We start from the raw sequence: 55,178 nt of genomic DNA, 5'->3' as shown, positions 1-55,178 counted from the left end.
CGACCCGCGGGTGCCCGGCGCGGCCGAGCACGCGTACCCGGTGGCGAGCCTGGAGGAGGCGCAACGGCTGCGGGAGGCGATCGGCGCGGCGCCCGTGGCGGCCCCGGTGACGGTGGTCGGCGGTGGCCCGACCGGGATCGAGACGGCGGCCGAGCTGGCCGAGGCCGGCCGGTCGGTGACGCTGGTCTGCGGCGGGGCGCTCGGCCCCTACCTGCACCCCCGCGGGCGGCGCGCCGTCGCCCGGCGGCTGGCCCGGCTCGGGGTCGTGGTGCTGGTCGGCGTGCGGGTGACGGAGGTGACGGACAAGGTGGTGCGGCTCGGCGACGGCAGCATGCTGGCCAGCCGGGTGACGGTGTGGACGGCCGGGTTCGGCGTGCCGCAGCTGGCCGCCGTCAGCGGGCTGCGCACCGACGCGCTCGGCCGGCTGCTCACCGACGAGACACTGACCAGCCTGGGTGACGAGCGGATCGTCGCGGCGGGCGATTCGGCCGCGCCCTCCGGGGTGCCGTTCCGGATGAGCTGCCAGGCGGCCGAGCCGCTCGGCGCCCATGCCGCCGACACCGTGCTCGGGCGGATCGACGGGAGGCAGCCGGAGCCGGTGCGGCTCGGGTTCTTCGGGCAGTGCGTCAGCCTCGGCCGCAGCGCCGCCGTGTTCCAGTACGCCGGGCGGGACGACGTGGCCAAGGCGGTGCACCTGGGCGGGCGTGCCACCGCGAAGCTCAAGGAGCTGGTCTGCCGCGCCACGGTCAAGCAGCTGACGGCCGAGGCACGCAAGCCCGGATCGCTCCGCTGGGAGTGGGCCGAGGACCGCACCCGGCCGGAGCAGGTCTCGGGGCCGGCGAGGAAGGAGCGCGTGCGATGACCGAGCCGTTGACACCGCAGGACGCGGCGGCCGACCAGGCGACCGAGGCCTTCGTCGCCCATCGGAACCTGCTCTTCACCGTGGCCTACGAGATGCTCGGCTCGGCGGCCGACGCGGAGGACGTGCTGCAGGAGACGTGGCTGCGCTGGGTCGGCGTCGACCTCGGCCAGGTGCGGGACCAGCGGGCCTACCTGGTGCGGATCACCACCCGGCAGGCGCTCAACCGGCTGCGCACCATGAGCAGGCGCAAGGAGGCCTATGTCGGCTCCTGGCTGCCCGAGCCGATGCTGACCACGCCGGACGTGGCGGAGGACGTCGAGCTGGCCGAGAGCGTGTCGATGGCGATGATGCTGGTCCTCGAGACGCTCTCGCCCACCGAGCGGGCGGTCTTCGTGCTGCGGGAGGCCTTCGACGTCAGCTACGAGGAGATCGCGGCCGCCGTCGACAGGACCCCGGCCGCGGTGCGGCAGATCGCCCACCGCGCCCGGCGGCACGTGGATGCCCGGCGGCCGCGCGGGGTGGTCTCCACCCGGGAGGCCAGGGCGGCGCTGGAGTCCTTCCGGCGCTGCCTGGAGACGGGTGACCTGCAGGGCTTCCTCGACGTCTTCGCCCCCGACGTGGTGCTGGTCGGCGATGGTGGCGGCATCAAGCAGGCCGCGCCGCGGCCGGTGTCCGGGGCCGACAAGGTGGCCCGGTTCATCACCGGCGGGATGCGCAGGTTCGGCGCCGAGCTCAGCTGCGCGCTCACCACGGTCAACGGCAGCCCGGCGCTGCGGATGTACCTGGACGGGGAGTTCGACGGCGTGATGGCGCTGCGGATGGACGAAGGCCGGATCAGCGGCCTCTACTACGTCCGCAACCCGCAGAAGCTCACCAGGGTGGAGGCCGAGACGGTGCTCACCCTGCGGTGAGCGTCTCCCGGCCGGCGGTCAGGAGGCAGGAGCGGTCAGCGCCGGGGTGCCGACCAGGACGGCGGCGGCCAGTCCGGCGACGAGAAGGGCGGTGATCAGGACACCGGCGCAGACGGCCCTGACCGAGACGGGGCGCTCGGGCGGTGTGACGTTGCTCTGGTACCGCTCGGCCTCGGCGACGAAGGCGAACGGGACGGGCTCCGGCCCCGGGGCCATCCGAGCACTCCTCAGGTCTGCTGGTCTGATCACCTGACCGATCATGCCCGATTCGTCCGACTTGAACCAAAAAAGTGCTGACCCACCGTCAGGCCGGGACCGGTCCGTCGCGCCGGGCCGGTGTGAAGTACGGCAGGATGGCGACGACAACCACAGGAGCTACTGCCAGGAGCGTTCCATGGGCCAGCCCGGCCGGTCGGTCAACCGCTACCGCATCGGGGAGGCGGCGGCGATGCTCGGCGTGAGCGCCGACACCATGCGGCGCTGGGTGGATGCCGGGCGCCTCGCCGCCGAGCGCGACGAGCACGGGCACCGGATCATCGCCGGGCCCGAACTGGCCTCCTTCGCCCGCGAGCTGGCCCGGCCGGAGAACGCCGAGGCGGAGGGGCGGCCCTCCTCCGCCCGCAACCGCTTCCCCGGGATCGTCACCGACGTGGTGCTCGGCGACGTCGCCGCCCAGGTGGAGATCCAGGCCGGCCCGTTCCGGGTGGTCTCGCTGATCAGCCGGGACTCGGCCGAGGAGCTGAACCTGGTGCCCGGCGCCCCCGCCACCGCCGTCATCAAGTCCACCAACGTGGTGATCGAGCGTGGCTGAGCGGCGGGTGCTCGCCGTCGCCCACCGGGGTGACCCGTACCGCTTCCGGGAGAACACCCTCGCCTCGGTGGAGTCCGCCCTGGCCGCCGGGGCCGATCTGGTCGAGGTGGACGTCCAGCTCACCCGGGACGGCGTCCCGGTGCTGCTGCACGACCTGACCCTGGATCGGCTCTGGCGCGACCGGCGCCCGGTCGGCTCGGTCACCGCCGAGCAGCTGACCGACGTCGGCAGCCCCGGCCTGCGGGTGCCCACCCTGGCCGAGGCGCTCAAGGCGGTCGGCGAGACCCCCGGCGCCCGGCTGATGATCGACCTCGACACGCCCGGCCCGGTGGCCGCCACCTGGCAGCTCGTCACCGACCTCGGCGCCGAGCAGCGGGTGGCCTTCTGCGGCCCGATCGGCGCGATGCTGGCCGTGCGCGAGCTCGCCCCCGCCGCCGAGCTGGCCCTCACCTGGAAGCAGCCCCGCCTCCCCGGCCCGGCCCTGCTGGCCGACCTGCGCCCCCGCTACGTCAACCCGCCGTTCGGGCTGGTCACGGCGGAGTTCACCGCCGCCGCGCACGGGCTCGGCCTGGAGGTCAGCTGCTGGACGGTCGACCGGCGGCGCACCATGGCCCGGATGCTCGAGTACGGCGTCGACTCGCTCACCACCAACCGGATCGCCCTGCTGCACCGGGTCCTGGGCGCGCCCTCCGGAACACGGCGGCCGTGACCGCGAAGGTGCTGACCCGGCGGGAGCTGGGCCGGGCGCTGCTGGCCCGTCAGCAGCTCCTCGAGCGGGGCGGCGGCGGCGCCGAGGCGATGGTGGCCCACCTGGTCGGGCTGCAGGCGCAGGCCGCGCCCGAGCCGCCGTACCTCGGGCTGTGGTCCCGGCTGGCCGGGTTCCGGCCCGAGGAGCTGAGCGGGCTGCTGACGGAGCGCCGGGTGGTCCGGGTCGCACTGCAGCGCGGGACGATCCACCTGGTCACGGCCGAGGACTGTCTGAGCCTGCGTCCGCTGCTGCAGCCCGTCCTGGACCGGGCGCTGCGCGGCGCCTACGGCAAGCGACTGGCCGGGCTCGACCTGGCGGAGCTCGCCGCGCTCGGGCGGGAGCTGGTGGAGGCCGAGCCGCTCACCTTCCAGGAGCTCGGGCAGCGGCTGGCGCTCACGTACCCGGACCGCGATCCGGCGGCGCTCGCGCAGGCCGTGCGGGCCGGGCTGTCGCTGGTGCAGGTGCCGCCGCGTGGGCTGTGGGGCCGCAGCGGCCCGGCCGCGCACACCACGGCCGAGCACTGGCTCGGCCGGAGCGGCCCGGCGGGCGGCCCGGCGGAGCTGGTGCGGCGGTATCTGGCGGCGTTCGGCCCGGCGAGCGTCGCGGACGTGCAGAAGTGGTGCGGCCTCACCGGGGTCGGGCGGGTGGTGGCCGTGCTGGCGGGGGAGTTGCTGGAGTACCGGGACGAGCAGGGCAGGGTGCTGTACGACCTGCCCGCCGCGCCGCGCCCGGGGGCCGACACACCCGCCCCGGCCCGGCTGCTCGCGCCCTTCGACAACCTGCTGCTCTCGCACGCCGACCGGTCCCGGGTGCTGCCCGAGGAGCACCGCCGCCGGGTGATGACCGTGAACGGCCTGGTGCTCGGCACGCTGCTGCTCGACGGTGCGGTGGACGGCGTCTGGCGCTCGGCGCCGGGCACGGTCACCGTCTGCCCGTTCCGGAGGCTGACCGCCGCCGAGCGGGCCGAGGTCGAGGCCGAAGGGGCCCGGCTGGCGGAGTTCCTGGGCGCGGGGGAGCTGGTGGTCGAGGGCGGCTGACCCCGCATTGGATCGGATGAATCGGAGCGCATGAATCGGACATTTCATCAGATTCTGTGATGATAATGGTCGGTCAGGACGGCCCGATCGCGGTGGGAGGCGGCATGTCGGTGGAGCCCGCCGGGGCGAGCAGCCCCGAGGACCGCAGGCCGCCGTACCGGATGCTGCCGCCGGTGGTCCGGACGGCCGCCGCCTGGTCCGTCGCGGTGATCCTCTTCATCTCCGTCGCCACCCTGGTGGTGTACGCCTTCGTCGCGCTGCGCGCCGCCACCATCCCGATGGTGCTCGCGCTGCTCGGCACCGCGCTGCTGTACCCCGTCATGCCCTGGCTGGTCCGGCGCGGGCTCGGGCGGGGCCCGGCCGCCGGGCTCACCTGCGTGGTGCTGGTGGCCGTGGTCTGCGGGGTGCTCGCGGTGCTCACCAACTCGCTGGTGCACAGCGCCCCGCAGATCGCCGCCTCGCTCAAGCAGGCGGGCGACCAGCTCGCCGACTGGCTCGGCCCGGCGGGGGAGAAGCTCAAGCACGCGCTCTCCGACACGGCCGGCTCCGGCACCTCGGCCACCGGTTCGCTGCTGAGCTCGCTGGCCAGCGGAGTGCTCTCGGGCCTGGGCATCCTCACCCAGCTGGTCACCGGCGGGGTGCTCGCCCTGGCCCTGGTCTTCTTCTTCCTCCGCGACGGCCACCGCAGCCCCGACCTGGTCCGCGCCCTGCTGCGCCCCGAGACGGCCGAGACGGTGATCGCCTGCGGCCGGCAGGCCTTCGCGGCCACGGCCGGCTTCATGCGCGGCACCACGCTGATCGCCTTGATCGACGCCACCTTCATCACCATCGGCCTGGTGATCCTCGGAGTGCCGGGCGCGGCCGGGCTCGGCGCCCTGGTCTTCCTCGGGGCCTTCATCCCCTTCATCGGCGCCTTCCTCTCCGGCACCGTCGCCGTGCTGGTCGCCCTCGCCGACGGCGGGCTCGGCACCGCGCTGTGGACACTCGGCGTGGTGCTCGCCGTCCAGGCCGTGGAGGGCAACATCCTGCAGCCCGTGATCCAGAGCCGCACCGTCGAGCTCCACCCCGCGACGATCATGTTCGCCGTGGTGGCCGGCTCCGGCGTGGCCGGCATCCTCGGCGCGCTGCTCGCCGTCCCGGTCTGCGCGGCCGGGCTCGGCGTGGTCTCCGTGCTGCGCGGGCGCGGACTGCGCGACCCGCGCCCGGAGCCGCCGGGCACGGCGGTCGGGAACTGAGCGGTATTGTCGCGGTGGCCAAGAGTGGCCAAGAAGCGGTGAGTAGAGAGCAGGGGACGTGGAGTTCCGAGCAGACATCCTGGGAGCGCCGTACGAGTCCGTCGAGCTGCCCCTGCGGGCCGACGACGAGGGCCCGGTCAGCGCCACGCTGGTACGGCGGCTCGTCCCCGGCTCGCAGCGCGCCGTGCTCTACGTCCACGGCTACGTGGACTACTTCTTCCAGACCCACCTGGCCGACCACTTCACCGCCGCCGGGTACTCCTTCTACGCCCTCGACCTGCGCAAGTACGGCCGCTCGCTGCGCCCGCACCAGTCGCCCAACTTCATCCGCGACCTCGCCTCCTACGACGAGGAGCTGGACGAGGCCGTCCGCATCGTCCGGGACCTGGACGGTCACACCCAGCTGCTGGTCAACGGCCACTCCACCGGCGGCCTGGTCACCGCGCTGTGGGCCGACCGCCGCGCCGGGCGCGGCCTGGTGGACGGGCTGTTCCTGAACAGCCCGTTCCTGTCCATGCCCGCCGCGCCCGCCGTGCGCACCGTCGGCTCCCCGGCCCTGGACGTGCTCGGCCGCCTGCTGCCCACCACCAAGCTGCCCGCGCCGCTCAACCCGCACTACGTGCACAGCCTGCACCGCGACCACAAGGGCAGCTGGGACTTCGACCTCGGCCTCAAGCCCGCCGAGGGCTTCCCGCTGTTCGCGGGCTGGCTCGCCGCGATCAACCAGGGCCACCGCAAGGTCCGCCAGGGCCTCGCAATCGACTGCCCCGTGCTGCTGATGGCCTCCACCGCCTCCACCGTCACCAGCAAGTGGGACGACGCCCTGCACCGCACCGACGGCGTGCTGCGCGCCGACGACATCGCCGACCTCGCGCCCCGGCTCGGCCGCCACGTCACCTGCGTGCGGATCGAGGACGGCGTGCACGACCTGGTGCTGTCCGGCGAACAGGCCCGCGGTCAGGTCTTCGCGGAGCTGGACCGCTGGCTGGCCGCCTACCTGCCGGTGGCGCCGTGACCGCGGTGGAAGGCCTCCCGGTGGGGGACGACCGGCGCGCCGTCGAGCGGGCGGTGGCCCTCGGGCTGGCCAAACTGATGCCGGACCTGGACGACGAGCAGGGCTGGCTGCTGACCCTGGACGGCACCCCGCAGTCGTACGTGGACCTGGCCGACCCGGCACACCTGGAGTTCGAGTACACCCGGCGGATCGCCCACCTCCTCGACGAACTGCGCCCCGGTGAGCCGCTGAACGCCCTGCACCTGGGCGGCGGCGCGCTCTCCGTACCGCGCTACCTGGCCGACGCCCGGCCCGGTTCGCGGCAGCGGGTGGTGGAGGTGGACGGGCCGCTGGTGGAGCTGGTCCGCGAGGTGCTGCCCTGGCCGGAGGGGATCGAGGTCGAGGTCGGCGACGCCCGGGCGGCGCTGGCGGCCGCGCCCGCCGGTGCGGCGGACGTGGTGGTCGCGGACGTCTTCCACGGCTCGCGGACCCCGGCGCACCTGCTGTCGGTGGAGTTCGTGCGGCTCGCCGCGGCGGCGCTGAAGCCCGGCGGCTGCTACGCGGCCAACCTCGCCGACGGACCGCCGCTGGCCTTCGCCAAGGCGCAGGCGGCCACGGTGGCCGCCGTCTTCCCCGAGGTGTGCCTGGTCGCCGAGCCCTCGGTGCTGCGCGGGCGCCGGTACGGCAACGTGCTGCTGATCGGCTCCGGCCGGCCGCTCCCGGTCGAGCCGCTGGGCCGCCGCCTGGCGGCGGACCCCTTCCCCGCGCGGCTGTGCGAGGGGGCCGAGCTGGCCAAGCTGATCCGGAAGGTCGAGCCGGTGACGGATGCCGCCGCCGAGGACTCGCCGCCCCCGCCCGCCGGGGCGTTCAGCGTCGGGTGATCGCGGGACCTGACGGGGTGTGAGAATGGCGGCTGGTGCCGACGGGTGAGGAGAGGCTGATGGGGCAGGAGAGGGTTGCGGCGCGGCTCGGGGAGATCCCGGAGACGGCCCTGTGGACGCTCTACCACCGGGCGCTGGAGGCCCGCCGGCCGGACACCCTGCTGGCGGACCCGAAGGCGGTCGAGCTGGTGGACCGGATCGACTTCCCGTTCGAGGAGCGGTTCGGCGCGAGCGAGACCCAGGCCCAGCTGCAGGCACTGCGGGTGGCCTGCTTCGACCGCGAGGTGACGGACTTCCTGGCCCGGGAGCCGCGCGGCACCGTGGTCTGTCTCGGGGAGGGCCTGGAGACCCAGTACTGGCGGGTGGACAACGGCCGGGCGCAGTGGCTGACCGTGGACCTGCCCGAGATGGTGGCGCTGCGCGAGGAACTGCTGCCGCCCGGCCCGCGCCAGCGGTACCTGGCCGCGGACGTCACCGAGCCGGGCTGGGCCGAGGAGGTGGACCGCGGCCGTGAAGTCCTGGTCAGCGCACAGGGTCTGCTGATGTACCTCCGGCCGGCCCAGGTCAGGGCCCTGATCGCCGGCTGCGCCGAACAGTTCCCGGGCGGCTCGCTCGTCCTGGACGCCGTGCCGCGCTGGTTCGGCCGGCTCACCACCGAGGGGCACCTGCAGAGCCACCACTACCGGGCACCCGCGATGCCGTGGGCGATGGACGCCGCCGAACGGGACAAGCTGCGCACCGCGAGCCCTTCGGTGGCGGCCGTGCGGGACGTCCGGCCGGTCGGCGGCCGCGGGCTCGTCGGCGCGCTGCTGCCACTGGCCCTGGCGGTGCCGCCGCTGGCCGCCCGCCGCCCGTCGGTCACCGTCCTGGAGTTTGCCGGGGGCGTGGACGACGGCCAGTGATGCCGGCCTGTGCGGATGCCGGGCCTGATCGCCTGTCCGAGGTCGGATGCGTCGCGCCATCGGGGGGCGTCGGCGTCCCGACGTCATGGTGCAACCGGGTATCGGAAGCCTCCCCCGGCCGGCTGAACCGGAAGGGCGATCCTGCGCGGCGAGGACGGCTCCGACGTGCTGATCCTCAGCGATGTGCTGCCGCCCACGCCGGACGGAGGAGTCACGCGGGGCGAAGAACGGGGTCGATCTCGGCCAGGATCTCGTGCAGCTGACGGGCCCCCAGGGCCACGCGGTCGTCGGCATCCCGCAGCATCTCCTCGCACAGCTGCATGGCGTTGTCCCGGTCCTTGGAGAAGATGCCGAACACGTCGGTGATCGCCGTGTGGATCCAATCGCGGTGATTCGGGCCGGCGACCGCCATCGCGGAGGCGACTGTCGCCAGCCCGATCCTGTCCTTCCGCCGAAGCACGGCTTCCGCGGTCACCCGGGTGACGAAGGTGTCATCGGGGTCGAGCACGAGCTCCAGCAGTGGCCCGAGGGCCTCCTGCATGTCGGCGAAGGCTGCCAAGCCGTGACCGGCATTCGCCCGGTCGCGGTAGTCGTGGCTCCGCCCGAGCTCGCTGAGCGCCACGAGAGCGGCATGCCGCGGGTCACTGTCCCCTTGCAGCATGGCGCGCAATCGCCTCACCTCAGCGATCAGGCGGGGCATGTCCTGTCGCGCGGATGCGATGAAGTCGAGATCGGCATCCAGTTGCACGTCCGGACCGACCTGGACCTGCTCCCCGTCGGTGAACCGACTGAGATAGATCTCGTCGTCCTGCACGGCAGTGTCCGGGGCGATCTGGATGCAGCTCGCCCCGCCGGTCGCACCGCGAGTCTCCAGCACGGGAATCCACGCACCCGGGGAGGCGGCCGCGATGCGCACCTCCATGGCACTGAGCTCTTCTTCAGTCGGCATGACCGGATCATCCACCCCAACCGGGCGGACCGTCCACGGGATACTCGGCGACCCCGAGCCTGCGGGGCGACCGCCTCCCGGGTGGGCGCGTCGGTGGACGGGGGCGGGTGCCCGCTCCCGAGGCGGGGTGTCACGCGGTGGCGGTCCGCTGGGCCAGGTTGTGGGTGACCAGCAGGGTGGTCCGGCCGTCGAGGAGGCCGTGCAGCGCGTGCAGGATCCTGTGCCCAAATCGAAAAGTCCGAGACCCGCCGAGACCCGCCGGGAATCGCCGTCCGCTTGATCGACCGACTCGAACAGGGGCAGGATCCTCTTCCATGAACGAGACCTGGGAAATCGTCAACACCCTTGCCCAGAGGCTGGATTCACACTTCGACCAGCCTGACGAGCAGCGATGGACCGTGCAGGCGTTGAAGCTCCAGGAAGAAGCGGGCGAGGTCGCGCAGGCCGTCATCGGCGCTCTGGGCGCCAACCCGCGCAAGGGGCACTCGCACACCTGGGACGACGTGCGGTCCGAGGCGTGCGACGTGGCGCTGACCGCGCTGGTCCTGCTCGCCCGCATGGGCGGCGACCCCCGCTGGTTCTTCGAGGAGCACCTGCGCTCCGTCCGCGACCGTCCTGCCCTCGCCACCGAGGAGACCACCACGTGATCGACTTCGACCTGCTGGCCCGCCAGGCGCTCGACGAGGGCCTCGACAAGCTCGCCGCCGGGACCGTCGTCCGCGACCCGGCCGGGCGCGTGCTGCTGATGCGCCGCCGCCCGGACGACGCTCTCCCGGGACTCTGGGACTACCCGGCGGGCGGGCTGAACGACGGCGAGAACCCGCTGGCCGGAGCCCTGCGGGAACTGGCCGAGGAGACCGGCATCCGCGGCGTGGACGTCGAGTACGTGCGAGCCCTGGACTTCGTGAACACCAAGGGGCGGGCGACCCGCCAGTTCGTGTTCACCACCACCGTGCCCGCCACGACCGAGGTGGCGTTGTCCGAGCACGACGACTGGGGCTGGTTCACGCCCGACGAGCTGCCGCCCACCAGCGACGGCTACCGGGAGGTCATCGGCCGGCTCACCCACCGCCTCGCCGCCGGCTGGACGCCCGTCGGCCGGTACGTGCAGACCGTCGCCCGCCCGATGGCGTACGCGCACTTCCTGATCCGCGACCCGCAGGGCCGGACGCTGGGGCTCCGCCACGCGGTCGACACGCAGCGGTGGGACTGGCCGGGTGGAAACGTCGAGACCGGCGAGACCCCGTTCGGGACGGCGCTGCGCGAGGCCCGCGAGGAGATCGGGGTCGACCTCGCCGAGCTGCACCCGGAGCTCATCGCCCGCCGGCCCCTGATCGCCGTGATCCACCAGCAGGCCGACCACGTCCGCCCCGTTCCCTCCGTCGGCTTCATCTTCGACGGCGGCGTGCTCACCCCGGAGCAGCAGGCCCGCATCGTCCTGGACCCCGCCGAGCACACCGAGTGGCGCTTCGAGTCCGCCTACGACTGGCGCCGTCACCTCACCCCCGAGCAGTACCGGCTGGACCTCCAGGTGCTGCGCGCCCAGCGCGGCGGCACGCCGCTCCACCTCGAACGGCCCGTGCCCGAGCACGACGACTTCGAAGGCGTCATCGCCTTCGTGACCACGCCGGACGGGCGCCTGCTGATGCACCACCGGGACGAGAAGGACGGCATCGCCTGGCCGGGGTACTGGACCCCGATCGGGGGTTGGCGGGAGCGGGCCGAGACCCCGGGCGAGACCGCTGTCCGGGAGGTCTTCGAGGAGGCCGGCATCCGGATCAGCGGCCTGGGCCCCGTCCCCGGTCCGAGGCACGAGCTCGTCTCGCCGATCACCCGCGTCCTGCACGCCGTCTACGACGGACCGCCCGACGCGATCCGGCTCGGCGACGAGGGGCAGGCCGTCCGGTGGGTCCCGTTCGCGGAGACCGCCACGCTGAAGTCCCCGCCCTACCTGGACCACTACCTGCGTCTCATCCGGACCGGGTGGTCGGAGTTCGCGGAGCGGGCCGCGCAGCCGGAAGGCGGGTAGGAACCTCCGGGTGAGGCCGGCCGTTACCCGGGCGGGTTAAGCTGCGCGCCAGAGCTCTTTACCTGTCTTTGACCTGCCAGCACCGCCCGGAGGTAAGCCGCCTTGCACATCGACGTGTGGATCGAGAGTGTCCCGCCCACCGTGGTCTACCTGCTGGTCGGACTGATCATCGGGGTGGAGAGCCTCGGCATCCCGCTGCCCGGCGAGATCGCGCTGGTCACCGCCGCTGTGATGGCCGCCACCACCGGCTCGGTGAATCCCTGGACGGTGGCGCTGTGCGCGATCGTGGGCGCGATCGTCGGTGACTCGATCGGCTACTCGATCGGCCGCAAGGGCGGCAAGCCGCTGTTCGAGAAGCTCGGCCGGAAGTTCCCCAAGCACTTCGGGCCGGACCACCTGGACAGCGCCGAGCGGTCCTTCCAGAAGTGGGGCATGTGGGCCGTCTTCTTCGGCCGCTTCATCGCCCTGCTGCGCATCTTCGCCGGGCCGCTGGCCGGCGCGCTGCGGATGCCGTACTGGAAGTTCCTGATCGCCAACGTGCTGGGCGGCGTCTGCTGGGCCGGCGGCACCACGCTGCTCGTCTACCAGGTCGGCAAGGTGGCCGAGCAGTGGCTGAAGAGCTTCTCCTGGATCGGGCTGATCGTGGCCGCCCTCGGTGGCGCGCTGTCGGCGTGGATCATGAAGCGGCGGGCGGCCAAGCACCGCGCCGAGCACCCCGAGGCCGCGGGCGGGCGGACCGAGGAGCCGGTCGCCGCCCGCGAGGGCTGACCCTCAGGTGAGCTTGGGCCGCCGGTCGGCCGGGCGGCTGGGCGGGATCGGGGTGGCCGGGAAGTCCCGGGGGCCCGACCAGAGCGAGGGGACGGCGTCGGTGCGGCGGGCCAGCTCGTACGCCAGCGCCTCGTAGTTCACCCGCCAGCCCTTGAAGTGCAGCCAGGCCTCGTCCACCGGCCGCTCGCGCTTGATGCCGCTCGCGCCGACCAGCGCGACGGCGGCGTCGAACTCGTCGAAGGTCAGCCGGATCGGCTGGTCCGGCTCCGGGTCCGCGTCGAAGTCGATCCGCAGGGTGCGGGCGATGTCGCGCAGCGCCGTGAAGCCGGCCCGGAGCACCAGCCGGGCCTCCGGCGGGGCGCTGCGCGGGCAGAGTGAGAGCTGCATCGCGGCGGCGTCCAGCACCGCGAGCAGCCCCACCACCCAGCTGCGGTTGGGCCGGGGGGAGCGGAAGGAGAGCAGCACCGGGTAGTTGGAGTGGCCCTCGCCGATGTCGGCGGCCAGCCGCTCCCAGTCCCGGTAGAGCTGGGGCAGCGCCGTCTCGGTGTCCACCAGCTGCTGGCGGGCCAGCAGCTCCGGCCCCCAGGCGGGCTCCCCGGCGCGGGACTGCAGCAGGGTCACCTCGAGCTCACGGCGGTTGTAGGCGCCGTAGAGGGTCGGCAGGTAGGCGATCAGCAGTGCGGTGATCAGCGGGCCGCTCGCGGCGGCCAGGAAGTCCAGCGCCGACAGGTGCAGCCGGTCGCCGCTGGCGAAGCCCAGGGTGAACAGGCTGGAGCCCGCCTCGCGGAAGGCCACCCCCCAGCCGAGGTCGGCCGTGGTGCCGAACAGCAGCAGGGTGTACGCGAGCAGCATGGCCACCAGCCAGGTGCTCAGCATGCCGACCAGGATCAGCGGCGCCAGCCAGGTCTGCGCCTTGTCCTGCGCCTGGTACCCGCCGGAGGCCGGAGCGAAGCGGCGCAGCACCACCCGCAGGGAGCTCCACCACCGGTACACCAGAGCGGAGTAGAGCCCGCGGGGCACGACCAGGGTGCGCAGGATGCTCGCAACGGTGACGAGCAGCAGCACGGCCCCGGCCAGTGTGTAGATCCACTTCATGGCGCCATTGTCGCGTGGCGGCCCGCCGCTGCGGAGCGGCGGGCCGCCATCCGGACAGGTGTCAGCCGTTGGCGAGGGCCTGGACGCGGTCGTAGGCGCCGTTGAAGTAGTTCTGGTCGCCGGCGAGGGTGCCGGAGTCGGCGTACTGCCAGATGGTCTGGTAGCTCCAGCCGTTCGGGAGGGTGCCGACGCTGGAGGAGTAGCGGGCGATCCAGAGCGGGTTGGTGGTGCCGAAGCCGCCGTTGTTGCCGGTGCAGGTGGTCCACCAGTCGGTGGTGGTGTAGATGACCGGGTAGCGGCCGGTGCGGCTGTGGACGGTGTTGCTGAAGTCGCGGATCCAGCTGACCATGCTGCTCTGGCTCAGGCCGTAGCAGGTCGCGCCGTAGGGGTTGTACTCGATGTCGAGCGCGGGCGGCAGGGTCTTGCCGTCGGCCGACCAGCCGCCGCCGTGGCCGACGAAGTAGTTGGCCTGGGTGGCGCCGCTGGAGTTGTTCGGGAGCGCGAAGTGGTACGCGCCGCGGATCAGGCCGGCGTTGTAGCTGCCGTTGTACTGCTGGGCGAAGGAGGGGTTGGTGTACCCGGTGCCCTCGGTGGCCTTGACGTAGGCGAACCGGGAGCCGGCCGAGGCCTGGGCGCTCCAGTTCACGCTGCCCTGCCAGCTGGAGACGTCCTGGCCGCGGGTCTGGGTGACCAGCGGCTGGAGGGCCGGGGCGCCGCCTCTGCCCTCGTGCGCCGCGACGGTGGAGCCGGCGTGGTCCTGGTCGAAGTGGTACTTCACGGCGGCACCGGGCGAGGCCGGGGTGGCGAGCGCCGGGGCGGCGGCGCCGCCGAGCAGCAGGGCGCCGGTGGCGAGCACGGCGGCGGCCCGGCCGAGCACGCTGCGGCGTGCGGGGGCCTGGTGGAACGAAGGTGCGGTGCTGGGCATGAGCGCTCCTTGGTCCTGATGGTGTCCGGGTGCTGAGTTGCTGCGAGAGAGGAGGCTAGTCATGGACTCGACAGCTGTGCCACGGTGCTGACCCAACATCAGATGAACGCTCGATGTGTGGCCGCACGACATGGCGCCGGACGCCCCGCAGGCCCGGCGGGGCGCTGTGGCACGATGCAGGGGTATGGACCAGTCGAGACGGGAGAAAGACCGCATGGCGCCGGAGACCTCTGAGCTGACCTTCCGCACGGCCGGGCACGGGGACGTCCCCGCCCTGGTGGCGCTGGTCGAGTCCGCCTACCGCGGCGACGCCAGCCGGGCCGGCTGGACCACCGAGGCCGACCTGCTCGACGGGCAGCGGACGGACGCCGAGGCCGTCGCCGAGTCGATCGACCGCCCCGGCACCGTGGTGCTGCTCGCCGAAGCGGACGGCGAGCTGCTCGCCTGCTGCCTCCTCGAGAGCCGCGGCGCCGCCGCCTACTTCGGCATGTTCTCCGTCCGCCCCGAGCGGCAGGGCGGCGGCCTCGGCCGGGCCGTGCTCGAGCACGCCGAGCGCACGGCCGGGGAGCTGTGGGGTGCCGAGGAGGTCGAGATGACCGTGATCGGCCAGCGCGAGGACCTGATCGCCTGGTACGAGCGCCGCGGCTACCGCCGCACCGGCATCCGCTCGCCGTTCCCGTACGGGGACGAGCGGTTCGGCGTGCCGCGGCAGCCGGACCTCTACTTCGAGAAGCTCACCAAGACCGTCGCGATCTGACGGTCACCCGCCGTAGAGCGAGTGGCAGAGCTTCGCCTGGTCGGATCCCGGGGTCCACTGGCCGAGCCGCTCCGCCTCGGCGCAGACCTGGATCGAGGGCATCAGCTCGCTCGATCCGGTGGCGGAGGCCGGGCCGGCCGCCGGGTGGCGGGTCGCCGAGGGGCGGGACTGGCCGGTGCGGCTGGTCCGGGGTCGCGGCGAGCGGCTCTCCGATGCCTCCGGGCCGGCGGCCTGGGTGGTCGAGGTGCTCGGGGTGACCACGGCGGTGGCCGAGGGGCTGAAGGCCGAGGGCGACGGGGTCGGCTCCGGGGTGCTGGCGGACGGCTCCGGCGGAGGCGGGGCGGGCGCGCCGTCGGCGGACGGGCCGCCGCAGGTGGCCAGCAGCGAGCCGAGCACCACCGCGCCGCCGAGCGCCGCCGCCGAGGACCAGATCAGCCGTCGCCGCCGCCGCACGGCCGGTGGGACCAGCGGGGTCACCGGCGGCTCCCAGGGGGTCGGCGGCGGGGGCGGCTGCTGCTCCCACCCGTACGTCCACGGGGCCTGCCACTGCTCTTCCACGCTCGTCCTCCCGCACACTCCGGCCCGCACGCTCGGTGGGCCGTCGTGCTCAACGAGCCACCGGGTGGGTGCGGAACGCCCTGCGGACAGGCCCGTGTGGCCGGTGCGGAGTGCGGGCGCCAGGTGGGCGGCACATGCTGAGGGCATGGAGACCATGTCAGCAGGCAGTGGCGGTGGCGGCGCGGGTGCGCCCGCGGTTGAGATCGCCGAGTTCCGTACGGACAGCAGGTACCGGCTGGTGCACTTCCGGGACGCCGGGTGGGAGCCGCTGGCGCCGGAGGAGCTGGAGCCGAGGATCAAGCAGCTCTACCCCGAGGTCGACCCGCACGACCCCGCGCAGGTGGTCTGGGCCGACCGGCCGTGGGAGTGGCCGGCCTGGCACCCGGGCGAGGCGTAGCCGTCGGCCGGCGAGGCGTAGGCGTTGGCCGGGCGAGGTGTGGACGTCGGCTAGGGCCACAGGAGGGTGCGGTCCCAGGCGCCGTCCGGGCGGCGGTGGTAGGCGAGCCGGAGGTGGCGGCGGGTTGGGGCGCCCTGCCAGAACTCGACCTGCTCGGGGAGCACGGTGTAGCGGGTGTGGGCCTGGAGGGCCTGCGCCGGTTCGGCGGCCGCCGCCCAGGCCGCCTCGCACGCGTCGAGGCCGGTCAGCGGCTCGCTCTGGCGCCCGACCCACAGCGCGCGCTCCCCGGCGGGGCTGAGCGCCCGCTCGGCGGCGGGCAGCCGGGCGAGGTCGGTCGCCTCGACCGGGCCGCGCAGGCGGACCTGGCGGCCGAGAGCGGGCCAGTAGGAGGTGAGCGCCGCCCACGGGCGGTCGGCCAGCTGCCGGCCCTTCGGGCTGCGGGCGTCGGCGTGGAACGACCAGGCGCCGCGCTCGGCGTCGATGTCGCGCAGCACCAGGATCCGGGCGTCCGGGTGCCCGTCCCGGTCGGCGGTGGAGACCGTGACCACCTGGGCGTCGGCCACCCGCTCGTCGCGCATCGCCCCGAGCAGCCACTCGACGTGCAGCGTGCCCGGGTCGGCCGGCGCGGCGGCCGGGTCGAAACCGGGCAGCGGGCGGTTCATCGGAGGCTGGGTACGGAGCAGGTGCCGGAGTTCGTCGACGGGGCGCGAGGTGCTCATGGGGCGACTGTAGGTGGTGAGACCGGCTGACGTAGCATCGGGAGCCATGAAGCCTTCCGAAGCACCGGGTGCCGAGCCGCTGACGGGCGGGCCGCTGCTGCGGGCGAGCGAGGTGGACTTCGTCCGGGACGGGCGCCACCTGCTGCGGGGCATCTCGCTCAGCGTCGAGGCCGGACAGCACTGGGCGCTGCTCGGCGCCAACGGCGCCGGCAAGAGCACCCTGCTCAGCCTGCTCGGCGCGGTCAACCACCCGACCAGGGGCGAAGTCCACGTACTGGGGCGGCGGTTGGGCCAGGTGGACATCCGCGCGCTGCGCGCCCACCTCGGGCACGTCAACCCCCGCCACCCGCTGCGCTCGCCGCTGCCCGTCCGGCAGGTGGTGCTCACCGGGCTGACCAACACCGTCGAGCTCTCGCCGCGCTGGCGGCCCACCCCCGAACAGGCGGACCACGCCGAGCAGTTGCTGGACACGCTCGGCATGTCCCCGCTAGCCGACCACACCTGGGACACCCTCTCGCAGGGCGAGCGCGGGCGGGCCCTGATCGCCCGCGCCCTGATGCCCCGGCCCCGGCTGCTGCTCCTGGACGAGCCCGCCACCGGCCTGGACCTGACGGCCCGTGAGGTGCTGCTCGGCAGCCTGGACGAACTGCGCCACCGGTACCCCGAGTTGGCCACCGTCCTGGTGACCCACCACCTGGAGGAGCTGCCCGAGTCCACCACGCACGCGCTGCTGCTGCGTGAGGGCGAGTGCGTGGCGGCCGGGCCGGCGGAAGAGGTGATCACCACCGAGCTGGTCAGCGCCTGCTTCGCCCACCCGATCCGGATCGACCGGGTGGACGGCCGCTGGCAGGCCCGCGCGGCGGCCCGGCGGCCGGCCCGGCTCTGAGCGCGGCCCCTTCGACCGCGGGGATCAGGGGCGGCCGAGTGCGCGGAAGGTCCAGCCGGCCGCGCGCCAGCGCTCGGCGTCGAGGGTGCCGCGGGCGTCGACGAGCTGCGGGACGGAGGCCTGCCGCAGCAGCGCGGCCGGGTCGGCCTCCGCGTACCGGGGCCAGTCGGTCAGGTGCAGCAGCAGGTCGGCACCGGTGACCGCCGCCGCCGGATCGTCGGCATAGCCGAGCCGGGGGTAGGCCCTGCGGGCGTTCTCCAGCGCGGCGGGGTCGTGGACGGTGACCTCGGCGCCGGCCCGGGCGAGGGCGTCGGCCACGCTCAGCGCGGGGGAGTCGCGGATGTCGTCGGTGCCCGGCTTGAACGCGGCGCCCCAGACGGCGATCCGCCGGCCGGCCGGGGCGCCGCCGAGCAGCTCGTGGGCGAGCCCGACCACATGCTCGCGCCGGCGCCGGTTGACCGCCTCGACCTGGCGCAGCAACCCGACGTCGGCGCCGAGCTCCTCCGCGCGGTGGGCGAACCCGGCCAGGTCCTTGGGCAGGCAGCCGCCGCCGAACCCGAGGCCCGGGCGCATGCCCTGACCGCCGATCCGGTGGTCATGGCCCAGGGCGAGGGCGACCTGCCGGACGTCGGCGCCGGTGCGCTCGCAGAGCTCCGCCATCGCGTTGATGAAGGAGATCTTGGTGGCGAGGAAGGCGTTCGCGGCGCCCTTGATCAGCTCGGCGGTGGCCAGGCCGGTGACGATCAACGGCACCCCGCGGCGCAGGGGCTCCGCGTACACGCTCCGGAGGACGGCCTCGCTGCTGGTGTCGCCGTCCGCCACCCCGAGCACGATCCGGTCCGGCCGCAGGGTGTCCGCGAGGGCCGAGCCCTCGCGCAGGAACTCCGGCGACCAGGCGAAGCGGATCCCCACCCCGGGCGGGGCGTGCTCGGCGAGGGTCTGCCGGAGCCGCTCGGCGGTGCCGACCGGGACGGTGGACTTGCCGACGACGAGCGCGCCGTCCCGCAGCCGCGGGGCCAGCCGGCGGACGGCGGTGTGGAGCTGGCTGAGGTCGTAGGCGCCGCTGCCGCCCTGCTGCGGGGTGCCGACGCCCAGGAAGTGCAGGTCGGCGAAGGCGGCGGCCTGAGCGTGGTCGGTGGTGAAGCGCAGACTCCCCGTGGCGGTGTGCTTGGCCAGCAGCTCGTCCAGACCGTGCTCGAGGAACGGGGCCCGGCCCTTGTTCAGGGCGTCGACCTTGTCGGGGTCGGGGTCCATACCGAGGACTTGGTGGCCGAGCTCGGCCATCGCGGCGGCGTGGGTCGCGCCGAGATAGCCGCAGCCGATCACGGTGAGCTTCACGATCGTGTCCTTCCGAGGGTGGGGCGCCTGCGCCGGACCGGTGGCCCGGCCCGGCGCAGGCCCGGGCCATCAGCCAAGCCCGTCCGGCCAGGTCGGGGGAGGGCTTGCAGGGGGGCTCACAACTCGCGGTGGCGGCCCGGGGCGAGCGGCGAGGGAATACCCTCGGTGGTCCGGCCCCGGTGCCGGGTGCACGAATGCTCATGCCCAGTCAGGTACGACTCCCCGGCGCGCAGCCGCGGACCGATCGAGGGGGACGCTGTGGCGCCGACCGCCCGCCGGCCCAAACCGCCGAACGAGGCGCTGGCCCGGATGATCGAGAAGTGCGAGGGCGCCAGCCGCAAGTCGCTGGCCCTGCGGGTGAACCAACTCGCCCGCGAGGCCGGGCTGGCCACGACCTACACGCACACCTCGGTCGCGAACTGGTGCCGGCGCGGGATGGTCCCCGACTGGCCGGTGCCCGGGCTGCTGGCCCAGGCCATCGGTGAACGGCTCGGCCGGCCCGTGCAGTTGGCGGAGATCGGGATGGCGGATGCGCAGCACCCGGTGGCGGCGGCGGGGCTGGACTTCCCACGGGACCCGGCCGACGCCGTGCGCGTCGCCACGTCGTTCTGGAGCACGGTGAACCGCCGCGACTTCCTCACCGGTACGGGCTTCGCGGTCTCCGCGTTCGCCACCCCGGTCACCCGCTGGCTGGTCACCCCCACGGACGACAGCGCCACCCACCGGGGCCGCGGCCGGGTCGGCGCCGCCGACCTCGCCGAGCTGCGGGAGGCGGCCGACGACGCCCGCCGGTGGGACTCCAAGTACGGCGGCGGGAGCTGGAAGGCCAACTCGGTGACCTCCTGCCTGCGGGAGCGGGCGGTGCCGCTGCTGAACGGTTCGTTCAGCGACGAGGTGGGCCGCGAGCTGTTCTCGGTGACCGCCGAGCTGTCCCGCCTGGCCGGCTGGACCGCCTTCGACGTCGGCCGACACGATGCCGCCCAACGGCACTTCATCCAGGCCCTGCGGCTGGCCCGGGCCGGCCGCGACGTCCAGCTCGGCTGCTACGTCCTCACCACGATGGCGATGCAGACCCTGCTGCGGGGCTTCGCAGGCGAGGCCATCGACATGGCCCAGGGCGCCTTCGAGCGGGCCAAGGGCCAGGCCGCCCCGCGGGTACTGGCCTTCACCAAGCTGATCGAGGCCCGGGCGCACGCCCGCGACCGGAACGCCAGGGCCGCCTCGGCGGCGCTGGCCGCCTCCGAGCAGCTCCTCGACCGGGCCCGCGAGAGCGCCGACGAGCCTGCCTGGATCGACTTCTACCACCACGCCAGGCTCTCGGCGGACGCCGCCGAGATCTTCCGCGACCTGGAGAACCCCAAGGCCGCCCTGGCCTGGAACGCCCGGGCCGCGGCCATGCCGACCGGCGCCTTCACCCGCTCGGTGGGCATCCGCCTGGCCATCGTCGGAACCGCCCACCTCCAGAGCCGCGACCTCGACCAGGGCCTGCGGCTGGGCCACCGGGCGGTCGACGTCCTCGCCCCCGTCCACTCCGCCCGGGCCCTCGACTACGTCCGCGAGTTCACCGCCGCCCTCACCCCTTGGCGCCGCGAACCCCACGTCGCGGACTTCCTCCACCGCACCCGCCAGGAGCTGGCCGTCACGGCGTAGCTTGTACGGTTGTGGCTGACATCTTCGAGCTCATGCCGTGCCCGGGCGCGGGGCGGATCCGCGTCCGGGCACGGGTCCGGGCTCAGGCGGGGAGGTGGGCCTCGAGGGCGGCGATCAGCTCGGCGGCCTCCGGCTCGGTGCCGGGGCGGAAGCGGGCGGCGACGGTGCCGTCGGCGGTGAGCAGGAACTTCTCGAAGTTCCACTGGATGTCACCGGCCGCGCCCTCGGCGTCGGGGGTCTCGGTGAGCTTGGCGTAGAGCGGGTGGCGGTCGTCGCCGTTGACGTCGATCTTCTCGAACAGCGGGAAGGAGACGCCGTAGGTGGTGGAGCAGAAGGTCGCGATCTCCTCCGCCGAGCCCGGCTCCTGGCCCAGGAACTGGTTGCACGGGAAGCCCAGCACCGTGAAACCGCGCTCGGCGTAGCGCTGCTGCAGCCGCTCCAGGCCCGCGTACTGCGGGGTCAGCCCGCACTTCGACGCGACGTTGACGATCAGCAGCGCCTTGCCCTTGTGGTCGGCGAGCGAGGCGGGCTCGCCGGCGAGGGTGCGCAGCGGGATGTCGTACAGGCTCACGGAGGAGTCCCTTCGGAGGAAGCGGCAGGTGGGAGTCACCGAAGGGCCCCAACGGTGGCGGGGCCCGCGGTGTTCCCGGCGGCGGAGCGCGACCCGCCACCGGACGGGTGAGGGTACTGGAGACGCGGGCGGTGCTCTGCTCCACTGGCGCTGTCGACCGAGACCGGAGGTATGCGCAGTGACGGACGAGCGGAGTGTGCCGCGCTTCGAGGGGCTGAGCGCGATGGTGATCAACTGCACGCTCAAGCGCTCCCCCGAGCGCAGCCACACCCAGGGCCTGATCGACATCAGCCGCGGCATCATGGAGCGCCAGGGCGTCAGCGTCGAGCTGGTCCGTGCGGTGGACGTCGACATCGCCACCGGAGTCTGGCCGGACATGACCGAGCACGGCTGGGAGACCGATGAGTGGCCCGTCCTGTACTCCCGGGTGATGGCCGCCGACATCCTGCTGCTCGCCGGGCCGGTCTGGCTGGGGGACAACTCCTCCGTGATGAAGCGGGTGATCGAGCGGTTGTACGCGTGCTCGTCGATCCTCAACGAGCACGGGCAGTACGCCTACTACGGGCGGGTGGGCGGCTGTCTGATCACCGGGAACGAGGACGGTGCGAAGCACTGTGCGATGAACGTGCTCTACAGCCTGCAGCACCTGGGGTACGTCATCCCGCCGCAGGCCGACGCCGGGTGGGTCGGCGAGGCCGGGCCGGGGCCGTCGTACCTGGACCCGGGTTCGGGCGGGCCGGAGAACGACTTCACCAACCGGAACACCACGTTCATGACCTGGAACCTGATGCACCTGGCGAAGATGCTCAAGGACGCGGGCGGTGTCCCGGCGTACGGCAACCAGCGCTCGGAGTGGGACGCTGGCTGCCGCTTCGACTTCGAGAACCCCGAGCACCGCTGATCTCGGCCGGTTCGGTGGACCTCGGTGAATCCGGATATACCGGCATGAATCGGAGTCGAACGGTCGGATCGGGGTGGGGGTCGTAGCCGGAGCGGGCCCCTATGCCCAGGAGACGCAACCGTGTCCACCACAATCGGTCACCGGACCGGATCCACCGATGTGCTGCTGTCCGATCTGCCGCCTGATCTGCCGCCCCGACCCACGGAGGCCGAGCTGCGGGGAATGGGCAAGCTGGAGGCGCGCGGGCTGAGCGACGCGCTGTTCGCCCGGCTGGGCGGGCTGGCGCGGGAGAGCGCCGCGTACTGCTGCGTCCGGGGCACGATCATCGAGTTGAACATGCCGTTGGTGCGGTTCATCGGGGGGCGGTTCCGGCACCGGGTCGAGGACATGGACGACATGCCTGGTCGCCGTCCAGGTGTACCGGTCGACCTCGTTGGACGCGTTGCACGAGCACGACGGTGGCGAGGCGGGCGGTGCGCTGCTCGACCGGCTGGGCGGGTGTGATCCGGGGATCGAGCTGGCGGAGTTCCGTGCGGCGGTGCGTCCGTTGTCGGTGGAGCTGCCGCACCGGGAGCAGGTCATCCTGAAGCTGCGGTTCTGGGACGGGCTGACACAGTCCGAGATCGCGCGGCGGGTCGGGGTCTCCCGGATGCACGTGTCCCGGCCGCTGGCAGGGGTGTTGGCGGGGCTGCGTGAGCGGTTGGACGACCGCGACGCGCCCGGCTGGTCGGAGGACAATACCCGTCCCCCCGCCGCTGGCGGGCGTATTTGCATGAGCAGCGACAATTCTCCGGGTAACGATCGGGGAACCACGTCCAGCTGCAGGTTTCACCGGGCGATTACCGGCTCCGCGAAAATGATCAGCCGATATCGGGGAAATGGATTATCGGATTCCGCGGCCGGAATGCCGGAATTTGCCAAGCATTGTCCCGGTTGGCCGATGCGCGTGACTGAAAAGAGATGAACCGGGCGATTCCACGGGAGGGGTCGGCGGATCGATAGTGGCTCTGCGCGTGCCAGTGGCCACAACGCCAACTCTGCGGGTGTGCCCTGACGTTGCCATCCCTGTGTGCCCGGAACGCCGGACTGCGGGGTTCCCACTTCGTTCCCACGCCCTGAATCGAGAGGCAGCTGAATGAAGCTCACCAAGGCCCTGCAGTGGACGGCGGTGGCAGCGGCCACCGCCCTGGCCGTGTCCGCCTGCAGCAGCGGCAGTGCCGACAAGCACCCCGGGTCCACCGTGGCCAAGAACGGCGGAACGTTCCGGCTGGGCATCGTCGAGCCCACGGCCATCGACCCGTACAACACCCAGGAGTCCGAGGGCACCCTCGTCACCCAGAACCTGTTCACCGGGCTCACCAGTGTGTCCGCCGACGGCAAGATCTCCAACGCGTTGGCGGAGAGCCGCACGCCGAACGACGACTGCTCGCAGTGGACGTTCAAGATCAAGGGCGGCACCACCTTCAGCAACGGCGAGCCGGTGGACGCGGCGGCCTTCGTCCGGGGCTGGACGCGTGCGGCGGCCAAGGACGCGGCCTCCGACGTGGCCTACCACCTGGGTGAGATCGACGGCTTCAAGGAGCTCAACTCGGGCACCGCCGTCACCTTCCGGGGTCTCTCGGCGCCCGACGCCACCACGCTGGTGGTCAAGATGGCCATCCCCGACTGCGAGTTCGACGTCCGGACGTTCCACACCGTGTTCAGCCCGGTGCCGCAGGTGGCGGGCGCGGCCTCAAACAAGGCGTACAACGACCAGCCGATCGGCAACGGCCCCTTCAAGATGGAGGGCCCCTGGCAGCACAACAGCAAGATCACGCTGGTCCGCAACGACAGCTACGGTCTGACCAAGGCCCACCTGGACCGGATCGAGATCTCCATCCTCAACGCGGCCAACGCCGACCAGTTGGAGTACCAGGGCTTCCAGGCGGGCCAGTTCGACTGGGCCCGGATGCCCACCGAGCAGCTGACGGCGGCCAAGGCGACGTACAAGGCCAAGGGCGACTGGTACGAGTGGGACGCCAACGGCATGAACTACCTGCTGCCGATGGACTTCAACGGCCCGACGAAGAGCAAGGAGGCGCGCGAGGCGATCTCCTACGCGATCGACCGCGACGCCATCGCGAAGGGTGTCTTCAAGGGCTTCCGCACCTCGGCCGACTCGCTGGTGCCGCCCGCCTTCGTCGACGCCTACCAGAAGGGGGTCTGCGCCAGCTGCGTCAAGCAGGACAAGGACAAGGCCAAGCAGCTCGCCGCGCAGGCCGGGCTGACCCCGGGCACCAAGCTCTACTTCGGCTACAACACCGGTGGCGGGCACGATCCCTGGGTGCAGGCCGTGGCGGCGCAGCTGGGGGACGTGCTCGGTCTGGACGTCCACATCGACGGCATCCCGTTCAAGCAGCTGCTGGACAAGGAGAAGACCCCGGACGCCACCGGGATCTACCGGGCCGCCTGGGGCGCCGACTACCCGACCCCCGGCAACTTCCTGAACCCGCTGCTGGCCACCAGCTCGATCGACGAGGACCAGACCACCCACAAGGTCCAGGGTGACAACCGCGGCCGCTACAGCAACCCGGCCTTCGACGCGCTGCTCCACCAGGCCACCGGCACCAAGGACCTGGCCGCGCGCACCAAGCTCTACCAGCAGGCCGAGAAGATCGCGATCGGTGACGACCTGGCGCTCATCCCGCTCTGGAACCGCAGCCAGCAGCGCGTCGCCAACAACGAGAAGTGGGCCAACCTGACCTACGACTTCAGCGAGAACCCGACCCTGGCGACGGCCTCGCTGAAGTAGCCGGCCTTCGCAACTGGCGTCGCCCGCTGGGTGTTTCGCGGGCGACGCCACTGAGCCGTGACCCACAGAGAGGGCACACCCATGGGAAGGTACCTGCTGCGAAGGCTCGGCCAGATGATCGTCGTGCTGCTCGGTGCGACGTTGATCCTCTTCGCCTGTCTGTTCGTCATCCCGGGCGACCCGGTCGGCTCGCTGGCCGGCAGCGAGCGCGCCCGCGACCCCGCCGTGGTCAAGGAGTTGCGCGAGCACTACGGGCTCGACAAGCCGCTGGCCGTGCAGTACGTCACGTACATCGGGCATCTCGTCCAGGGCGACATGGGCGAGGACTACATCCAGCGCCGCCCGGTCTCCGAGATCCTCGGCCCGAAACTGGTCAACACCTCCAAACTGGCCGTCGCGGCGATCGTCTTCGATGTCCTGATCGGCGCCGGGGTCGGTGCGCTCGCGGCCCTGCGGCGGTACTCGCTCTGGGACACCGCCGTCACGCTCGTCACCACCGTCCTGGTCGGCTTCCCGACCTTCGTGATCGGCATGCTGCTGCTCAACCTCTTTGCCGTACAGCTCAAATGGGTGCCGGTGATCGGTGACGCGAGTGATCCGGCGCAGGTGATCCTGCCCGCGATCACGCTGGCCATCATCGACGCGGCGCTGGTGGCCCGGTTGATGCGCGGCACGATGCTGGAGGTCCTGCGGGCCGACTACGTGAAGACCGCCATCGCCAAGGGTGTGCCGCGCCGGCAGGTGCTGCTCAAGCACGTACTGCGCAACTCGGTGATCCCGGTGGTCACTTACATCGGCATCTCGTTCGGCGGCCTGTTGGGCGGCGCCATCATCACCGAGACCATCTTCAACTGGGACGGCGTCGGGATGGCGATGTCCACCGCGATCCAGCAGCAGAACAATCCGATCGTGGTCGGGGTGGCCACCTGGGGTGTCGGCATCTTCGTGGTGCTCAACCTGGTGGTCGACCTGATGTACGCGATGCTCGACCCCCGAATCCGGCTGAGCTGAGGGGCGCAGACATGACTGACGAGACGACGACTGCCCAGCCCCAGCAGGGAAGTACCGATGGTGAGCCCGCGATCCGGGTGGTCCGGGAGTGGCAGGAGGTCTGGCACCGCTTCGCCGCCAACCGGCTGGCGCTGCTCGGGCTGGTCCTGGTGGCCGCCCTGCTGGTGACGGCGGCCTTCGCGCCCTGGATAGCACCGTACGACCCGCTCCGGCAGGACCTCATGCACACCATCGAACCCCCCAGCGGTGCGCACCTGTTCGGCACCGACGCGCTGGGGCGCGACCAGCTCTCCCGGGTCGTCTACGGGACTCGGATCGCGGTGATCGTCGGCCTGGTGTCCATCCTGCTGACCCTGATCATCGGCATCGCGCTCGGCGCGGTGGCCGGGTACTTCGGCCGGTTCTACGACACCGTGGTGATGCGGGGTGCGGACATCTTCTTCGCCTTCCCGCTGCTGATCGGCGCGATCATCATCATCACCGTGACCGGCCGCGGCATCTGGCCGGTGGTGCTCTCGCTCGCGGTCTTCGGCTGGGCCACCGTCGCGCGTCTGCTGCGCAGTTCGGTGCTCTCCGCCCGGGAGATGGACTACGTGCACGCGGCGCGGGCGCTCGGGGCCGGGCACCTGCGGGTGATCGTCCGGCACATCCTGCCGAACTCGATCGCCCCGGTGATCATCTATGGCACCTTCAACGTCGGAACGGCGGTCGTCGCGGAGGCCTCGCTGTCCTTCCTCGGCGTCGGCGTGAGCCCCCAGGTGCCGGAGTGGGGCAACATGCTCGCGGCTGGGCGCGGGTTCATCGGCGTGGACGACTACATGTGGATGCTCCCCTCGCTCGCGGTGGTGCTGACCACGCTCGGCTTCATCTTCGTCGGCGACGGGGTGCGCGACGCCCTCGACCCCAAGCTCCGGTGACCGGCATGGAGTTGACGGATGTGGCAGCGACGGCGGAAGAGGGCGGGCGATGAGCGATCTGGTACAGAACGGTCCGGTGGTCGAGCTGCGCTCCTCGGGTGGCTCCTTGGGTGGCTCCTTGGGTGGCTCCTCGGGTGGGGCTGAGCCGCCGCTGCTCGAAGTCGACGGCCTTCAGGTGGAGTTCAAGACCCGCGACGGCATCGCCAAGGCCGTCAACGGGGTCAGCTACAGCGTCGACGCGGGTGAGACGCTGGCGGTGCTCGGCGAGTCCGGCTCGGGGAAGTCGGTCACCGCGCAGGCCATCATGGGCATCCTGGACACCCCGCCGGGGCGGATCACCGGCGGCCAGGTGCGCTACCGGGGCGAGGACCTGCTCACCATGCCGGAGGAGCAGCGCCGGTCCGTCCGGGGCCGGAAGATCGCCATGATCTTCCAGGACGCGCTCTCCGCGCTCAACCCGGTCTTCTCGGTGGGTTGGCAGCTCGGCGAGGTCTTCCGCGTGCACGAGGGGATGTCGAAGCGGGACTCCCTCACGAAGGCGGTCGAGCTGATGGACCGGGTCCGGATCCCGGCGGCCAGGCAGCGCGTGGGCGACTACCCGCACCAGTTCTCCGGCGGTATGCGCCAGCGCATCATGATCGCCATGGCGCTCGCCCTCGGGCCGGATCTGATCATCGCGGACGAGCCCACCACGGCGCTCGACGTCACCGTCCAGGCCCAGGTGATGGACCTGCTGGCCGAGTTGCAGGCCGAGTACCGGATGGGTCTGATCCTGATCACCCACGACCTCGGCGTGGTCGCGGACGTCGCGGACAAGATCGCGGTGATGTACGCCGGACGGATCGTCGAGACCGCCCCGGTGTACGAGCTGTACGCCCGGCCCGCGCACCCGTACACCAAGGGTCTGCTCCGCTCGATCCCGCGGCTCGACCAGCGCGGCCAGGACCTGTACGCCATCAAGGGGCTGCCGCCGAGCCTGCTGCAGATCCCGGCCGGCTGCGCGTTCAACCCGCGCTGCGAGCAGGCCACCGACCGATGCCGGGGCGAACTCCCCCTGCTGCAGCCGGTGTCGGACGAGGGCGGCAACGACCTGCCCGGGCGGCACAGTGCCTGCCACTTCTGGAAGGAGACCCACCGTGGCTGAGCCAATCCTGACGGTCGACGGCCTGGTCAAGCACTTCCCGCTGACTCAGGGCATCGTCTTCAAGCGCCGGATCGGCGCGGTGCAGGCGGTCGACGGAATCTCCTTCGAACTGCACAAGGGCGAGACGCTCGGCATCGTCGGAGAGTCGGGCTGCGGGAAGTCCACCGTCGCCAAGGTGCTGATGAACCTGGAGCGGGCGACCGCCGGCCAGGTGCGCTACAAGGGCCAGGACATCACCAGCATGAGCGGCAAGGCGCTCAGAGCGGTACGCCGGAACATCCAGTTGGTCTTCCAGGACCCTTACACCTCGCTCAACCCCCGGATGACGGTCGGCGACATCATCGGCGAACCGTTCGAGATCCATCCGGAGGTGGCGCCGAAGGGAAGCCGTCGCAAGGAAGTTCAGGACCTGCTGGAGGTGGTCGGCCTCAATCCCGAGTACATCAACCGCTATCCGCACCAGTTCTCCGGCGGGCAGCGCCAACGCATCGGAATCGCCCGGGGGTTGGCGCTCAAGCCGGAGATCATCATCTGCGACGAGCCGGTGTCCGCGCTGGACGTCTCGGTCCAGGCCCAGGTGATCAACCTGCTGGACCAGCTGCAGAGCGAGTTCAACCTCAGTTATGTCTTCATCGCACACGATCTCTCGATCGTGCGGCACATCTGCGACCGGGTCGCCGTGATGTACCTCGGCAAGATGGTCGAGATCGGCACCGAGGAACAGATCTACGAGCACCCGACCCACCCCTACACCCAGGCCCTGCTGTCCGCCGTCCCCGTCCCGGACCCGGTCGGACGGGAGGGCCGGCGGCGGATCATCCTCTCCGGCGACCTGCCCTCTCCCGCCAACCCGCCGTCCGGCTGCCGCTTCCGAACGCGCTGCTGGAAGGCGCAGACGCGCTGCGGCGAGGAGGAACCCCTGCTCGCGACCCCCGAGGGGATGACGGGGGAGGCGCTGCACCCCTCGGCGTGCCACTTCGCGGCGGAGCGGAGCTGAACCCGGCCAGGGGCGGGCGGAGCAGCTGAAGGGTGTTCGGGGACGCGCCTTGACTGAATTTTCAGTTAAGGCAAGTATGTGCGGCACGCCACACCTCCCCAACCCCCTCTAAGGGAGAGCTCCATGAACGTGACCCAGCCCTCCAGGCGCAGCCTGCTCAAGTTCGGTGCCGCGGCCGTCCCCGCCGTGGCTCTCGGCGGGCTCCTGCCGGCCGTGGCCCGTGCCGCCACCAGCCCGAGCGGCGTGCAACTGCGGATGCCCGCCGAGGACGGCCGCCATGTGCGGACGTTCATGGCCTGGCCCGCGCTCTCGTCGGTCTGGGGCAACGCCCTGGGCGGTGTCCGCAACGACATCGCCCAGGTCGCGTACCAGATCTCCCGGTACGAGCCGGTGGTCGTGCTGGCCCGCCCCGAGCAGGCCGCCGACGCCCGGTACACCTTGGGTGGCGGTGCGTACTACTCGATCACGGTGGTCGAGACGGCCAACGACGATCTGTGGATCCGGGACTTCGGCCCGACCTTCCTCACCGGCCCCGGTGCGATCGCCGGCCTGGACACCAACTTCAACGGCTGGGGCAAGACCGGCACCTCGTACTACCAGCCGTTCGCCAACGACGCCGCCGCGGCCGCCACGCTGCTCTCGCAGTACGGCGTCGACCGGGTCCAGGCGCCGTTCGTCGGCGAGGGCGGCTCGCTCGAGGTGGACGGTGAAGGCACCATGCTGGCCACGGTCAGCTCGCTGGTGAACGCCAACCGCAACCCGGGGAAGACCCAGGCCCAGGTCGAGCAGGACCTGAAGTCCTCGCTCGGTGTGGACAAGGTGATCTGGGTGCCGGGCCTGGCCGGCCAGGACATCACCGACTGCCACATAGACTGCCTGGCCCGGTTCATCGCGCCCGGCAAGGTGATGCTAGACAAGCCGGGCCCGGGCACCAGCGCCCAGTGGGTCGCGGTCTACAACGAGACCAAGAGCATCCTGCAGAGCGCGACCGACGCCCAGGGCCGCCCGCTCGCCATCACCGAACTCCCCGGCCCGGACCGCCGTCAGATCCGCGGTACCGGCAAGGACTTCCTGTCCAGCTACACCAACTACTACACGGCCAACGACGCCGTCTTCGCGCCCCAGTTCGGCGACACCTACGCCGACGGCGTGGCCTACACGATCCTCCAGAGCGCCTACCCCGGCCGTGCCGTCGTGCAGATCAACATCGACAACATCGCGAGCGGCGGTGGCGGCATCCACTGCTCCACCCAGTCGCAGCCGGTCGTTCCGCCGGCCGTCTAGGGTCGGTCCGGCCGCCGGGGGCCACCCTGCGGGGCGGCCCCCGGCGGGGGGTCAGCCGGCCTCGCGCAGGAGGCAGGTGAGGCGGGCGGTGCACACCCGGCGGGCCAGCTCGTCGGTGATGACGATCTCGTAGGTCGCCGTGGTGCGGCCGAGGTGTGCGGCGGTGGCGACGCCGGTGAGAAGGCCGGAACGGACGCTGCGGTGGTGGGTGCAGTTCAGGTCGACGCCGACGGGGTACTTGGTGGGGCCGCCGTGCAGTGCCGCGGCCGTGGAGCCGAGGCTCTCGGCGAGGACGGCCGAGGCCCCGCCGTGGAGGAGGCCGTAGGGCTGGGTGTTGCCCTCGACGGGGAGCGTGCCGACCACGCGGGAGGCGGAGGCCTCCTGGAGGCGGATCCCCATGCGGTCGCAGAGCGCGCCCAGGGAGAAGACGGCCGACAGGTCGAGGCCCGTGGCGGCCCACTGGTCCAGGATCTCCTGGGGGAAGAGGGTCGTGGTCTGGTCGTGCATGTGCGTCAGGCTCCGGTCTGCGTCGGTGTGCTGGGTCTCCGGCCTTTGCTACGGAGGTGTAGCTTCAGCACCGTAGCTTCAGCCGTGTAGCTTCGCAAGGTACGATCCGGGGCATGGCCAGAGCGCAGACCACCCCCAAGCGGCCCTACGCTCCGCGGCTGCCACCGGCCGAGCGCCGCGAGCAACTGCTCGACGCCGCACTGGAGATCATCAACACCAGTGGCGTCGCCGCGGTGTCCGTCGACGCCGTCGCCCGCCTCGCCGGCGTGACCCGCCCGGTGGTCTACGGCCAGTTCACCGACTCCGACCACCTCCTGCGCGAGCTGCTCGAACGCGAGGGGGAGCGCGCCCTGGCCCAGCTCGCCGACGTCATCCCCGCCGACCTGGCCGACGCCGACCCCGCCGACACCTTCACCGCCGTCGCCCGGGGCTTCTACGACGCCGTGCTCGCGCACCCCGCACGCTGGCGCGCCATCCTGCTGCCCGTCGACACCTCGCCCGCGCCGGTCCGCAAGTACAAGGAGGCGGCCGAGGCCGACCTCCGGGCCCGCTTCGCCGAGGCCGTCCGCGAGCTCCTCGGGGACCGGCCCGACGCCGGGCGTGTCGACGTCGACCTGCTGGCCCACGTCGTGCTCAGCACTCTCGAGGACGGCGGCCGGCTGCTCCTGCGGGACCCCGCAGGCTACGCTCCGGAGCGGCTCACCGAGCTGGCCCGCTTCCTGGCCGAGACCTTCCTGCACCGCTTCCGTCCGTAACGCGGAGCCGGTGAGGGCCACTTGTACGGCCAGTGACCTCACCCGGTGCCCGGACCTGCCGGCTGCTGCTCGTTCCCACGTCGCAGCAGGCCGTACGCCCAGCGTTCGTTCAGCCCGGCGAGGAAGCCGACGCTGCCCCAGAAGAACCAGGCCTTGATCACCGCCTGGTGTCCGGCCGGGGTCAGCGGTGCGGCGCCGCAGAGGCCGTCCGGCGCCGCGGGAGGGGTGAGCAGTGTGAGGATGCCACCGTTGATGAGGAGGAAGAGGGAGCTGGCCAGGAGCCAACCGACCACCACCCGGTACCAGCCCTCCTGGCGCATGGCCTGTGCCAGTTGCCCGGGGTCGGAAGGGATGTCGGGAGTGACACTGCGGAGCGGCCCGCGCCGTATCAGCTGGTAGGCGTCGCGAAGCCGGATGATGACGCTGAAGACGGCGCCCATCGCCCCGCCCGCGAAACAGACCAGCGCGTACAACAGGCTGACTTCCTCGGGGCAGCCGATCGTGCTGTGGAGGAGCGGCGGCACTGCCTGGCCCATTGCCAGTGCCAGCACCAGGACGACCGGGCTGAGCAGGACTCCGAAAGCCAGGCCCGTGTTGAGCCCGCGTGAGCCCGCGAGCGCGGCGTCCGCTCCGAGCCGCTGTGCGGCTGCATCGGCCTCGTCCTCGAGGCGGGCGGCGTCGAAGCTCCGGGCGGCCGCGGTCTCCCGCAGACCGACGCGCACCGCCTGCTCCAGGGCCCGGCACACGGCGGCGCGCGTGCGCTGCTCGAAGGCGTGCTGTGCCGCTGCGTGCAGCCGCTCGATCCGGACGAGCTGCGTATGCTCCGCCTGCCGCAGACGCTGCAGCTCCGGAGCGTCCTCGCCGAGGCCGAGCGCGTCGGCCAGCGTCCTCGGCTCGGTCAGGGCCGCCCCCAGAAACCACTCTCTGACGAGCTGTGCCCGACCCGCTCGCTGTCCACTCATGTCCGCCCCCGTCCCCTCGGTTCCAGGGGCAGTTGTACAGTCACGCACCCCTGGAGCGAAACCCCGGCCAGGGAGGGCCGACCCGTCCGCAGGTGTGCCCGGGGGCGGGCGGAGCGTCGTGGCGTCGGTACACTCAGCCGCGTGCTCGGACACGCGAACCAGCCGCTCGGTCGGGAGTTCTTCGACCGCCATGTCGTGGACGTCGCCCCCGACCTCCTGGGTCGTGTCCTGGTCTGCACGCTCCCGGAGGGCACCGTCTCCCTGCGGCTCACCGAGGTCGAGGCGTACAACGGCGCGGACGACCCGGGCTCGCACGCCTACCGGGGGCGGACCCCGCGCAACGAGGTCATGTTCGGCCCGCCCGGCCACGTCTACGTGTACTTCACCTACGGCATGCACTTCTGCATGAACCTCGTCACCGACCAGGACGGGCACTCCTCGGCGGTGCTGCTGCGCGCGGGCGAGGTGCTGGACGGCGTCGAACTCGCCCGCAGGCGCCGCCCCACGGCCGGCCGGGACCGACAACTCGCCCAGGGGCCGGCCAGGTTGACCAAGGCCCTCGGTGTCGGCCTGGACTTCAACGGCGCCGATGCCTGCGGTGACCGCCTGCCGTTCAGCGTCCTGACCGGCACTCCCGCCGACCCGTCGCTGATCCGTACCGGGCCGAGGACCGGCGTCTCCGGGGCCGGTGCGGCCACTCCCTGGCGCTTCTGGATCGACGGCGACCCGAGTGTCAGCCCTTACCGCGCCCACGTACCCAAGCGGAGGCGGAGCAGCGAGTAGCACTCCGGGTGGTCGCGGCCGGCGACTCGCTGCTTCCCCGGCCGCGCCCCGGGCCCTGATCAGCCGTTTCCTGGCCCAGCCGGCCTACCAGGCCGGCCTCGCCCGTCCGGGGGCCGAGCGCCCTGCAGCCTTAACTACATGGTGGTCGCGGGCAGGTGCTTCTCGAACTGCGTTCTGTGCAGTTCGGCGTAGCGTCCGTCCGCGGCGAGGAGTTCGTCGTGCGTGCCGCGCTCCACGATCTGTCCGGCTTAGACGACGAGGATCAGGTCGGCGGCCCGGACGGTCGACAGCCGGTGGGCGATGACGACGGCGGTCCTGCCCTCCAGGGCCTCCGCGAGGGCCTCCTGGACGGCCGCTTCCGAGGTGTTGTCCAGGTGGGCCGTGGCTTCGTCGAGGATGACCACGCGCTGCCTGGCCAGCAGCAGCCGGGCGATGGTCATGCGCTGGCGCTCGCCGCCGGAGAGCCGGTAGCCGCGCTCACCGACCACGGTGTCGAGACCGTCGGGCAGGGAGTGCACGAGCTCCTCGAGGCGGGATCGGCGCAGCACGTCCCACAGCTCGTCCTCGGTGGCCCCGGGCCGGGCGAGCAGCAGGTTCTCGCGGACGGAGTCGTGGAAGAGGTGGCCGTCCTGGGTGACCATGCCGAGCGTCGCCCGCATCGAGCTGGCGCTCACGTCGCGCACGTCCACGCCGCCGATCCGGACGACACCCGAGTCGGTGTCGTACAGCCGCGGCAGCAGCTGGGCGATGGTCGACTTGCCGGCGCCGGACGAGCCGACCAGGGCGACGGTCTGGCCGGGTTCGGCGCGGAAGCTGATGCCGTGCAGGACCTCCGCGCCACCGCGGGTGTCCAGTGCCGCGACCTCCTCCAGCGAGGCGAGGGAGACCTTGTCGGCGGACGGGTAGCCGAAGCGGACGTCCTCGAACTCCACCGCCGCCGGCCCCTCCGGTACGGCGCGGGCGTCCGGCTTCTCCTCGATCAGCGGCTTGAGGTCGAGCACCTCGAAGACCCGCTCGAAGCTGACCAGGGCGCTCATGACCTCGACGCGCGCCCCCGCGAGCGAGGTGAGCGGCGCGTACAGGCGGGTCAGCAGCAGCGCCAGGGACACCACGGCGCCCGGCTGCAGGGTGCCGCTCAGGGCGAACCAGCCGCCGAGCCCGTAGACGAGCGCGAGCGCCAGGGCGGAGACCAGCGTCAGAGCGGTGATGAACGCGGACTGTGCCATCGCGGTGCGCACCCCGATGTCCCGCACCCGCCGGGCCCGCGCCGTGAACTCGGCCGACTCGTCCTCGGGCCGCCCGAACAGCTTGACCAGGGTGGCGCCCGGCGCCGAGAACCGCTCGGTCATCCGGGTGCCCATCGAGGCGTTGAGGTTGGCGGCCTCGCGCTGGAGCTTCGCCATCCGGCTGCCCATCCGGCGTGCGGGGATCACGAACACCGGCAGGAGCACCAGCGCGAGCAGCGTGATCTGCCAGGACAGGGTGAGCATCACCGCGAGGGTGAGCATCAGCGTCACCAGGTTGCTGACGACCCCGGAGAGGGTGTTACTGAAGGCGCGCTGCGCTCCGATCACGTCGTTGTTGAGGCGGCTGACCAGAGCTCCTGTACGGGTACGCGTGAAGAACGCGACCGGCATCCGCTGGACGTGGTCGAACACGGCCGACCGCAGATCCAGGATGAGCCCTTCGCCGAGCGTCGACGACAGCCAGCGGCCCAGTATCCCGAACGCCGCCTCGGCGAGTGCGATGAGGGCGATCAGCACGGCCAGGCGTACGACGGTGCCGCGGTCGCCGTGGGACACGATGGCGTCGACGACCCGCCCCGCGAGCACCGGCGTCGCGACAGCGAGCAGCGCCGTCCCTACGCTGAGTGCCACGAACTGCCAGATGCGGCGGCGGTGCGGTCGGGCGAAGGCGGCGATGCGCCGCAGTGTCGCGCGGGCGAAGGGTCGACGCTCCTGCTGCGCGTTCATCACGCTGTGCAGCTGCATCCAGGCTGTGCTCTCCATGCTCATAGGAGAGACGGTATGACCTCAGGCTTTCCGGAGGCCAGGGGGAGGCCTCGGTGACGGGGCTGCTGCCCACCGCGTTGAGGATGTCGCCCGCGAAGCGGGTGCTGTCGGCGGGTGACATCGCCGGAGACGACCAGCGAGGCCGTGCCGTTGACCTTCACCACGTAACCGGGCCGCTCTCAGGCGCTACGCTCGGGGCTTCTTCGTCGAACCGATCAGGAGTTCTGCCGATGAGGGTGGCCCGTCTTCGTTGGCGGTGTGCTGTGAGGGTCGTGCTGTTGGCGGCCGTCGTGGTAGGTGGGGTGGCCGGGTGCGGGCCCAACACGGATGCCTATGTGGATCTGCAGAACGCGATGAAGAATCACCTGACCAAGGTGGACCACCGGGCGGTCGCCTCGGTGGACTGCACGCCGCACGTGCACGGGACGACGCGCGGTGACACGGCGCACCTGCGCTGCAAGGTGGTGTTCAAGGACGGGAAGTCGTACACGGCCGCTGCGCAGATCAAGAACCAGAACGACGGTGGGCGGCACGGCATGCCCGACCGCTACAGCTGGGACAGCCCGCCGCCGCCGTGAGCGGGGGCGGCCCGGCGGTCGGGGCGGTTGGCGGCCAGGCCGCCGGTGATCATCAGGGCGCCGCCCAGGAGCTGGAGCGGGGTGGGGGTCAGGCCGAGCGCGAGCAGGCTGATGAGCAGGGTGAAGACCGGCTCCATCTGGAGGACGCCGGCGGTCTCCCAGGCCCGCAGACGGGGCAGCGCCAGGTGAAGGGTCAGGTAGGCCAGGCAGAAGTTGGTGACCGCGAGGAGGAGTTGGAGCAGCAGGGTGCCCGGCCCGGGGTGCCAGCGCAGCGGGCCGGGGGCGAGCAGCAGGACGGGGAGCAGGGCCAGGGCGGCGGGGAGCAGGCGCCAGTGGCTGAGTTCGACGGCGGGGATGCGGGCCGTCAGGGTTTTGGCGGGCAGGTAGGCGGCCCCGGCCAGCAGGGCGCCGGCGAGGACCAGGACGTCCCCGGTGCGGACGGTGGTGAAGCCCTGGCCGGGGCTGTGCAGGAGGATCAGCAGGCCGCCGAGGAGGGTGGTGGCGAGGCCCAGGGTCTGCCACCGGCGCAGCCGGTCGCCGGCCAGCAGGACCGAGGCCAGCACCGCGGCGGGCCCCTGGAGTTGGATCAGGAAGCCGCCGTTGACGGGGCTGGTCATGCTGAGCCCGGTGATGACCAGGGCCAGCGAGAGACCGGTGCCGAGGACGGAGACGAGACCGAGCCGCGCCCAGTCCCCGGCGGTCAGGCCGCGGGGCACCAGCGGCCGGCGCCGCACCGCCAGCCAGCAGGCCAGCAGTGCGGCGCCGATCGCCAGGTTGAGCTCGGTGGTGAGCAGGGGGTGGATGTCGGCGGTCACCCGGTTGGCCAGTACCGCGCCCGCCCCGAAGAAGGCCGCGGTCAGCAGCGCGAACAGGTAGCCCCGGGTGCGCACGGTGGAGGCCCTCAGAGCGCGCGGAGCCGGACGGGGTGTCCGCGTTCGACGCCGTACCGCGCCGCGAAGTTCCCCTGGTTGAGCGCCAGCGCGAACTGAGCGCGGCTGGCGATGTAGGCCAGCGGCTCGCCGTGGCCGGTCTCGCCGAAGGTGCGGCGCAGTGGTGAGGTGAGACGGGCCGCGCCGATCTCGATCTCGAGTTCGGCGTCGAAGCCGATCCCGTGCGTCCGGAGGAACTCGCGGGTGATGCTGGTCCAGACGTTCCCGTAGTTCTTGTCGAGCGGGTGTCCCGGCCGCCCGGGACGGCGGCGGTCACTCGGGTTTGGTGGCGTGCACGTAGTGGATCCACGGGTGGAGGTCGCCGCTGGTCAGGGAGGTGAAGCCGGCCTCGCGGACGAGCGGGTGGAGCTGGTGGACGGGGTTGTGCTGCATCACCGGGCCGGCGACGGCGCCGACCAGGTGGCGGGCCAGCGGGCCTGCGGGCGGGCGGAAGTCGGCGAGCAGGAGACGGCCGCCGGGCCGTAGGACGCGGAACATCTCGGCGGCGGCGCGGGCACGGACGCCTTCGGGCAGGTGGTGGACCATCAGGCTGCTGACCACGACGTCGTAGGCGTCGTCCGGGCCGGGGAGCTCCTCGGCGATGCCGTCGGTGAAGGTGCAGTGGGGGTGGCGGGCGGCGCGGCGGCGGGCGTGGGCCAGGACGTCGGGGGAGGGGTCGACACCCAGGACGGTGCCGGTGGGGCCGACGGCGTGGGCGACGCACCGGGTGAGGTAGCCGGTGCCGCAGCCGACGTCGAGCGCGCGGTCGCCGGGGCGGGCGCCGCTGAGGGCGGCGAGGCGGCGGAAGACGGGCCCGCGCCGGCCGCCGAAGAAGACGGTGCCGAAGGCCTCGTAGGCGCGGCCGTGGGTGAGGGTCTGTCCGCCGGTACGGGCGTCCGAGCTGCCGTGCAGGAAGCGTGCGAGTTCCACGTCGAACCCTTTCTTAGTGACGACTAAGTAGTTCTGAACTTAGTCGCGACTAAGAAGTCTGGCAAGGGGTGGTTAGGATGTGGGGGTGTCAGACTCCGATCCCGCCGCCAAACACCCGCGCGCCCGGCTCAAGCCAGCCGACCGCCAGGCGCTGATCCTCGCGGCCGCCACCGAGGTCTTCTCCGAAGTCGGCTACCAGCGCGGCAAGATGTCGGAGGTGGCCCGCCGGGTCGGGGTGAGCGAGCCGGTGGTCTTCCAGAACTTCGGCTCGAAGGCCGCGGTCTTCGCCGCCGTCCTCGACCACGCCGCGGAGCGGCTCGGCCAGGCCCTGCGGGAGCAGGCCGGCCAAAGTCCGGACGTCGGCAGCTGGCTGGCCGGATTCCTCGCGCCCGAGCACCTGACCCAGGTCCACGCGCGCGGCACCCTCGGCGTGCTCTTCGCGGACGCGATGACGATCGCCGCGGAGCCGGTGGTGCTGGAGGCCGCGCGGCGGGCCAACCAGGCGATCGCGGCCACGCTGGCCGACTTGCTGGCCCAGGGGCAGCGGGACGGCAGCATCCGCCCCGACCTCGAGGCCGAGGCGGGTGCGTGGTGGCTGATCTCGCTGCTGGCCTCGCAGCGCTTCCGCTTCGCGGTCGCGCCCGAACCAGCACGGTGGGAGGGCGAGTTGGGCGCTCTGGCGCTCGAGGCACTGCTCGCGGACTGAGGGCGGTCGGCGGGCCGGCCGGGTCGGGCGGCAGCGTACGGGCAGCTGGACGGCGCGGAGGCGGGTGCGGTCTCGGTCGCGACCCGCCACCGGGCCGACAGACGCCGGGCCGACAGGCGCCGGGCCGCCAGGCTCATGGCGGGGGCGGCGCCGAGGATGTCGCCGAGGACGGTGCGGGTGTTGCCGAAGCCCGGGGTTGGGGGTGCCGGGAGAGCGCCGGGCCGGGGTGGCCAGGATCATCGCGCTCCGTGTCGAATCGGTTGTGTCGGGTGATGTCGGAAATGACGGAGCGGCAGCTGGGGCGTCCGGGTGATCACGTCGTCCGATAGGGTCCGGCGGGGCGTGGGCGCACTGCCGCGCCCGGAGAAGCGGGAGGGTGTTGTGCGGACGTTGGTGCGGGCCTCGGTGGCGGCGGTGGTCGTGGTGATGGCGGTGGCCTGTACGCCGTCGGGTGGTGGGTCCAAGTCGGCCGACCGGGCGAGCAGTTCGACGGTGGTGCCGTCGGCGCCCGCGGGTGACATCCCCGTCGGGCCGGGGCCGAAGGCGACCTACCAGGTGCAGCCGCAGCCCGCACCGGGCAGCTGCCACTACCGCCACACCCCGGCCGGGGAGCCGCTGCCCGACGTGGCCTGCACCCCGGGCGCGCTCAGCCCGGCGGTCAGCCAGGCGAACCTCGCGCAGACGATCTGCAAGACCGGCGGCTACACCTCGGGCATCCGGCCGCCGGCGAGCATCACCGGCAAGGAGAAGGCCGAGAATGCCAAGTCCTACGGCTACACCGGGCCGATGGGCGACGCCGAGTACGACCACCTGATCAGCCTTCAACTCGGCGGCGACCCGAACGACGCGCGCAACCTCTGGGCCCAGCCGCCGTCCCCCGGTCACGTGCCCGGCAAGGGGCCCAACAACCCCAAGGACTCGGTGGAGACCCACCTGCACACCGCCATCTGCAAGGGGCAGGTCACCCTTGCCGCCGCCCAGCACGCCATCGCCACCGACTGGACCACCGCCGAGAGCGTCCTCGGCCTCAAGCCCGCCCCCGCCGGCTCGGCGGCCGCGGACGCCGACGGGGACTGACGCCGGGCCCTGGTGCGACCGCGCCGCGGTCGCACCAGGGCTGCGCGGGGTGCGGATGATATGGCTTTGCGCCGTCACATGGCATGTCACATCGTATTGAAGGACCGCCGGTCGCGTGAGACGGTGCAAGACGCGCCTGAACGTCCCCCACCGTGGCGCAACTCGACGACGCCCTCCTAGGAGTGATGATGCGTCAGCGCTTCCGCGCGCCCAGAATCCCGGCGGCCCTCGCTGTGCTGAGCACGGCCCTGGTCACCATGTTCGCCACCCCGGCGCTCGCCACCCCCACGGCGCAGCCCGGCTCACACGGCGACCGGCCGGCGGCCGTGGCCCGGCCGCTCCCGCCCGCCGGTGCCCGCGCCGGCGGCACCGACAGCCCGGCACCGGCCCAGGACCACCGGCTCGCACCCGCCCAACTCCCGCCGCACCGACCGTCGGTGGCCGCACCGGCCCGGCCGGCCGAGGCTCTGGCGGCGGCCTCCTGCACCCCGGCCGACTTCAGCAGCCGCACCGGCTCGGCTCTGGTCTCCTTCCTGGAGGCCGCCACCACCGACTGCGTCAACACCCTGTTCGGCGTGACCGGTCCGAACGCGAGCGGGGTGTTCCGCGAGAGCCAGATGCTGACCGTCGCGAACGCCTACCAGGGCCTCGCGGCCGGGTACACCGGGGACAACTCCAAGAGTGTGCTGCAGCTGGTGCTCTTCCTGCGCGCCGGGTACTACGTGCAGTTCTACGACTCCGCCGACGTCGGCAGCTACGACGCCACCCTGACCAACGCGGTGGCGGCCGGACTGGACGCGTTCGTGGCGAGCCCGCACCTGGGCGACGTGAGCGACGCGAACGGGCAGGTCGCCGGTGAGACCATGGTGCTCACCGACAGCGCCAACCTGCAGGGCCGCTACCTCGGCACCTACAAGCAGGTGCTGAACGCCTACAACCCGGCGACGTACAACGGCTCCTGGTACATGGTGAACTTCGTCAACGACGTGTTCACCCCGCTGTTCCGGGGCCACCAGAACCCGGACTTCGTGACGGCCGTGACCGCGGACCCGAGCATCGTCAACACGCTCGACGGCTTCGCGCTGAACCACCGCGACCTGCTGGGCACCACCAACTCCTTCCTGGACTCCAACGCCGGCCTGGAGACCGCCCGGTTCCTCGAGCACACGTCCTTCCAGGCCACCGTGCGGCCGCTCGCCAAGGGCCTGCTGAACGCCTCGGCGATGACCGGCGTGAGCGCCCCGCTCTGGGTGGGGGTGGCCAACCTGGCGAACTACTACGACCAGGCCCAGTGCTCCTACTACGGGGTGTGCAACCTGGCCCACCAGCTCACGGCGGCGGTGCTCACCGCCACCCGCACCTGCGACGGCAGCCACAGCATCCTCGCGCAGGACCTGACCGGTGCCGACCTGGACGCCGTCTGCAACAGCCTCCAGCAGCAGGACCCGTTCTTCCACAACCTGGTCAAGGACAGCGGCCCGATCCCCGGGCAGTACGAAGCCTCGCTGCAGCTGGTCACCTTCGCGAGCCGCACGGACTACGTGACCTACGCCGGGGCGATCTACGACGTGGACACCAACAACGGCGGCATCACCCTGATCGGTGACCCGGCCACCCCGGGCAACCAGCCGATCTCGATCACCTACCGGGACTCCGGCGACGACGGGTTCACCGCCCGGATCTGGAACCTCAACCACGAGTACACCCACGCCCTGGACGGCCGGTACGACACCAAGGGCACCTTCTCGCAGCAGATCGCCGTCCCCGACGTCTGGTGGATCGAGGGCGTGGCCGAGTACGTCTCGTACAGCTACCGGGGTGTCACCGACACCCAGGCCGTCGCCCAGGCGGGGAACCACACCTACGCGCTCAGCACGATCTTCCAGAACACCTACGAGAACAGCGACGTGAGCCGGATCTACTACTGGGGCTACCTGGCCGTCCGGTACATGGTCGAGCGGCACCCGGCGGACATCGCCGCGATGCTCTCGCACTTCCGCAGCGGCGACTACCCGGGCGGCTACGCCGTGTACAACTCGCTCGGCACCTCCTACGACGCGGACTTCAACAGCTGGCTGACGAACTGCGCGGCGGGCGCCTGCAGTTCGGCCGGCGGGCCGACGGCGGCCTTCGACACGGCGGTGTCGGGGCTGACGGTGCAGCTCACCGACCGGTCCACCGAGGCGGGCAGCGGCAGCATCACCGGCTGGGCCTGGACCTTCGGTGACGGGACGGGCTCCTCGGCGGCGAGCCCGAGCAAGACCTACGCCGGGCCCGGCAGTTACACCGTCACGCTGACCGTGACCGACACCAGCGGCCGCACGGCGACCGCGAGCAAGCAGGTCACCGTGGCCTCCTCCGGCAGTGCCGTGCCCTGCACCGCGGCCGACACCCGGGCGATGGGCCAGAACTGCTACCGCGCCAACCAGACCGCGACGGTGGGCAACCTGGACTACCTCTACATCTACCTGCCCGCCGGGACGACCACCCTCACCGCCGCCACCACCGGCGGCACCGGGACGGCGTACCTGTACTACAACCCGGCCAACTGGGCCACGCCCAGCGCCTACACGGCCTCCTCGACCAGCCCCGGCACCACCCAGTCCGTCACCGTCACGAACACGACGGCCGGCTACCGCTACCTGAGCCTCTACGCCCAGACCGGCTTCAGCGGCGTCACCGTCACCACCCGCTACTGAGCCAAGCCGCACCGCCGTTCTCCGCACGCCGGGCCACCGGCCGTGCGGAGAACGGCGGTTGTGCCGTTCAGGCCGCGATGCGGAACATCCCGGCGGCCGTGGGTGACGCGGATCAGGACGTCCGTGGCGGCTCTCGTCATGAAGAACAGGTCGTCCACCGAGCAGTTGGCCGGGCCCTGGTTGGTCGGCGACCAGGTGGCGCCGCCGTCCTCGCTGGCGAACAGCCCGACCTCGGTGCCGCAGTACAGGAAGGCGCCGTGCGCCGGATGGACTGCGAGGGCGCGGACGGGGGCGGCCACCCCAGGCTCCCCGCGGGGGAATGGCGAAGTTGAAGAACTGCCCGTTCCTCATGTCCAGTAGGCGCCGCGGCCGCGCGGCCTGTCAAGGTCCACCGAGCGTGACGGCGGCTCAGGGCGACTCCTCGTGGAGGAGGGCCGCGAACCGGGCCAGCGGGTCACCCGTGAAGGGGCGCAGGGCGGGGGCCAGCAGGCGCGCGCCGCGAAAGCGCAGGCCGCCGAGGAAGGCGAACCGGGTGGTCCGGTCGGTCTCGGGGCGGGCTGCCATGCCGCCGAGCACGAGGCGGCTCTGCATCAGGCACCAGCCGGGTGCGAGGTCGATCCCGAAAGTCGCGCGCAGCCGGGTGTGCCCGTGGATCCGGGCCCGGAGGGTGCCGTCCGGCTCCGGGGCGCCGAGCTGGACGGTGCGGACGTCGGGGATCCAGAGCGGCATGGTGCGCTCCAGGTCCTGGGCCAGGGCCCAGACCCGCTCGAAGGGCGCGTCCAGGACGGTCTCGCCGATCCGGGCGGCGCCGGTGGCGGTGGCGGCGATCACGTGCAGCCGGCGGACGGGGTCGAAGTCGGCGACTGGCCACTCGGGCCTCGGGTTCTCGGTCACTGCTGCCATGCCTTCCGGAAGCTGAGTCGGGCCCGCGAGAGCCGGGACTTGACCGTCCCGGGGGCGACCGCGAGCAGTCGCGCGGTCTGTCGTTCGTCCAGCCCCTCCAAGTCGCGCAGCACCAGCACGGCGCGGTGCTCGGGGGAGAGCCGGTGGAGCACGTCGCGGATGTCCGCGGCGAGTTGGGGGTCGCCCGGCGCCGGCAGCTCGCCGAGCTCGGCCGGCCGGGCCCGCGCGGCGCGGGTGGCGCAGCGCACCGCCTCACGCACCGCGATGGCCCGGACCCAGCCGAACAGCGCCTCGGGCTCCTGGAGTTGACGCAGCTTGCGGAAGACCACGATGAGCGCCTCCTGGGTCGCGTCCGCGCCGTCGTCCAGCGCGATCGGGCCGCACAGGCGGCGGACGTACGGGGTGACCAGGTCCAGCAGCCGGCCGACCGCGAGCTGGTCACCGCCCTGGGCGGCCCGGACCAGCTCGGCGAGGCCGGGTGGTGGCTCCTGCATGGGGCTCTCTCCGTCGATCGGTGACAAGGGTCCGTGGGTGGAGGGCCCGGGGCGGCGAAAGGTTCCCACCGGATCCGGGCCGGACGCAGTGTTCCTCGTCACAGGAACGGATCGGGCACCGGGGTGCTCCTGGGGGTGTCCAAACGTCCTGACACTCCCTGAGGTGACGGCATGAACTCGGCGAACATCGGCCGCAAGGCCACCGCGGTCGGCGCGGTGCTGGCGGTGGACGGTCTGATCCACCTGTACTGGGCCACCGGACGGACCTGGCCGGTGGAGGGCACCGAGCGGCTCTCGCAGCTGGTGCTGAACACCCAGGTGCCGTTCACCCCGCAGAGCCTGGTCCCGCTCGCGGGGATGCTCCTCTCGGGCGCGGCCCTGGTGCTGGCCCGCGGTGGCCGACTGCCCGGCCTGGCCCGGCGGCTGCCCGCCGCGCTGCCCCGGTGGGGGAGCCGGGCGGTGGCCGGCGGGCTGCTCGCGCGCGGCGCGGCGGGGCTGGTCTGGGTGACCGGCGCCTGGGCGGATCCGGGTGACACGTTCTACTGGCTCAACCTGCTGCTCTACACCCCGCTCTGCCTGCTGCTGGCCCGGGCGGCCTGGCAGGTGGCGTCCTCGACGGCGAGCTCATCGCGCCGGTCGAGTTCCAGGGCCGCCCGAACCTCAGCCCGGCGCCGGCCTGTCCGCTGGACAGCCCGCTGATCACCGGCATCGGCACGCTCGAGCTGCTCGAGAAGGTGTCCACCGTCGGTCTGGAGTCCTCTCCGGTGGCCGAGCGGCTGGCGGGGCTGCGAGCGAACGAGGCGCGGTATCTCAAGAACTAGTACGTCGACCGATCCGATGAGCAGATCCTACAGACCTGGGAGCGTCGAGAGAAGTGAGAAGGTTCGGCCGCCAGTTGCGCCATCACGCGAGCACCACCCAGGTGGGCGACGATCTGAAATCATGCTCTGACCTGCGTAGATGTCCAGTAGCGTGCCGCGCCGGGAGCCTTCTGGCGCAACGTCAGCTTTCCGTACCCGGGCCGTGGCAGTCGCTCCACGGATCTCCCGCGTTCATGACACCCGCATGGGTGCGGAGACAGACTGGACGGCTGCGGCTCGGGGCTGGTGGCGGTCGGGTGGCCGTCTGCGAGAATCGGCCCGTCAGTGGCGTTGTGACGAGGAGGGCTCCGGTGGGCGAGGGCGAGGTTCGGTCGCGTCTGCCGCAGCTGCGGTTGGACGAGCTGTTGGAGGAGCTGCAGGCGCGGATCGACGCCGCGCGCGGCACCCGGGACAGGGTCCACAGTCTGCTGGAGGCCGTCCTGTCGGTGGGGCGGGAGCTGGACCTGACCCAGGTGCTGCGGCGGATCGTGGAAGCCGCGGCGGCGCTGGTGGACTCCGAGTACGCGGCGCTGGGTGTGATCAGCCCGGACGGCGAGACGCTCTCGGAGTTCCTGACGGTCGGTCTGTCACCCGAGGAGATCGCCGAGATCGGCCCGTACCCGACCGGCCGGGGGTTGCTGGGCGAGCTGATCCGCCACCCCGAGGTGCTTCGGCTGGAGAGCCTGTCGGAGCACCCCGCCTCGTACGGCTGCCCGGCGCACCACCCGGTGATGCGGACCTTCCTCGGTGTGCCCGTGCGGGTGCGCGAGGAGGTGTTCGGCAACCTCTACCTGACCGACAAGCGGGGCGGCGAGGAGTTCGACGCCGACGACGAGTCGGTGATCGAGACCCTGGCGGTGGCCGCCGGGGTGGCGATCGACAACGCTCGCCTGTACGAGGAGGCGCAGCGCCAGCAGGCCTGGCTGCGGGCCAGTGGGGAGATCACGCGCGGGCTGCTGTCGGGGAGTTCGCGCTCCGAGGTGGTGGAGCTGATCGCGCAGCGGGCCCGCGAGATCACCGGGGCGGAGCTGGCTGACGTGTCGGTACCGGTGGCCGGCACCGGCTCGCTGCGGGTGGAGTTGGCGCTCGGCGGGGAGCAGGCGGAGCGGCTGGGACTGGTCGTTCCGGTGGACGGCACGTTGTCGGGCGAGGCCGTGGCGAAGGCCGAACCGGTGACGGTGGCGGATCTGGCTGGTGATCCCCGGTGGTCGGGCGGGTCGCGCCGGTTCGACGGCCTCGGGGCTGCGGTGGCAGTGCCGCTGGGGAGGGTGGACGGTCAGATCGAGGGCGTGCTGCTGCTGGCGCGGCGGGCCGGGGAGCTGCCGTTCACCGAGCGCGAGATCGGTCCGTTGCTGGGGTTCGCCGACCAGGCGGCGCTGGCGCTGGAGCTGGCCGAGCGGCGGCGCGACGCTGAGCAGCTGGCGATGCTGGAGGACCGCGACCGGATCGCCCGGGATCTGCACGACCTGGCCATCCAGCGGCTGTTCGCCACCGGGATGACGCTGCAGAGCGCTGCCCGGCTGGTGGAGCACCCCGGTGCGTCGGACCGCGTGCTGCGGGCGGTCGGTGACCTGGACGAGACCATCAAGATCATCCGATCGACCATCTTCGGCCTCCGGGCCCGGGACGAGTCGACCGCCCAGGGGCTGCGCTCCCGCGTGGTCAGGCTGGTCGAGGAGGCGCAGCCCGCGCTGGGGTTCGCGCCCCGGTTGAGCATGGAGGGCCTGCTGGACACCGATGTCCCGGTCGCGGCGGCCGATCACGTGGTCGCGGTGTTGGCGGAGGCGCTGAGCAATGCCGCACGGCACGCCCGCGCCGGCCGGGTGGAGGTGTCGCTCAGGGCGACCGGCACTCAGGTGGTGCTCGTCGTGCAGGACGACGGCGTCGGCATTCCGGCGCAGGGGCGGCGCAGCGGTCTGCAGAACATGGCGGAGCGGGCGGAGAGCCTCGGCGGCGGAATGGAGCTGTCGTGCCCGCCGGACGGTGGCTCGCGGCTGGAGTGGTCGGCGCCGCTGGGCGGCTGACCGGAGGCTGGGGGACGGTCAGTCCGGCTGACGGAGCGTGGCGGGCAGAAGCCGGCCGGTGACCCGATCGGAGCGGATCCGGACGGTGACCTGGCCGAGCCCCTGCGGGTCCGGGCCGTCCTGCTCAGCCGCTGGGAGGTCTTCGGTCTGCTCTGCCCTGCCGAGCACGGTGACGCTCCAGCCGCTGCCGTCGGTCGCGCTGACCTCGTCGGCCTGGAAGGCGACGAGTGCGCCGGTGACCGCCTGGAGGACTCATCCAGCGACGTGGTGTCAGGTGTCATGGCATCGATGCTCGCTCTGGTCCGGCAGGCAGGGCAGAGCCGTTGGCCGGTGGGTCCGGCCTGCCGGCGCCGGGGTCTCAGCGGACGAGTCGGCCTGTGGTGTGGTCGTGGGCGGCCAGGGTCTGGGTGGCGATGACGGCGGCCTGGACGCGGCGCTCGACGCCGAGCTTGGCGAGCAGCCGGGAGATGTGGTTCTTGACGGTCTTCTCGGCGAGGTAGAGGCGCTCGCCGATCTGGCGGTTGGTCAGCCCTTCGCCGATCAGGGTGAGGATCTCCCTTTCCCGGTCGGTGAGTTGCGGGAAGTCGGGAGCGGGCGGGTTCGCGTCGCCGCGCAGGCGGGCCATCAGGCGGGTGGTGGCGCCAGGGTCGAGCAGGGACTGCCCGCCGGCCACCGTGCGGACGGCGGAGACCAGGTCGGTACCGCTGATCTGCTTGAGGACGTACCCGGCGGCGCCGGCCATGATGGCGTCGAGCAGGGCCTCCTCGTCGTCGAAGGAGGTGAGGATCAGGCAGGCGAGTTCGGGCAGCTTGGAGCGAAGCTCGCGGCAGACCGTCACGCCGTCGCCGTCGGGCAGTCGCATGTCAAGGATGGCGACGTCGGGGCGCAGTGCGGGGACGCGGGCGAGGGCCTGCTCGACGGTCGCGGCCTCGCCGACCACGGTCAGGTCGGGTTCGGCGTCCAGCAGGTCGTGCACGCCGCGGCGGACGACCTCATGGTCGTCCAGCAGGAACACCTTGATCGGGGTGCTGCCCTCGGTCGCTGTGCTGTCCGCCATGACTTCTCCGTAGCTCCGGGTCGCCGCCGTGGTGGGCGGACGAAATCCAGGGCAGTCTGCCTGGTGCGGCGGTGATCGCACCAGGGCCGGTCGGCCCTATTCGGCTCAGCCGAGTGGGGAGTCGCCGTTGCCGGGCTTGCGGGCAGCGCGTCCGGTCCACACCGGTTCCTGGCCGGCCCAGGCGCGCTGCCAGGCCGCGTCGGCCCGTCGGTTCAGGTGGTTCAGGCGGAGACCGAGACCGCAACCGGCAAGGGCGGACAGGCCGCCGAGGACGAACAGACCGCCGAAGACCGCGTCGGAGACCATCCCGGCACTGTTGGGAGGCGCGGCGACGAGCTTGCCGGCGTCGCCGACCCAGATACCGACGGTGGTGCCCGTCCCGGCTTGCCAGGCCAGCTTCACGGTGCCGACGTTGCGCTGTCCGACGGGATAGGTCCATGCCGCATCGGCCTGGTAACGGCTGGTCAACGCGGCGGAGCTGCTGCCGGTCGTGGGTCGGGCCGGGGTGAGCAGGACGGCGTCGAGGCGGTGCACGTGGGGCGCTGCGGCGGAAGCGTGTCGCTCGGCCGAGCTGAGATCGGCCCACGCGGAGGCGGCGCCGAGGAGGGCTGCCGCGAGGACCGCGAGTGCACTGACCAGCAACGCGCGACTGCGGGCACGGTCCAGCGGCCGGGCGAGGTCGTTTCGCTCGGCGCCGAGGGCCCGGCGCAGGTGACGCCGCCAGGGGCGGACGGGAAGGGCGCGGAATGCGTGGGACATCGGGGGTCCTCTGGGTTAGGGGGCTGACGGGGAGGCAGCTCACTGCCTGCGCAGGAAGCACTCTGCCGACGGCGGAACGAGGGGCACAGGGGCCGACCGGGGCCCCAGGTCGGGACTCCCGGCGGCCCGGAACAGGGCCGTCCGTCCCTGGGAGAGCACCGGTCCGCGGCCGGAGGATCTTCACCGTGAGCGACGGGCCGTACCGAGGTCCGTCCGTCTCCCCGAGCACATCGCAGAGGAGCGCGTGATGTCCGTGCACGACAGTGGAGGCCCCCACCGGAGCGAAGCCGATGACGGACCGTCGAGGAGGGGCCGCGACTTCGGCCTGCCGACGGCGACCGCGCTGGTGGTCGGCAGCGTCATCGGGACCGGAGTGTTCGCGCTCCCGTCGGCGCTCGCACCGTACGGGCCCGTCGCGCTGGTGGCGCTCGGCCTCGTGACGATCGGCGCCCTCGCACTGGCCGTCACCTTCGGGCGACTGTCGGAGCGGGTGCCGGGCAGCGGTGGCCCGTACGTCTACGCCCGGGAGGCATTCGGTGAGTTCGCCGGATTCCTGACCGCCTGGTCGTACTGGATCACTGCCTGGGCGGGCAACGCCGCCATCGTGGTCGCGTGGGTCGGATACGTCGAGGTGTTCGTCAACAAGGGTCACCACACCGGGGGTTCGGTGTTGATCGCGTTGGCGGGGCTGTGGCTGCCGGCGCTCGTCAACCTGAGCGGCGTCCGGGCCATCGGGGCGTTCCAGGTCGTGACCACGGTGTTGAAGTTCCTGCCGCTGGCCTTCATGGGCACGGTCGGACTGCTGTTCGTGAAGTCCGGCAACTTCGGTGCCTTCAACGCGAGCGGGGGTTCGGCGCTGGGCGCCGTCTCGGCGGCGGGGGCGATCGCGCTGTTCAGCTACATAGGCCTGGAGACCGCCTCGGTGGCCGCGGGGCGGGTCCGCGACCCGCAGCGCAACGTGCCGAAGGCGACCGTGTACGGCACGCTGGCCTGTGCCGGGCTCTACCTGCTGGGTACCCTGGCCGTCTTCGGCACCGTCCCGCACGCCCGACTCGGCTCCTCCACGGCACCGTTCACCGACGCGATGAACGCGGTCGCGGGCGGCCACTGGGCCGGCGACCTGGTCGCGGTGGCCGCGATCGTCTCCGGGCTGGGTGCTCTCAACGGCTGGACGATGATCTGCGCCGAGATGCCGATGGCCGCCGCCCGCGACGGCCTCTTCCCGGCCGCCTTCACCAAGGTCCGCGGCCGAGCCGAGGTACCGGCCTTCGGCATCCTCGCGTCGACCGCTCTGGCCTCGGCGCTCACCGTGGTCAGCTACACCCGCTTCACCCGGGTCTTCACCGAGATCGTGCTGCTGAGCGTGCTCACCGCCGTCATCCCGTACCTGGCCGCGGTCGCCGCCCAACTGCACTGGCTGGTCCAGCACGGCCGCGAGCGGCTCGACCGCCGACGCCTGGCCCGGGACGTCATCGTCACCCTCCTCGCCCTGGCCTTCACTTACTGGTCGATCCAGGGCAGCGGCTACCAGACCGTCTACTACGGCCTGTTCGCCATCCTGCTCGGAGTGCCGGTCTACGTCTGGGTCAAGCGCCCGCACCCGCAGCCTCAGCCCGCGACCCCCCGACCGGTGGGCCTGCCGACCATCCTCCGGCGCGCGCTGACCCCGCGCCACCAGCACTGACCCCCGAGGAGCACCGATCATGTCCACCCTCCGAGTCGACTCCGAAGCCGGGCGGCTGCGCCAGGTGATCCTGCACCGCCCGGGCCTGGAACTCGCCCGGCTCACCCCTCGCAACGTCGACGAGCTGCTCTTCGACGACATCCTGTGGGCCAAGCGGGCCCGCGAGGAGCACGACGCCTTCGCGCAGGTGCTGCGCGACCACGGCGTACGCGTCCACCACTACGCGGAGTTGCTCGCCGAGACCCTGGCGCTGCCGCCCGCCCGGGCCTGGCTGCTCGGCCAGGTCGTCACCCCCGCCACCGTCGGGGCCGCCCTGGTCGAGCCGGTCCGGGAGCTGTGCGAGCAACTCGACGGCAGCACGCTCGCCGAGTACCTGATCGGCGGTGTGCTGCGCGAGGACCTGCCGCTGCGCGACCCGCACAGCCTGGCCTGGCACACCCTCGGTGCGCAGGACTTCGCCCTGCCGCCGCTGCCCAACCACCTCTTCCCCCGCGACAACTCCTGCTGGATCGGCGGTCGTTACAGCCTCAACCCGATGGCGAAGCCCGCCCGCCGTCGCGAGACGCTGCACACCGCCACGATCTACCGCTTCCACCCGCTGTTCGCGCAAGCCCCGCCGGCGCTGCTGGACGGCACCACCACGGCCCCCGGGCTGAGCCTGGAGGGCGGGGACGTGCACGTGCTCGCCCCGGGCGTGGTCATGGTCGGCATGGGCGAGCGCACCACCGCGCAGGCCGTCGAGCTGCTCACCCAGCAGCTCTTCACGACCAGGGCGGCGCACCGGGTGCTCGCCGTCCGGCTGCCCGAGACCCGCGCCTTCATGCACCTCGACACCGTCCTGACGATGATCGACCGCGACGCGTTCGCGCTCTACCCCGGCCTGGCCGACTCGCTGCGCTGCTGGTCGCTCACGCCCGCTCCCGAGCGGGAGACCGGCTTCGACGTCACCCCCGAGCCCGACCTCGGCGCCGCACTGGCCGAGGCTCTCGGCACCGACAAGGTCCGCTTCCTCTCCGCCGAACAGGACCTGCGCGCCGCCGAGCGTGAGCAGTGGGACGACGGCTCCAACTTCCTCGCCCTCGAACCCGGCGTGGTCGTCGGCTACGAGCGCAACACCACCACCAACACCCACCTGCGCCGCCAAGGAATCGAGATCGTCACGATCGCGGGCTCCGAGCTCGGCCGGGGCCGTGGCGGCCCGCGCTGTATGAGCTGCCCGATCCAGCGTGACCCCGCCAACTGACCATCCAGGAGAGCGATATGACTATCGACCTGCACGGCCGCCACTACCTGCGCGAGCTGGACTTCACCGCCGCCGAGATCCGCCACCTGCTCGACCTCGCCGCCGAGTTGAAGGCCGCTCGCAAGGCCGGGACGGAGACGCCCCGGCTCACCGGCCGGCGCCTCGCCCTGATCTTCGAGAAGAACTCCACCCGCACCCGCTGCGCCTTCGAGGTCGCCGCCGCCGACCAGGGGGCCACCACCACGTACCTCGGCCCCGACAGCTCGCACCTCGGCCACAAGGAGTCGGTGGCCGACACCGCCCGGGTGCTCGGCCGGCTGTACGACGGCATCGAGTACCGGGGCTTCGCCCAGGAGACCGTGACCGGACTCGCCGCCCACGCCGGGGTGCCCGTCTACAACGGCCTGACCGACGAGTGCCACCCCACCCAGAGCCTGTGCGACGTCTTCACCATGCGCGAGCACAGCGGGAAGCCGCTGGAGCAGATCTCCTTCTGCTACCTCGGCGACGCTCGCAACAACACCGCCAACTCCCTGCTGGTGATGGGAAGTCTGCTCGGCATGGACGTCCGCGTCGCCGCCCCGCGCGAGCTGTGGCCGGACCCGCTCCTGGTCTCCGAGTGCCTGCTGCTCGGCGTGGAGAGCGGCGCGCGCTTCACCCTCACCGACCGGGTCGAAGAGGCCGTGCGCGGCGCGGACTACCTCTACACGGATGTGTGGGTGTCCATGGGTGAGGACCACGAGCGCTGGAAGGAGCGGATCGCCCAGCTGCTCCCGTACCAGGTGAGCGCCGGGACCCTCGCGGCCACCGGCAACCCCGACACCGCCTTCCTGCACTGCCTGCCCGCGCTCCATGACCGCCGTACCGACCTCGGCGCCGAACTCGCCGGGCAGTACGGGCTGGACGGCCTCGAAGTCACCGACGAGGTCTTCGAATCACCGGCCTCCCTCGTCTTCGAGCAGGCCGAGAACCGGATGCACACCATCAAGGCGATCCTGGTCGCAACCCTGGGGAGGGACTGACCATGCGCATCGTCGCCGCCCTCGGCGGGAACGCCCTGCTCCGGCGGGGTGAGCAGCCCGACGCCGCCGTCCAGCAGCACCATGTCCACGAGGCTGCCCGTTCGCTGGCCGAACTCGTCTTCGCTGGACACGAGTTGGTCATCACACACGGAAACGGCCCGCAGGTCGGGCTGCTAGCCCAGGAGAGCGCCGCCGACCCCGACCTGACCGTGCCCTACCCGCTGGACGTCCTCGGCGCCCAGACCCAGGGCATGATCGGCACCCTGCTGGTGCGTGAACTCGTGCAGCGCTTGCCTGGGCGGGCCGTCACCGCCCTGATCACCCACACCGAGGTCGACCCGCACGACCCCGCGTTCCAGCGCCCCGACAAGTTCGTCGGCCCCCGGCTCACCGAGCACCGGGCCAGGATGCTGGAGCTCGAGCGCGGCTGGACCTGCGCCCGGGACGGGGCGCACCTGCGCCGGGTCGTGCCCTCGCCCAGGCCCACCGCGATCCTCGAAGTGCCGGCCATCCGGGCCCTGTTGGCCGCCGGCACGGTGGTGATCGCCGCCGGGGGCGGGGGAGTGCCGGTCACCCGAGACCACGACACCGGCCGGATGCGCGGGGTGGAGGCGGTCGTCGACAAGGACTCCACGGCCGTCCTGCTCGCCGAACAGCTGGACGCCGACGCGCTGTTGATCCTCACCGACGTCACCCACGTGTTCACCCGGTTCGGCTCCGCCCACCCCGGTGCGATCACCGAGACCACCCCTGAGCAGCTTCGCGCTCTGCAACTCCCGGCCGGTTCGATGCGGCCCAAGGCGGAAGCGGCCGCAGCCTTCTCCGAGCACACGGGCGGCCTGGCCGCGATCGGCCCGCTCGACGACGCCCTCGGCACGATCCTCGGCACCACCGGCACGACCGTCCGGCGCGGCCCGGGCCCCAAGGCCCTGCCGTCGGGACCTTCGGCCCTCGGCCCGGTGCACCGGGCCGAGGCAGGCTGAGACCACTGGGAAGGGAACTCCGATGAACCGTCTGCAGAACCGGACCGCCACCGAGATCGTGGTGGAGACCAGGGGTGAGGTCTCCTCGGCCGCGCCCGAGTACGCGAGGGGCAAGCTGCTGGCCGTCCTCGAGCGGCTGGACGAGCCCGTCCTCGCGGCCAGGGTGAAGCTCACCCAGGAGGCCAACCACGCGGTGGCCAAGCCCTCGCTGGCCCAGGCCACGGTTGATCTCAACGGTCGGCCGGTACGGGCGCACGTCGCCGCCGCGACCATGCAGGAGGCCGTCGACCTGCTCCAGGACCGGCTCACCGCGCGCCTCGCCCGGGCCCGCGACCGTCGGCACGGCGAGCGCCGTCACAGCGACGAGCACCGGCCGCAGCGGCTCGTTCGCAGCGCCGAGGCCCGGCGGATCGTCCGCCACAAGAGCTACAGCCTGGCCCGGCAGAGCGCCGAAGCGGCGGCGTCCGAACTGGAGGCGATGGACTACGACTTCCACCTCTTCACGGACGCCGAGACCGGCCGCGAAGCCGTGGTCTACCGTGCCCGCGAGACCGGCGGCCACCGCTATGCCGTGGCCGGGCCGACGGCCGGTGGCCGGGGTGTCCCCGAGCTCGACGTCACCGACGCGGTCGCGAGCCTCGACCTGAGCGGTCTGGCGTTCGTGTTCTTCACCGACCGTGCCACCGGCCGGGGCAATGTGCTGTACCACCGGTACGACGGCCACTACGGCCTCATCACTCCCGTGCAGTAGGGGGCACGGAGACGGTCCGGCCGGCTGTGGGGGCAGGCCGGGCCAGGGGTGCCGAGCCGGGGACGGAGGATCCGTCCCCGGCTCGTGCCGTTCCGGGACGGGGGCTACTGCTTGCAGGTGGCGTTGGTGGGGGGCTCGGTGGCGGTGTGGGTGATGATCAGGGCGGACAGGCCGCCGGTGTTGTCCTTGGCGTAGGAGAGGTTGTGGCCGGGGACGGTGTAGCTGTACCCGGCCAGGGTGATCTTCCAGTAGCCGATGGTCTCGCGGGCCAGCGGGGCGTACTCCAGCCAGCCGAACTTGCCGGGGGGCACGGTGATGGAGGCGGTCCTGGTGGTGGTGTCCTGGTCGATCCAGGTGTGGCTGAGGGTGAACTGGTTGGAGAAGGTGTCCGAGAACTTGATGGTCAGGGCGTCGGCGACCGACCACTGCGAGCCGGTCAGATGGGCCCAGCTGGTGGAGTAGGTGGCGTTGCTGTCGGGGCTCTGGTTGTACAGGATGTCGCCGGTCACGCAGCCGGGCGCGTTGTAGGGCGCCGGGAGGGTGGTGTCCTGGAAGGTGCAAGTGTTGTTGGTCTTGTCCGTGGCGCACGCGGCGGCGGCGTGCTGGAGGGCGAGGTCGAGCACGCCCGGGGAGGTGGCGTTGTGCCGGCCGAGGCTCCAGGTCTGCTTGTGGTTGGCGTTGCCGTCACCGCAGTTGACCCGCTCGACCAGGGCGACGTCGTGGTTGGTCTCGCCGTTCTGGAGGGCGGTGAGGCAGTAGTCCTGGCCGGCACTCTTGCCGGCCTGGTGGATGCGGTAGTGGATCGGCCTCTCGGTGGCGGTGGTGGTCACCGGTTCGAGGTACCACTTGGTGAGGTAGCCGTCGGTGCCGCAGTCGCCCAGGCGCAGGTGCCAGGGGCCGATGACCTCGGTCTGCTCGGCCACGCACTCGCCGTTCTTGTTGGCGATCATGAACGTGCCGTCGGTGGTGCCGGTCACGGGTTTGAGTGACCAGCGCTGGGTGGCGGACGCGGTGTCGGGGGTGGCGCGGGTGAGCCGGGTCGCCGTGTCCGTCGGGGTCTTGAGGTCGAGGGCGAGGTTCAGGTCGGTGTTGGTGATGTCGAGGCAGGCCAGGGAGCCCGGCCCGGCGCAGCTCCCGGAGCCGATCTTGGCGAGGTCGTGCCAGGGGAGCCAGATGCCCGGCGGGGATTTGTCGGTGCCGGCGGCGAGCTGGTCGCGGGCGAAGAGTTTGCTGCTGTTCGTCTGGACGGCGAGGACGGTGAACGCGCCGGTGGCGGTGCGCGTGACGGCGAAGGAGTGCGCCTTGAGGTTGGCGAGCGGGGTGTGCGGGCCGTTCCAGATGCCGGTGGCGTTGGTGCCGGGGGTGAGGGTCTGGGTCTGGGAGCGGAAGTTG

Annotated in this window: 57 protein-coding genes and 2 pseudogenes (2 of these 59 only partly in view); 39 read left to right on the top strand and 20 right to left on the bottom strand. The window is 72.3% G+C overall.

Translation table 11 applies throughout. The annotated features are described in order from the left end of the window. Together ABT095_RS01500 and ABT095_RS01495 are read left to right on the top strand one after the other, a co-directional pair. Positions 1–862, top strand: the 3' portion of a protein-coding gene (locus tag ABT095_RS01500) for an NAD(P)/FAD-dependent oxidoreductase (protein ID WP_350527189.1). The gene continues 320 nt to the left of window position 1, outside the view; the window shows 862 of its 1,182 coding nt (coding positions 321–1,182); its start codon lies beyond the left edge, outside the window; its stop codon occupies positions 860–862. Further along, complete coding sequence (locus ABT095_RS01495) at positions 859–1,773, top strand: RNA polymerase sigma-70 factor (RefSeq protein WP_350527188.1); 915 nt, start codon at positions 859–861, stop codon at positions 1,771–1,773. The genes ABT095_RS01500 and ABT095_RS01495 overlap by 4 nt, the downstream gene beginning before the upstream one ends. 18 nt (positions 1,774–1,791) lie before the next feature. On the opposite strand, the gene ABT095_RS01490 is transcribed toward ABT095_RS01495, so the two are convergent. Continuing rightward, the gene (locus ABT095_RS01490) at positions 1,792–1,989 is read right to left on the bottom strand and encodes a hypothetical protein (protein ID WP_350527187.1); all 198 of its coding nucleotides are present in this window, start codon (positions 1,987–1,989) and stop codon (positions 1,792–1,794) included. 178 nt (positions 1,990–2,167) lie between these two features. Between ABT095_RS01490 and ABT095_RS01485 the strand changes: the two genes are divergently transcribed. The 7 genes from ABT095_RS01485 to ABT095_RS01455 all read left to right on the top strand — a co-directional run bounded on the left by ABT095_RS01485 (position 2,168) and on the right by ABT095_RS01455 (position 8,381). Beyond that, positions 2,168–2,584, top strand: coding sequence for a TOBE domain-containing protein (locus tag ABT095_RS01485; protein WP_350527186.1), 417 nt, complete (start codon positions 2,168–2,170; stop codon positions 2,582–2,584). Continuing rightward, entirely contained in the window at positions 2,577–3,293 is a 717-nt protein-coding gene (locus ABT095_RS01480) for a glycerophosphodiester phosphodiesterase (RefSeq protein WP_350527185.1), read from the top strand. Before ABT095_RS01485 ends, ABT095_RS01480 begins: the two co-directional genes overlap by 8 nt. Next, positions 3,290–4,369 carry a winged helix DNA-binding domain-containing protein gene (locus ABT095_RS01475; protein WP_350527184.1) on the top strand — a complete coding sequence of 360 codons (1,080 nt, stop codon included), beginning with the start codon at positions 3,290–3,292 and terminating at the stop codon, positions 4,367–4,369. The genes ABT095_RS01480 and ABT095_RS01475 overlap by 4 nt, the downstream gene beginning before the upstream one ends. A gap of 104 nt (positions 4,370–4,473) precedes the next feature. Then, on the top strand, positions 4,474–5,604 hold the full coding sequence (locus tag ABT095_RS01470; RefSeq protein ID WP_350527183.1) for an AI-2E family transporter: 1,131 nt from the start codon (positions 4,474–4,476) through the stop codon (positions 5,602–5,604). Between the two features lie 58 nt (positions 5,605–5,662). Continuing rightward, positions 5,663–6,619, top strand: a complete 957-nt coding sequence (locus tag ABT095_RS01465; RefSeq protein ID WP_350527182.1) for an alpha/beta hydrolase — start codon at positions 5,663–5,665, stop codon at positions 6,617–6,619. A 77-nt stretch (positions 6,620–6,696) separates the two neighbouring features. Beyond that, positions 6,697–7,479: a spermidine synthase gene (locus tag ABT095_RS01460; RefSeq protein ID WP_350527272.1), complete on the top strand. Its 783-nt coding sequence runs from the start codon at positions 6,697–6,699 to the stop codon at positions 7,477–7,479. A 59-nt stretch (positions 7,480–7,538) separates the two neighbouring features. Next, a complete protein-coding gene (locus tag ABT095_RS01455) occupies positions 7,539–8,381 on the top strand; it encodes a class I SAM-dependent methyltransferase (RefSeq protein ID WP_350527181.1) in 843 nt (280 codons plus the stop codon). A 211-nt stretch (positions 8,382–8,592) separates the two neighbouring features. On the opposite strand, the gene ABT095_RS01450 is transcribed toward ABT095_RS01455, so the two are convergent. Continuing rightward, positions 8,593–9,330, bottom strand: a complete 738-nt coding sequence (locus ABT095_RS01450) for a hypothetical protein (RefSeq protein ID WP_350527180.1) — start codon at positions 9,328–9,330, stop codon at positions 8,593–8,595. 314 nt (positions 9,331–9,644) lie between these two features. Between ABT095_RS01450 and ABT095_RS01445 the strand changes: the two genes are divergently transcribed. From ABT095_RS01445 to ABT095_RS01435, 3 genes are all read left to right on the top strand, one after another. Further along, positions 9,645–9,977 (top strand): MazG-like family protein, encoded by a 333-nt coding sequence (locus tag ABT095_RS01445; RefSeq protein ID WP_350527179.1) that lies wholly within the window; start codon positions 9,645–9,647, stop codon positions 9,975–9,977. Next, positions 9,974–11,359: an NUDIX hydrolase gene (locus ABT095_RS01440; protein ID WP_350527178.1), complete on the top strand. Its 1,386-nt coding sequence runs from the start codon at positions 9,974–9,976 to the stop codon at positions 11,357–11,359. Before ABT095_RS01445 ends, ABT095_RS01440 begins: the two co-directional genes overlap by 4 nt. Before the next feature lie 102 nt (positions 11,360–11,461). Next, positions 11,462–12,127, top strand: coding sequence for a DedA family protein (locus ABT095_RS01435; protein ID WP_350527177.1), 666 nt, complete (start codon positions 11,462–11,464; stop codon positions 12,125–12,127). A gap of 3 nt (positions 12,128–12,130) precedes the next feature. Here ABT095_RS01435 and ABT095_RS01430 read toward each other — a convergent pair whose 3' ends face one another. Beyond that, a complete protein-coding gene (locus tag ABT095_RS01430; protein ID WP_350527176.1) occupies positions 12,131–13,222 on the bottom strand; it encodes a hypothetical protein in 1,092 nt (363 codons plus the stop codon). A gap of 61 nt (positions 13,223–13,283) precedes the next feature. Beyond that, the gene (locus ABT095_RS01425) at positions 13,284–14,147 is read right to left on the bottom strand and encodes a lysozyme (protein ID WP_350527175.1); all 864 of its coding nucleotides are present in this window, start codon (positions 14,145–14,147) and stop codon (positions 13,284–13,286) included. A 214-nt stretch (positions 14,148–14,361) separates the two neighbouring features. On the opposite strand from ABT095_RS01425, the gene ABT095_RS01420 reads away from it, so the two are divergent. After that, the gene (locus ABT095_RS01420) at positions 14,362–14,904 is read left to right on the top strand and encodes a GNAT family N-acetyltransferase (RefSeq protein WP_350527174.1); all 543 of its coding nucleotides are present in this window, start codon (positions 14,362–14,364) and stop codon (positions 14,902–14,904) included. A 3-nt stretch (positions 14,905–14,907) separates the two neighbouring features. On the opposite strand, the gene ABT095_RS01415 is transcribed toward ABT095_RS01420, so the two are convergent. After that, positions 14,908–15,462, bottom strand: coding sequence for a hypothetical protein (locus ABT095_RS01415; RefSeq protein WP_350527173.1), 555 nt, complete (start codon positions 15,460–15,462; stop codon positions 14,908–14,910). Positions 15,463–15,607: 145 nt separating this feature from the next. Here ABT095_RS01415 and ABT095_RS01410 point away from each other — a divergent pair, with 145 nt between their 5' ends. Beyond that, the gene (locus tag ABT095_RS01410; protein ID WP_350527172.1) at positions 15,608–15,859 is read left to right on the top strand and encodes a hypothetical protein; all 252 of its coding nucleotides are present in this window, start codon (positions 15,608–15,610) and stop codon (positions 15,857–15,859) included. A gap of 50 nt (positions 15,860–15,909) precedes the next feature. On the opposite strand, the gene ABT095_RS01405 is transcribed toward ABT095_RS01410, so the two are convergent. Further along, positions 15,910–16,578, bottom strand: coding sequence for a pyridoxine 5'-phosphate oxidase C-terminal domain-containing protein (locus tag ABT095_RS01405; RefSeq protein WP_350527171.1), 669 nt, complete (start codon positions 16,576–16,578; stop codon positions 15,910–15,912). Positions 16,579–16,624: 46 nt separating this feature from the next. Between ABT095_RS01405 and ABT095_RS01400 the strand changes: the two genes are divergently transcribed. Then, on the top strand, positions 16,625–17,464 hold the full coding sequence (locus tag ABT095_RS01400; protein WP_350527170.1) for an ABC transporter ATP-binding protein: 840 nt from the start codon (positions 16,625–16,627) through the stop codon (positions 17,462–17,464). A gap of 24 nt (positions 17,465–17,488) precedes the next feature. Here ABT095_RS01400 and ABT095_RS01395 read toward each other — a convergent pair whose 3' ends face one another. Next, entirely contained in the window at positions 17,489–18,802 is a 1,314-nt protein-coding gene (locus tag ABT095_RS01395) for a UDP-glucose dehydrogenase family protein (RefSeq protein ID WP_350527169.1), read from the bottom strand. Between the two features lie 258 nt (positions 18,803–19,060). On the opposite strand from ABT095_RS01395, the gene ABT095_RS01390 reads away from it, so the two are divergent. After that, on the top strand, positions 19,061–20,452 hold the full coding sequence (locus ABT095_RS01390) for an NsdA family TPR-like regulatory protein (protein ID WP_350527168.1): 1,392 nt from the start codon (positions 19,061–19,063) through the stop codon (positions 20,450–20,452). Between the two features lie 82 nt (positions 20,453–20,534). Here ABT095_RS01390 and ABT095_RS01385 read toward each other — a convergent pair whose 3' ends face one another. Then, the gene (locus ABT095_RS01385) at positions 20,535–21,023 is read right to left on the bottom strand and encodes a glutathione peroxidase (RefSeq protein WP_350527167.1); all 489 of its coding nucleotides are present in this window, start codon (positions 21,021–21,023) and stop codon (positions 20,535–20,537) included. Between the two features lie 223 nt (positions 21,024–21,246). Here ABT095_RS01385 and ABT095_RS01380 point away from each other — a divergent pair, with 223 nt between their 5' ends. From ABT095_RS01380 to ABT095_RS01340, 9 genes are all read left to right on the top strand, one after another. Then, positions 21,247–21,924: a flavodoxin family protein gene (locus ABT095_RS01380; RefSeq protein WP_350527271.1), complete on the top strand. Its 678-nt coding sequence runs from the start codon at positions 21,247–21,249 to the stop codon at positions 21,922–21,924. 120 nt (positions 21,925–22,044) lie between these two features. Then, complete coding sequence (locus ABT095_RS01375; RefSeq protein ID WP_350527166.1) at positions 22,045–22,428, top strand: hypothetical protein; 384 nt, start codon at positions 22,045–22,047, stop codon at positions 22,426–22,428. Next, positions 22,367–22,888, top strand: a complete 522-nt coding sequence (locus ABT095_RS01370; RefSeq protein WP_350527165.1) for a sigma-70 family RNA polymerase sigma factor — start codon at positions 22,367–22,369, stop codon at positions 22,886–22,888. The genes ABT095_RS01375 and ABT095_RS01370 overlap by 62 nt, the downstream gene beginning before the upstream one ends. Before the next feature lie 171 nt (positions 22,889–23,059). Continuing rightward, positions 23,060–24,715 (top strand): peptide ABC transporter substrate-binding protein, encoded by a 1,656-nt coding sequence (locus ABT095_RS01365; protein WP_350527164.1) that lies wholly within the window; start codon positions 23,060–23,062, stop codon positions 24,713–24,715. Between the two features lie 81 nt (positions 24,716–24,796). Continuing rightward, the gene (locus ABT095_RS01360) at positions 24,797–25,726 is read left to right on the top strand and encodes an ABC transporter permease (RefSeq protein ID WP_350527163.1); all 930 of its coding nucleotides are present in this window, start codon (positions 24,797–24,799) and stop codon (positions 25,724–25,726) included. Between the two features lie 11 nt (positions 25,727–25,737). Next, positions 25,738–26,643 (top strand): ABC transporter permease, encoded by a 906-nt coding sequence (locus ABT095_RS01355; protein WP_350527162.1) that lies wholly within the window; start codon positions 25,738–25,740, stop codon positions 26,641–26,643. A gap of 49 nt (positions 26,644–26,692) precedes the next feature. Next, entirely contained in the window at positions 26,693–27,787 is a 1,095-nt protein-coding gene (locus ABT095_RS01350; protein ID WP_350527161.1) for an ABC transporter ATP-binding protein, read from the top strand. Further along, positions 27,780–28,784, top strand: coding sequence for an ABC transporter ATP-binding protein (locus tag ABT095_RS01345; RefSeq protein WP_350527160.1), 1,005 nt, complete (start codon positions 27,780–27,782; stop codon positions 28,782–28,784). Before ABT095_RS01350 ends, ABT095_RS01345 begins: the two co-directional genes overlap by 8 nt. A gap of 123 nt (positions 28,785–28,907) precedes the next feature. Further along, entirely contained in the window at positions 28,908–30,068 is a 1,161-nt protein-coding gene (locus tag ABT095_RS01340) for an agmatine deiminase family protein (RefSeq protein ID WP_350527159.1), read from the top strand. A 51-nt stretch (positions 30,069–30,119) separates the two neighbouring features. Here the strand turns inward: ABT095_RS01340 and ABT095_RS01335 are convergent, their stop codons facing one another. Beyond that, complete coding sequence (locus ABT095_RS01335) at positions 30,120–30,575, bottom strand: PaaI family thioesterase (RefSeq protein ID WP_350527158.1); 456 nt, start codon at positions 30,573–30,575, stop codon at positions 30,120–30,122. 113 nt (positions 30,576–30,688) lie between these two features. Here ABT095_RS01335 and ABT095_RS01330 point away from each other — a divergent pair, with 113 nt between their 5' ends. Then, positions 30,689–31,330, top strand: coding sequence for a TetR/AcrR family transcriptional regulator (locus ABT095_RS01330; protein ID WP_350527157.1), 642 nt, complete (start codon positions 30,689–30,691; stop codon positions 31,328–31,330). A 38-nt stretch (positions 31,331–31,368) separates the two neighbouring features. Here the strand turns inward: ABT095_RS01330 and ABT095_RS01325 are convergent, their stop codons facing one another. Further along, positions 31,369–32,292 (bottom strand): hypothetical protein, encoded by a 924-nt coding sequence (locus tag ABT095_RS01325; protein ID WP_350527156.1) that lies wholly within the window; start codon positions 32,290–32,292, stop codon positions 31,369–31,371. A gap of 141 nt (positions 32,293–32,433) precedes the next feature. Between ABT095_RS01325 and ABT095_RS01320 the strand changes: the two genes are divergently transcribed. Continuing rightward, positions 32,434–33,075, top strand: coding sequence for a DNA-3-methyladenine glycosylase (locus ABT095_RS01320; protein WP_350527155.1), 642 nt, complete (start codon positions 32,434–32,436; stop codon positions 33,073–33,075). Positions 33,076–33,209: 134 nt separating this feature from the next. Here the strand turns inward: ABT095_RS01320 and ABT095_RS01315 are convergent. Next, positions 33,210–35,090, bottom strand: a pseudogene (locus tag ABT095_RS01315) (ABC transporter ATP-binding protein). Positions 35,091–35,422: 332 nt separating this feature from the next. Here ABT095_RS01315 and ABT095_RS01310 point away from each other — a divergent pair. Next, positions 35,423–35,665 carry a hypothetical protein gene (locus tag ABT095_RS01310; protein ID WP_350527154.1) on the top strand — a complete coding sequence of 81 codons (243 nt, stop codon included), beginning with the start codon at positions 35,423–35,425 and terminating at the stop codon, positions 35,663–35,665. On the opposite strand, the gene ABT095_RS01305 is transcribed toward ABT095_RS01310, so the two are convergent. The 3 genes and pseudogenes from ABT095_RS01305 to ABT095_RS01295 form a co-directional block, all read right to left on the bottom strand. Next, a complete protein-coding gene (locus ABT095_RS01305; RefSeq protein ID WP_350527153.1) occupies positions 35,635–36,555 on the bottom strand; it encodes a DMT family transporter in 921 nt (306 codons plus the stop codon). The two genes, ABT095_RS01310 and ABT095_RS01305, sit on opposite strands and share 31 nt — an antisense overlap. Before the next feature lie 11 nt (positions 36,556–36,566). Next, positions 36,567–36,821 (bottom strand): annotated as a pseudogene (locus tag ABT095_RS01300) (SAM hydroxide adenosyltransferase); the annotation flags it as partial. Positions 36,822–36,867: 46 nt separating this feature from the next. Then, complete coding sequence (locus tag ABT095_RS01295; RefSeq protein ID WP_350527152.1) at positions 36,868–37,524, bottom strand: class I SAM-dependent methyltransferase; 657 nt, start codon at positions 37,522–37,524, stop codon at positions 36,868–36,870. Positions 37,525–37,609: 85 nt separating this feature from the next. On the opposite strand from ABT095_RS01295, the gene ABT095_RS01290 reads away from it, so the two are divergent. The 3 genes from ABT095_RS01290 to ABT095_RS01280 all read left to right on the top strand — a co-directional run bounded on the left by ABT095_RS01290 (position 37,610) and on the right by ABT095_RS01280 (position 42,006). After that, complete coding sequence (locus ABT095_RS01290; protein WP_350527151.1) at positions 37,610–38,230, top strand: TetR/AcrR family transcriptional regulator; 621 nt, start codon at positions 37,610–37,612, stop codon at positions 38,228–38,230. 342 nt (positions 38,231–38,572) lie between these two features. Then, on the top strand, positions 38,573–39,307 hold the full coding sequence (locus ABT095_RS01285) for a hypothetical protein (protein ID WP_350527150.1): 735 nt from the start codon (positions 38,573–38,575) through the stop codon (positions 39,305–39,307). A 152-nt stretch (positions 39,308–39,459) separates the two neighbouring features. After that, positions 39,460–42,006 (top strand): collagenase, encoded by a 2,547-nt coding sequence (locus tag ABT095_RS01280; protein WP_350527149.1) that lies wholly within the window; start codon positions 39,460–39,462, stop codon positions 42,004–42,006. Here ABT095_RS01280 and ABT095_RS01275 read toward each other — a convergent pair. The 3 genes from ABT095_RS01275 to ABT095_RS01265 form a co-directional block, all read right to left on the bottom strand. Further along, positions 42,000–42,305, bottom strand: a complete 306-nt coding sequence (locus ABT095_RS01275; RefSeq protein ID WP_350527148.1) for a beta propeller repeat protein — start codon at positions 42,303–42,305, stop codon at positions 42,000–42,002. The two genes, ABT095_RS01280 and ABT095_RS01275, sit on opposite strands and share 7 nt — an antisense overlap. Positions 42,306–42,414: 109 nt before the next feature. After that, positions 42,415–42,909 (bottom strand): SRPBCC family protein, encoded by a 495-nt coding sequence (locus ABT095_RS01270; protein ID WP_350527147.1) that lies wholly within the window; start codon positions 42,907–42,909, stop codon positions 42,415–42,417. Continuing rightward, the gene (locus ABT095_RS01265; protein ID WP_350527146.1) at positions 42,897–43,403 is read right to left on the bottom strand and encodes an RNA polymerase sigma factor; all 507 of its coding nucleotides are present in this window, start codon (positions 43,401–43,403) and stop codon (positions 42,897–42,899) included. Before ABT095_RS01265 ends, ABT095_RS01270 begins: the two co-directional genes overlap by 13 nt. A 171-nt stretch (positions 43,404–43,574) precedes the next feature. Here ABT095_RS01265 and ABT095_RS01260 point away from each other — a divergent pair, with 171 nt between their 5' ends. The 3 genes from ABT095_RS01260 (at position 43,575) to ABT095_RS01255 (ending at position 46,287) form a co-directional block, all read left to right on the top strand. Then, positions 43,575–44,102 carry a DUF3995 domain-containing protein gene (locus ABT095_RS01260; protein ID WP_350527145.1) on the top strand — a complete coding sequence of 176 codons (528 nt, stop codon included), beginning with the start codon at positions 43,575–43,577 and terminating at the stop codon, positions 44,100–44,102. A 35-nt stretch (positions 44,103–44,137) separates the two neighbouring features. Beyond that, on the top strand, positions 44,138–44,224 hold the full coding sequence (locus ABT095_RS38815; RefSeq protein WP_502884788.1) for a DUF8821 family protein: 87 nt from the start codon (positions 44,138–44,140) through the stop codon (positions 44,222–44,224). A gap of 350 nt (positions 44,225–44,574) precedes the next feature. Continuing rightward, entirely contained in the window at positions 44,575–46,287 is a 1,713-nt protein-coding gene (locus tag ABT095_RS01255) for a GAF domain-containing sensor histidine kinase (protein ID WP_350527144.1), read from the top strand. Positions 46,288–46,645: 358 nt separating this feature from the next. Here ABT095_RS01255 and ABT095_RS01250 read toward each other — a convergent pair whose 3' ends face one another. After that, positions 46,646–47,344, bottom strand: a complete 699-nt coding sequence (locus ABT095_RS01250; protein ID WP_350527143.1) for a response regulator — start codon at positions 47,342–47,344, stop codon at positions 46,646–46,648. Positions 47,345–47,449: 105 nt separating this feature from the next. Continuing rightward, positions 47,450–48,103, bottom strand: coding sequence for an Rv1733c family protein (locus ABT095_RS01245; protein ID WP_350527142.1), 654 nt, complete (start codon positions 48,101–48,103; stop codon positions 47,450–47,452). Positions 48,104–48,449: 346 nt separating this feature from the next. On the opposite strand from ABT095_RS01245, the gene ABT095_RS01240 reads away from it, so the two are divergent. Genes ABT095_RS01240 through ABT095_RS01220 form a run of 5 tightly spaced genes read left to right on the top strand, consistent with a single transcriptional unit; the run spans position 48,450 to position 53,786 of the window. Next, complete coding sequence (locus ABT095_RS01240; RefSeq protein WP_502884787.1) at positions 48,450–49,787, top strand: amino acid permease; 1,338 nt, start codon at positions 48,450–48,452, stop codon at positions 49,785–49,787. A 19-nt stretch (positions 49,788–49,806) separates the two neighbouring features. After that, the gene (locus ABT095_RS01235) at positions 49,807–51,030 is read left to right on the top strand and encodes an arginine deiminase (RefSeq protein WP_350527140.1); all 1,224 of its coding nucleotides are present in this window, start codon (positions 49,807–49,809) and stop codon (positions 51,028–51,030) included. A gap of 17 nt (positions 51,031–51,047) precedes the next feature. Then, entirely contained in the window at positions 51,048–52,052 is a 1,005-nt protein-coding gene (argF, locus tag ABT095_RS01230; RefSeq protein WP_350527139.1) for an ornithine carbamoyltransferase, read from the top strand. 2 nt (positions 52,053–52,054) lie between these two features. Further along, a complete protein-coding gene (locus ABT095_RS01225; protein ID WP_350527138.1) occupies positions 52,055–53,035 on the top strand; it encodes a carbamate kinase in 981 nt (326 codons plus the stop codon). Positions 53,036–53,057: 22 nt separating this feature from the next. Beyond that, positions 53,058–53,786, top strand: a complete 729-nt coding sequence (locus ABT095_RS01220; RefSeq protein ID WP_350527137.1) for a sigma 54 modulation/S30EA ribosomal C-terminal domain-containing protein — start codon at positions 53,058–53,060, stop codon at positions 53,784–53,786. 104 nt (positions 53,787–53,890) lie between these two features. On the opposite strand, the gene ABT095_RS01215 is transcribed toward ABT095_RS01220, so the two are convergent. Then, positions 53,891–55,178, bottom strand: the 3' portion of a protein-coding gene (locus tag ABT095_RS01215) for a DUF8189 domain-containing protein (RefSeq protein ID WP_350527136.1). Its footprint extends 1,010 nt past the window's final position; 1,288 of the gene's 2,298 nt are visible here — the last part of the coding sequence; its start codon lies beyond the right edge, outside the window — the gene reads right to left on this strand; it ends in the stop codon at positions 53,891–53,893.

Origin of the sequence: Kitasatospora sp. NPDC002227, assembly GCF_040296285.1 — a bacterium.
GTDB lineage: Bacteria > Actinomycetota > Actinomycetes > Streptomycetales > Streptomycetaceae > Kitasatospora.
Note: the sequence above shows the minus strand (reverse complement) of the source record. Positions and strands in the feature narration are given on the sequence as shown.

Coding starts and splice junctions, on each gene's coding strand:
- ABT095_RS01495 (WP_350527188.1), top strand. CDS start 859: ATGACCGAGCCGTTGACACCGCAGGACGCGGCGGCCGACCAGGCGACC.
- ABT095_RS01490 (WP_350527187.1), bottom strand. CDS start 1,989: ATGGCCCCGGGGCCGGAGCCCGTCCCGTTCGCCTTCGTCGCCGAGGCC.
- ABT095_RS01485 (WP_350527186.1), top strand. CDS start 2,168: ATGGGCCAGCCCGGCCGGTCGGTCAACCGCTACCGCATCGGGGAGGCG.
- ABT095_RS01470 (WP_350527183.1), top strand. CDS start 4,474: ATGTCGGTGGAGCCCGCCGGGGCGAGCAGCCCCGAGGACCGCAGGCCG.
- ABT095_RS01460 (WP_350527272.1), top strand. CDS start 6,697: ATGCCGGACCTGGACGACGAGCAGGGCTGGCTGCTGACCCTGGACGGC.
- ABT095_RS01455 (WP_350527181.1), top strand. CDS start 7,539: ATGGGGCAGGAGAGGGTTGCGGCGCGGCTCGGGGAGATCCCGGAGACG.
- ABT095_RS01450 (WP_350527180.1), bottom strand. CDS start 9,330: ATGCCGACTGAAGAAGAGCTCAGTGCCATGGAGGTGCGCATCGCGGCC.
- ABT095_RS01445 (WP_350527179.1), top strand. CDS start 9,645: ATGAACGAGACCTGGGAAATCGTCAACACCCTTGCCCAGAGGCTGGAT.
- ABT095_RS01430 (WP_350527176.1), bottom strand. CDS start 13,222: ATGAAGTGGATCTACACACTGGCCGGGGCCGTGCTGCTGCTCGTCACC.
- ABT095_RS01425 (WP_350527175.1), bottom strand. CDS start 14,147: ATGCCCAGCACCGCACCTTCGTTCCACCAGGCCCCCGCACGCCGCAGC.
- ABT095_RS01420 (WP_350527174.1), top strand. CDS start 14,362: ATGGCGCCGGAGACCTCTGAGCTGACCTTCCGCACGGCCGGGCACGGG.
- ABT095_RS01410 (WP_350527172.1), top strand. CDS start 15,608: ATGGAGACCATGTCAGCAGGCAGTGGCGGTGGCGGCGCGGGTGCGCCC.
- ABT095_RS01405 (WP_350527171.1), bottom strand. CDS start 16,578: ATGAGCACCTCGCGCCCCGTCGACGAACTCCGGCACCTGCTCCGTACC.
- ABT095_RS01400 (WP_350527170.1), top strand. CDS start 16,625: ATGAAGCCTTCCGAAGCACCGGGTGCCGAGCCGCTGACGGGCGGGCCG.
- ABT095_RS01380 (WP_350527271.1), top strand. CDS start 21,247: ATGGTGATCAACTGCACGCTCAAGCGCTCCCCCGAGCGCAGCCACACC.
- ABT095_RS01365 (WP_350527164.1), top strand. CDS start 23,060: ATGAAGCTCACCAAGGCCCTGCAGTGGACGGCGGTGGCAGCGGCCACC.
- ABT095_RS01360 (WP_350527163.1), top strand. CDS start 24,797: ATGGGAAGGTACCTGCTGCGAAGGCTCGGCCAGATGATCGTCGTGCTG.
- ABT095_RS01355 (WP_350527162.1), top strand. CDS start 25,738: ATGACTGACGAGACGACGACTGCCCAGCCCCAGCAGGGAAGTACCGAT.
- ABT095_RS01350 (WP_350527161.1), top strand. CDS start 26,693: ATGAGCGATCTGGTACAGAACGGTCCGGTGGTCGAGCTGCGCTCCTCG.
- ABT095_RS01340 (WP_350527159.1), top strand. CDS start 28,908: ATGAACGTGACCCAGCCCTCCAGGCGCAGCCTGCTCAAGTTCGGTGCC.
- ABT095_RS01335 (WP_350527158.1), bottom strand. CDS start 30,575: ATGCACGACCAGACCACGACCCTCTTCCCCCAGGAGATCCTGGACCAG.
- ABT095_RS01330 (WP_350527157.1), top strand. CDS start 30,689: ATGGCCAGAGCGCAGACCACCCCCAAGCGGCCCTACGCTCCGCGGCTG.
- ABT095_RS01325 (WP_350527156.1), bottom strand. CDS start 32,292: ATGAGTGGACAGCGAGCGGGTCGGGCACAGCTCGTCAGAGAGTGGTTT.
- ABT095_RS01270 (WP_350527147.1), bottom strand. CDS start 42,909: ATGGCAGCAGTGACCGAGAACCCGAGGCCCGAGTGGCCAGTCGCCGAC.
- ABT095_RS01265 (WP_350527146.1), bottom strand. CDS start 43,403: ATGCAGGAGCCACCACCCGGCCTCGCCGAGCTGGTCCGGGCCGCCCAG.
- ABT095_RS01260 (WP_350527145.1), top strand. CDS start 43,575: ATGAACTCGGCGAACATCGGCCGCAAGGCCACCGCGGTCGGCGCGGTG.
- ABT095_RS01250 (WP_350527143.1), bottom strand. CDS start 47,344: ATGGCGGACAGCACAGCGACCGAGGGCAGCACCCCGATCAAGGTGTTC.
- ABT095_RS01245 (WP_350527142.1), bottom strand. CDS start 48,103: ATGTCCCACGCATTCCGCGCCCTTCCCGTCCGCCCCTGGCGGCGTCAC.
- ABT095_RS01235 (WP_350527140.1), top strand. CDS start 49,807: ATGTCCACCCTCCGAGTCGACTCCGAAGCCGGGCGGCTGCGCCAGGTG.
- argF (WP_350527139.1), top strand. CDS start 51,048: ATGACTATCGACCTGCACGGCCGCCACTACCTGCGCGAGCTGGACTTC.
- ABT095_RS01225 (WP_350527138.1), top strand. CDS start 52,055: ATGCGCATCGTCGCCGCCCTCGGCGGGAACGCCCTGCTCCGGCGGGGT.
- ABT095_RS01220 (WP_350527137.1), top strand. CDS start 53,058: ATGAACCGTCTGCAGAACCGGACCGCCACCGAGATCGTGGTGGAGACC.